The organism is Variovorax sp. UMC13 (assembly GCF_014170375.1).
Lineage (GTDB): Bacteria > Pseudomonadota > Gammaproteobacteria > Burkholderiales > Burkholderiaceae_C > Variovorax.
Map to the genome: position 1 here is coordinate 1 of NZ_LZZW01000004.1, position 55,721 is coordinate 55,721.

Annotated in this window: 53 protein-coding genes (1 of these 53 running past the window's edge); 30 read left to right on the top strand and 23 right to left on the bottom strand. The window is 70.3% G+C overall.

Translation table 11 applies throughout. The annotated features are described in order from the left end of the window. The first annotated feature begins 28 nt into the window (after nt 1–28). Nucleotides 29–952, top strand: coding sequence for an ABC transporter permease (locus A9977_RS02855; RefSeq protein ID WP_183023370.1), 924 nt, complete (start codon nt 29–31; stop codon nt 950–952). 13 nt (nt 953–965) lie between these two features. Here A9977_RS02855 and A9977_RS02860 read toward each other — a convergent pair whose 3' ends face one another. From A9977_RS02860 to A9977_RS02890, 7 genes are all read right to left on the bottom strand, one after another. Beyond that, nucleotides 966–2,501, bottom strand: coding sequence for an amidohydrolase family protein (locus tag A9977_RS02860; protein WP_183023371.1), 1,536 nt, complete (start codon nt 2,499–2,501; stop codon nt 966–968). A gap of 21 nt (nt 2,502–2,522) precedes the next feature. Further along, on the bottom strand, nt 2,523–3,449 hold the full coding sequence (locus A9977_RS02865) for a dihydrodipicolinate synthase family protein (protein WP_259651784.1): 927 nt from the start codon (nt 3,447–3,449) through the stop codon (nt 2,523–2,525). Nucleotides 3,450–3,462: 13 nt separating this feature from the next. Continuing rightward, nucleotides 3,463–4,131 carry an amino acid ABC transporter permease gene (locus A9977_RS02870; protein WP_183023372.1) on the bottom strand — a complete coding sequence of 223 codons (669 nt, stop codon included), beginning with the start codon at nt 4,129–4,131 and terminating at the stop codon, nt 3,463–3,465. A 12-nt stretch (nt 4,132–4,143) separates the two neighbouring features. Beyond that, a complete protein-coding gene (locus tag A9977_RS02875) occupies nt 4,144–4,815 on the bottom strand; it encodes an amino acid ABC transporter permease (protein ID WP_183023373.1) in 672 nt (223 codons plus the stop codon). A gap of 7 nt (nt 4,816–4,822) precedes the next feature. Beyond that, the gene (locus A9977_RS02880) at nt 4,823–5,554 is read right to left on the bottom strand and encodes an amino acid ABC transporter ATP-binding protein (RefSeq protein ID WP_220811475.1); all 732 of its coding nucleotides are present in this window, start codon (nt 5,552–5,554) and stop codon (nt 4,823–4,825) included. A gap of 104 nt (nt 5,555–5,658) precedes the next feature. Next, nucleotides 5,659–6,480 carry an ABC transporter substrate-binding protein gene (locus A9977_RS02885; RefSeq protein ID WP_259651785.1) on the bottom strand — a complete coding sequence of 274 codons (822 nt, stop codon included), beginning with the start codon at nt 6,478–6,480 and terminating at the stop codon, nt 5,659–5,661. A 216-nt stretch (nt 6,481–6,696) separates the two neighbouring features. Continuing rightward, the gene (locus A9977_RS02890; RefSeq protein WP_183023375.1) at nt 6,697–7,602 is read right to left on the bottom strand and encodes a LysR substrate-binding domain-containing protein; all 906 of its coding nucleotides are present in this window, start codon (nt 7,600–7,602) and stop codon (nt 6,697–6,699) included. Nucleotides 7,603–7,771: 169 nt separating this feature from the next. Between A9977_RS02890 and A9977_RS02895 the strand changes: the two genes are divergently transcribed. The 14 genes from A9977_RS02895 to rrtA all read left to right on the top strand — a co-directional run bounded on the left by A9977_RS02895 (nt 7,772) and on the right by rrtA (nt 23,504). Beyond that, the gene (locus tag A9977_RS02895) at nt 7,772–9,139 is read left to right on the top strand and encodes a dihydroorotase family protein (RefSeq protein WP_183023376.1); all 1,368 of its coding nucleotides are present in this window, start codon (nt 7,772–7,774) and stop codon (nt 9,137–9,139) included. Further along, nucleotides 9,136–10,398, top strand: coding sequence for a Zn-dependent hydrolase (locus A9977_RS02900; protein ID WP_183023377.1), 1,263 nt, complete (start codon nt 9,136–9,138; stop codon nt 10,396–10,398). The genes A9977_RS02895 and A9977_RS02900 overlap by 4 nt, the downstream gene beginning before the upstream one ends. Nucleotides 10,399–10,404: 6 nt before the next feature. Further along, on the top strand, nt 10,405–11,058 hold the full coding sequence (locus A9977_RS02905) for a flavin reductase family protein (RefSeq protein WP_183023378.1): 654 nt from the start codon (nt 10,405–10,407) through the stop codon (nt 11,056–11,058). Further along, nucleotides 11,055–11,714 carry an aspartate/glutamate racemase family protein gene (locus A9977_RS02910; protein ID WP_183023379.1) on the top strand — a complete coding sequence of 220 codons (660 nt, stop codon included), beginning with the start codon at nt 11,055–11,057 and terminating at the stop codon, nt 11,712–11,714. Before A9977_RS02905 ends, A9977_RS02910 begins: the two co-directional genes overlap by 4 nt. Further along, nucleotides 11,714–12,505, top strand: coding sequence for a 2-keto-4-pentenoate hydratase (locus A9977_RS02915; protein ID WP_259651786.1), 792 nt, complete (start codon nt 11,714–11,716; stop codon nt 12,503–12,505). Before A9977_RS02910 ends, A9977_RS02915 begins: the two co-directional genes overlap by 1 nt. 159 nt (nt 12,506–12,664) lie before the next feature. Beyond that, on the top strand, nt 12,665–13,180 hold the full coding sequence (locus A9977_RS02920) for a sigma-70 family RNA polymerase sigma factor (protein WP_405054665.1): 516 nt from the start codon (nt 12,665–12,667) through the stop codon (nt 13,178–13,180). Nucleotide 13,181: 1 nt separating this feature from the next. Next, on the top strand, nt 13,182–14,180 hold the full coding sequence (locus A9977_RS02925; protein WP_183023381.1) for a FecR domain-containing protein: 999 nt from the start codon (nt 13,182–13,184) through the stop codon (nt 14,178–14,180). 80 nt (nt 14,181–14,260) lie between these two features. Beyond that, nucleotides 14,261–16,855, top strand: a complete 2,595-nt coding sequence (locus A9977_RS02930) for a TonB-dependent receptor (protein ID WP_183023382.1) — start codon at nt 14,261–14,263, stop codon at nt 16,853–16,855. A gap of 46 nt (nt 16,856–16,901) precedes the next feature. Continuing rightward, entirely contained in the window at nt 16,902–19,067 is a 2,166-nt protein-coding gene (locus A9977_RS02935) for a choice-of-anchor tandem repeat GloVer-containing protein (RefSeq protein ID WP_183023383.1), read from the top strand. A gap of 1 nt (nt 19,068) precedes the next feature. Beyond that, nucleotides 19,069–21,015 (top strand): choice-of-anchor tandem repeat GloVer-containing protein, encoded by a 1,947-nt coding sequence (locus tag A9977_RS02940; RefSeq protein ID WP_183023384.1) that lies wholly within the window; start codon nt 19,069–19,071, stop codon nt 21,013–21,015. Nucleotides 21,016–21,049: 34 nt separating this feature from the next. After that, the gene (locus A9977_RS02945) at nt 21,050–21,640 is read left to right on the top strand and encodes a biliverdin-producing heme oxygenase (RefSeq protein WP_183023385.1); all 591 of its coding nucleotides are present in this window, start codon (nt 21,050–21,052) and stop codon (nt 21,638–21,640) included. Next, nucleotides 21,637–22,461, top strand: a complete 825-nt coding sequence (gene gspN / locus A9977_RS02950; RefSeq protein WP_183023386.1) for a type II secretion system protein N — start codon at nt 21,637–21,639, stop codon at nt 22,459–22,461. Before A9977_RS02945 ends, gspN begins: the two co-directional genes overlap by 4 nt. Before the next feature lie 37 nt (nt 22,462–22,498). Continuing rightward, nucleotides 22,499–22,930, top strand: a complete 432-nt coding sequence (locus A9977_RS02955) for a YbaN family protein (RefSeq protein ID WP_183023387.1) — start codon at nt 22,499–22,501, stop codon at nt 22,928–22,930. Next, nucleotides 22,923–23,504 (top strand): rhombosortase, encoded by a 582-nt coding sequence (rrtA, locus tag A9977_RS02960; protein WP_259651787.1) that lies wholly within the window; start codon nt 22,923–22,925, stop codon nt 23,502–23,504. Before A9977_RS02955 ends, rrtA begins: the two co-directional genes overlap by 8 nt. A gap of 5 nt (nt 23,505–23,509) precedes the next feature. Here the strand turns inward: rrtA and A9977_RS02965 are convergent, their stop codons facing one another. Then, nucleotides 23,510–25,240 (bottom strand): dipeptidase, encoded by a 1,731-nt coding sequence (locus A9977_RS02965; RefSeq protein WP_183023388.1) that lies wholly within the window; start codon nt 25,238–25,240, stop codon nt 23,510–23,512. Between the two features lie 109 nt (nt 25,241–25,349). Between A9977_RS02965 and A9977_RS02970 the strand changes: the two genes are divergently transcribed. Then, nucleotides 25,350–26,573, top strand: a complete 1,224-nt coding sequence (locus tag A9977_RS02970; protein ID WP_259651788.1) for an MFS transporter — start codon at nt 25,350–25,352, stop codon at nt 26,571–26,573. Nucleotides 26,574–26,675: 102 nt separating this feature from the next. Beyond that, nucleotides 26,676–26,843, top strand: a complete 168-nt coding sequence (locus tag A9977_RS02975; RefSeq protein ID WP_183023390.1) for a hypothetical protein — start codon at nt 26,676–26,678, stop codon at nt 26,841–26,843. A gap of 135 nt (nt 26,844–26,978) precedes the next feature. On the opposite strand, the gene A9977_RS02980 is transcribed toward A9977_RS02975, so the two are convergent. Next, nucleotides 26,979–31,334, bottom strand: coding sequence for a DEAD/DEAH box helicase (locus A9977_RS02980; protein ID WP_183023391.1), 4,356 nt, complete (start codon nt 31,332–31,334; stop codon nt 26,979–26,981). Nucleotides 31,335–31,550: 216 nt separating this feature from the next. Here A9977_RS02980 and A9977_RS02985 point away from each other — a divergent pair, with 216 nt between their 5' ends. Beyond that, nucleotides 31,551–32,396, top strand: coding sequence for a HAMP domain-containing histidine kinase (locus A9977_RS02985; protein WP_183023392.1), 846 nt, complete (start codon nt 31,551–31,553; stop codon nt 32,394–32,396). Further along, complete coding sequence (locus A9977_RS02990) at nt 32,393–32,902, top strand: GFA family protein (RefSeq protein WP_183023393.1); 510 nt, start codon at nt 32,393–32,395, stop codon at nt 32,900–32,902. Before A9977_RS02985 ends, A9977_RS02990 begins: the two co-directional genes overlap by 4 nt. Nucleotides 32,903–32,929: 27 nt before the next feature. Here the strand turns inward: A9977_RS02990 and A9977_RS02995 are convergent, their stop codons facing one another. Together A9977_RS02995 and A9977_RS03000 are read right to left on the bottom strand one after the other, a co-directional pair. Further along, nucleotides 32,930–34,459, bottom strand: a complete 1,530-nt coding sequence (locus A9977_RS02995) for a tripartite tricarboxylate transporter permease (RefSeq protein ID WP_183023394.1) — start codon at nt 34,457–34,459, stop codon at nt 32,930–32,932. 22 nt (nt 34,460–34,481) lie between these two features. After that, nucleotides 34,482–34,928, bottom strand: coding sequence for a tripartite tricarboxylate transporter TctB family protein (locus tag A9977_RS03000; protein WP_183023395.1), 447 nt, complete (start codon nt 34,926–34,928; stop codon nt 34,482–34,484). A 290-nt stretch (nt 34,929–35,218) separates the two neighbouring features. On the opposite strand from A9977_RS03000, the gene A9977_RS03005 reads away from it, so the two are divergent. Both A9977_RS03005 and A9977_RS03010 read left to right on the top strand, forming a co-directional pair. Then, nucleotides 35,219–35,740 carry a tripartite tricarboxylate transporter TctB family protein gene (locus A9977_RS03005; protein WP_183023396.1) on the top strand — a complete coding sequence of 174 codons (522 nt, stop codon included), beginning with the start codon at nt 35,219–35,221 and terminating at the stop codon, nt 35,738–35,740. Between the two features lie 39 nt (nt 35,741–35,779). Then, nucleotides 35,780–36,301, top strand: a complete 522-nt coding sequence (locus A9977_RS03010) for an Rrf2 family transcriptional regulator (RefSeq protein WP_183023397.1) — start codon at nt 35,780–35,782, stop codon at nt 36,299–36,301. A 15-nt stretch (nt 36,302–36,316) separates the two neighbouring features. On the opposite strand, the gene A9977_RS03015 is transcribed toward A9977_RS03010, so the two are convergent. The 4 genes from A9977_RS03015 to A9977_RS03030 form a co-directional block, all read right to left on the bottom strand. Continuing rightward, complete coding sequence (locus A9977_RS03015; RefSeq protein ID WP_310936080.1) at nt 36,317–37,759, bottom strand: ATP-binding protein; 1,443 nt, start codon at nt 37,757–37,759, stop codon at nt 36,317–36,319. A gap of 1 nt (nt 37,760) precedes the next feature. Further along, nucleotides 37,761–38,489, bottom strand: a complete 729-nt coding sequence (locus A9977_RS03020) for a response regulator (RefSeq protein WP_183023398.1) — start codon at nt 38,487–38,489, stop codon at nt 37,761–37,763. Nucleotides 38,490–38,673: 184 nt separating this feature from the next. After that, nucleotides 38,674–39,081 (bottom strand): ribbon-helix-helix domain-containing protein, encoded by a 408-nt coding sequence (locus A9977_RS03025; RefSeq protein WP_183023399.1) that lies wholly within the window; start codon nt 39,079–39,081, stop codon nt 38,674–38,676. 61 nt (nt 39,082–39,142) lie between these two features. Then, the gene (locus A9977_RS03030; protein WP_183023400.1) at nt 39,143–39,721 is read right to left on the bottom strand and encodes a DJ-1/PfpI family protein; all 579 of its coding nucleotides are present in this window, start codon (nt 39,719–39,721) and stop codon (nt 39,143–39,145) included. Nucleotides 39,722–39,897: 176 nt separating this feature from the next. On the opposite strand from A9977_RS03030, the gene A9977_RS03035 reads away from it, so the two are divergent. Continuing rightward, nucleotides 39,898–41,679: a bifunctional metallophosphatase/5'-nucleotidase gene (locus A9977_RS03035; RefSeq protein ID WP_183023401.1), complete on the top strand. Its 1,782-nt coding sequence runs from the start codon at nt 39,898–39,900 to the stop codon at nt 41,677–41,679. Here A9977_RS03035 and A9977_RS03040 read toward each other — a convergent pair whose 3' ends face one another. Then, on the bottom strand, nt 41,680–42,279 hold the full coding sequence (locus A9977_RS03040; RefSeq protein ID WP_183023402.1) for a TetR/AcrR family transcriptional regulator: 600 nt from the start codon (nt 42,277–42,279) through the stop codon (nt 41,680–41,682). Between the two features lie 110 nt (nt 42,280–42,389). Between A9977_RS03040 and A9977_RS03045 the strand changes: the two genes are divergently transcribed. Beyond that, nucleotides 42,390–43,226 carry a metal-dependent hydrolase gene (locus A9977_RS03045; protein WP_183023403.1) on the top strand — a complete coding sequence of 279 codons (837 nt, stop codon included), beginning with the start codon at nt 42,390–42,392 and terminating at the stop codon, nt 43,224–43,226. A gap of 13 nt (nt 43,227–43,239) precedes the next feature. Here the strand turns inward: A9977_RS03045 and A9977_RS03050 are convergent, their stop codons facing one another. The 4 genes from A9977_RS03050 to A9977_RS03065 form a co-directional block, all read right to left on the bottom strand. Then, nucleotides 43,240–45,768: a TonB-dependent siderophore receptor gene (locus A9977_RS03050; RefSeq protein ID WP_183023404.1), complete on the bottom strand. Its 2,529-nt coding sequence runs from the start codon at nt 45,766–45,768 to the stop codon at nt 43,240–43,242. Nucleotides 45,769–45,863: 95 nt separating this feature from the next. Beyond that, nucleotides 45,864–46,868, bottom strand: coding sequence for a FecR domain-containing protein (locus A9977_RS03055; RefSeq protein WP_183023405.1), 1,005 nt, complete (start codon nt 46,866–46,868; stop codon nt 45,864–45,866). Next, a complete protein-coding gene (locus tag A9977_RS03060; RefSeq protein WP_183023406.1) occupies nt 46,865–47,380 on the bottom strand; it encodes a sigma-70 family RNA polymerase sigma factor in 516 nt (171 codons plus the stop codon). The genes A9977_RS03055 and A9977_RS03060 overlap by 4 nt, the downstream gene beginning before the upstream one ends. A gap of 68 nt (nt 47,381–47,448) precedes the next feature. Then, nucleotides 47,449–47,943 carry a MarR family winged helix-turn-helix transcriptional regulator gene (locus A9977_RS03065; RefSeq protein ID WP_183023407.1) on the bottom strand — a complete coding sequence of 165 codons (495 nt, stop codon included), beginning with the start codon at nt 47,941–47,943 and terminating at the stop codon, nt 47,449–47,451. A 174-nt stretch (nt 47,944–48,117) separates the two neighbouring features. Between A9977_RS03065 and A9977_RS03070 the strand changes: the two genes are divergently transcribed. The 4 genes from A9977_RS03070 to A9977_RS03085 all read left to right on the top strand — a co-directional run bounded on the left by A9977_RS03070 (nt 48,118) and on the right by A9977_RS03085 (nt 51,254). After that, complete coding sequence (locus A9977_RS03070) at nt 48,118–49,074, top strand: Bug family tripartite tricarboxylate transporter substrate binding protein (RefSeq protein WP_259651792.1); 957 nt, start codon at nt 48,118–48,120, stop codon at nt 49,072–49,074. Nucleotides 49,075–49,213: 139 nt separating this feature from the next. Beyond that, the gene (locus A9977_RS03075) at nt 49,214–50,530 is read left to right on the top strand and encodes a sulfatase (RefSeq protein ID WP_183023409.1); all 1,317 of its coding nucleotides are present in this window, start codon (nt 49,214–49,216) and stop codon (nt 50,528–50,530) included. Nucleotides 50,531–50,570: 40 nt separating this feature from the next. Next, on the top strand, nt 50,571–50,828 hold the full coding sequence (locus A9977_RS03080; protein ID WP_183023410.1) for an AbrB/MazE/SpoVT family DNA-binding domain-containing protein: 258 nt from the start codon (nt 50,571–50,573) through the stop codon (nt 50,826–50,828). A 9-nt stretch (nt 50,829–50,837) separates the two neighbouring features. After that, nucleotides 50,838–51,254: a PIN domain-containing protein gene (locus A9977_RS03085; RefSeq protein WP_183023411.1), complete on the top strand. Its 417-nt coding sequence runs from the start codon at nt 50,838–50,840 to the stop codon at nt 51,252–51,254. A gap of 12 nt (nt 51,255–51,266) precedes the next feature. Here A9977_RS03085 and A9977_RS03090 read toward each other — a convergent pair whose 3' ends face one another. From A9977_RS03090 to A9977_RS03100, 3 genes are all read right to left on the bottom strand, one after another. Next, a complete protein-coding gene (locus A9977_RS03090) occupies nt 51,267–52,019 on the bottom strand; it encodes an anti-sigma factor domain-containing protein (RefSeq protein WP_183023412.1) in 753 nt (250 codons plus the stop codon). After that, entirely contained in the window at nt 52,016–52,579 is a 564-nt protein-coding gene (locus A9977_RS03095) for a sigma-70 family RNA polymerase sigma factor (RefSeq protein ID WP_183023413.1), read from the bottom strand. The genes A9977_RS03090 and A9977_RS03095 overlap by 4 nt, the downstream gene beginning before the upstream one ends. Nucleotides 52,580–52,663: 84 nt before the next feature. Beyond that, nucleotides 52,664–53,239 carry a DUF3455 domain-containing protein gene (locus A9977_RS03100; RefSeq protein WP_183023414.1) on the bottom strand — a complete coding sequence of 192 codons (576 nt, stop codon included), beginning with the start codon at nt 53,237–53,239 and terminating at the stop codon, nt 52,664–52,666. A gap of 325 nt (nt 53,240–53,564) precedes the next feature. Here A9977_RS03100 and A9977_RS03105 point away from each other — a divergent pair, with 325 nt between their 5' ends. The 3 genes from A9977_RS03105 to A9977_RS03115 form a co-directional block, all read left to right on the top strand. After that, entirely contained in the window at nt 53,565–54,545 is a 981-nt protein-coding gene (locus A9977_RS03105) for a ferritin-like domain-containing protein (RefSeq protein ID WP_183023415.1), read from the top strand. A gap of 71 nt (nt 54,546–54,616) precedes the next feature. Continuing rightward, entirely contained in the window at nt 54,617–55,543 is a 927-nt protein-coding gene (locus A9977_RS03110; protein ID WP_183023416.1) for a ZIP family metal transporter, read from the top strand. A gap of 151 nt (nt 55,544–55,694) precedes the next feature. Next, nucleotides 55,695–55,721 carry the start of a cell envelope biogenesis protein TolA gene (locus A9977_RS03115; protein WP_183023417.1) on the top strand. The gene runs 291 nt beyond the window's last position, so the window shows 27 of its 318 coding nt (coding positions 1–27); the start codon lies at nt 55,695–55,697; its stop codon lies off the right edge, out of view.

A 55,721-nucleotide genomic window follows, 5' to 3' on the forward strand; every position in this document is an offset into this window, starting at 1 on the left:
CCCCCGGAAGGGGCGGGAGAAACATCCCATGAGCGACCTCTTCGACATCCTCTCCAACGCCTCCTTCTGGGTGGCCACGCTGCGCATCGCCACGCCGCTGATCCTCGGCACGCTGGGCGTGCTGCTGTGCGAGCGCGCGGGCGTGCTCAACCTCGGCATCGAAGGGATCATGGTCGCGGGCGCCTTCACCGGCTGGCTCGCGGTGTACCTCGGCGCGCCGCTGTGGGTCGGCGTCGGCGTGGCCGCGTTCACCGGCGCGGTGTTCGGGCTGCTGCATGCCTTTCTCACGGTCGGGCTGGCGCTGTCGCAGCACGTCTCGGGGCTGGGCATCACGCTGCTGGCCACGGCGCTCAGCTACTTCGGCTACCGCGTCAGCTTTCCCAAGGTGAGCACGCCACCCACGGTCACGCCCTTCGCGCCGATGGACTGGCTGCCGATCCCGATCCTCAACGCCCAGACCGCGCTGACGCTGTTCGCGCTGCTGGCGGTGCCGGTGGTCGCCTGGGTGCTGCTGCGCACGCCGGTCGGCCTGGCGGTGCGCATGGTGGGAGAGAACCCGCAGGCGGCCGAGGGCCAGGGCGTGTCGGTGGCGGCCACGCGCACCGGCGCCATCGTGGCGGGCTCGGCGCTGATGGGCGTGGCGGGCGCCTTCCTCACGCTGTCGGCCTTCAACGCCTTCTTCTTCAACATGGTCAACGGCCGCGGCTGGATCTGCGTGGCGCTGGTGGTGTTCGCCTCCTGGCGGCCCGGCAAGGCGCTGCTGGGCGCGCTGCTGTTCGCCTTCTTCGACGCGCTGCAGCTCCGGCTGCAGCAGTCGGGCGACGCCGCGCTGCCCTACCAGATTTACCTGATGCTGCCCTACCTGCTGTCGATCCTGGCGCTGGTGCTGGTGGCGCGCAAGGCCAGCTATCCGCAGGCGCTGATGAAGCCTTATCGCAAGGGCGAGCGCTAGGCAACGGCAACGCTCAGCTTCGGCTGTTGAACCGATAGAAAGGCGTCTCCAGCATGGTGTCGTGCCAGCCCGCGTACCAGGCATGCACATAGGGTTTGAGACGCTGCAGCTGGGCCACGCGCTCGCGCTGCGCGTCGGAAATGCCGCGCGCGCAGAAGTCGCGCACTTCCCGGAACAGGGCGTCGACGTCCAGCTGCTGGAACCGGCGCTCCTTCACCACCACCTTGCCACCCACCACCACACTGGACACGTCCCGTCCCAGGCCGCGCTGAAGAAAGGCTTCGACGATGTCGGCGCGTGAGTCCAGCCACGGGTCGTCGCAGATGTTGTCGAGGTCGACCAGGATGGCGTCGGCCTTCATGCCGGGCTTCAAGGTGCCGAGGCTGTCGCCGAAACCGCAGACCCGCGCGCCGTTGATGGTGGACAGCTCCAGCGCGGTGTAGGCATCCATGGCGGGCTGCGTCAGGTCGTAGGTCGCGCAGCGGTGCATCTTGTGGACCATGCGGCTTTCCATGATCGCGTCTTCGTCGTCGTTGATGGTCTTGTCGTCCATGCCCATGGCCACCAGCACGCCCGCGTCGAGCAGCTGCGGCAGCGGCGCCAGGCCGTTGCGCATGATGAAGTTGCAGCTGGGGTGGTGCGTCATGGCGACGCCGCGCTTCGCCATCAGCGCGATGTCGGCCTCGGTGATGTGGATGGCATGGCCGAACACCACGTTCTCGTTGAGAAAGCCCAGATCGTCGAGCCACCGCACGGTCGACACGCCATGCTGCCGGAAGCCATAGGCTTTCTGCACCGGCGTCTGCAAGGTGTGGATGTGGATCTTGACGCCACCGCGGCGGTCGGACTCGGCACGGCTGCGCTGCAGGAAGGACGCACTGGCGCCATGGGCCCACGAGGGCGACAGGAGGATGCGCGTGTCCTCGTCGTCGTAGCGGCTGTGCAAGTCGTCGAACAGGCCGAAGTAGTTGTCTTCCAGCGCTTGCTTGTCGTAGAACACGCGCGGCCGGGCCCAGTCCTGGAGGTCCGCGGGCAGCGTCTCGAAGAAGGCGAACTCGTCCAGCGCCAGCTTGGATTCGTTGCGCAGGCCGGGCGAGAACGCGAGGCGCAGGCCGGTGCGCAGGTAGTGGTCGATGGCGGTGTGCGCGGCCTGGGGGCCGGACACGTCGTCGTCGAAGCCGTTGTGGTGCAGCGTGGTGCAACCGCTGCGCAGGTGACGGTAGGCACACATGGCGGCTGTCAGTTCGGGCGGCAGCACGATCATGGCCGACCAGTCGAACAGCGCGTTCTCCAGGAAGTCGTTGCGCACGCCCTTCTGGATGGGCGACAGGCCGCGGCCGTGGCTGTGCGCGTCGACCAGGCCCGGCATCAGCAGTTGCCGCCCGTTGCCCAGCACCTGCGCATCGGGAAAGCGCGCCAGGCTGGCCGGCGTGTCCGGCACGATCTCCAGCACACGGCCCTGGTCGATGACCACGGCAACGTTGTCCTGCACGCCTTCCTGTTTGAGGCGGGGATCGATCAGTGCGTGTTTGGCTCTCAGAATCAACATGGCAATTTCCTTCTCGCGGCCCTAGCAGGGGCGCTCGCTGATGACGGGCTGCAGGCCGGGTGCGTCGGGGTTCAGGCCCACGCGCCGGACCACGGCTTCGAACTCCCGTCGGCTGACCTCGTCGATGAGGGTGGACGGGGTGCGCATGGTGTCGCTGGTGATGATGCCGCGCCGCATGTAGGAGTACTTGCGCAGCGCCAGCGCGATCTGCGGCTGGAATTCGTAGCGGATCAGCGAGCAGTAATGGTCGAACACGGCCGTGGCCTGAGCGCGCTCGCCCTGCCGGAACAGCGCGTGCACGCGCAGCAGGATCTCGGGGAAGGAGAAACCGGTCACGATGCCATCGGCGCCGCGCTCGAGTTCTTCCATGAAGTGCGTGCCGCCCAGGCCGCTGAGGATCCTGACCGCGTCGCCCGCAAGGGCGCGCACACCGCTGATCTTGGGGCCGACCGGCGGGTCTTCGCTGTTCAGGATATGAACGCCTGCTTCCTTGTGCAGGCGCAACACCAGCGGCGGACTGACCTTGCTGCCGAAGAGTTCGGGAAAATCGTGGATGACCACCGGAATGCGGATCGCCGCGGCGACCTGCCGGTAGTAGCTGACCATCATGTTGTCGTCCACACCAGCCAGCGGCGCGACGAACACGGCATCGGCGCCCAGGTCTTCGGCCGTGCGGGCCTGCTCCACCGCGCTGGCCGTGCCGAAGGCACGCACACCGACCCAGACGGGCACGGTGCCCACGGCATGGGCCACCACGGTTTCGATGACCCGACGGCGCTCGAAGGAGGTCAGCTTGTGCAGCTCACCCATGACGCCGAGGATCGCCAGGCCATGAATGCCCGCCGACAGCTGGAAGTCCACCAGCCGGGTCAGGCTGGGCAGGTCCAGTTCGCCGGCCTGCGTGAACGGCGTGGGGCAAATCGAAAAGACACCTTCTGCTCGCATCATGGGGTGTCCTCGATCAACGGGGAATCACCACTGGCTTCTGCATGCGGGAGATCGCGCGCACCAGGGGCCAGAGAAGGATGAAATACATCAGGGCGGCCGCGATCAACGGCGTCTGGCTGTAGGTCTGCCCCTGCGCGATCTGCGCCGCGCGCAACAGCTCGGGCAAGGCCACGGCGGAAGCGATCGAGGTCTGCTTGACGGCTTCCAGCGTGTTGCTGGCCAGGTCGGGGATCACGTTGCGCACGCCTTGCGGCACGATCACGAAGGCCATCGCCTGCCGGGCGTTCAGGCCGGTGGAGCGGGCCGCTTCGTTCTGGCCGATGCCCACCGACTGCAGGCCGGCGCGGAAGATCTCCGCGAAATAGCCGCTGCTGTTGAGCACCAGCGCCAGCACGGTGGCAGAGAACTCGTCGAGCGGCAGGTTCAGGAAGGGCAGTCCGTAGTAGATGAAGATCAGCAGCACCAGCGGCGGGAAGGCGCGGAAGAAGTCCACGTACAACAGGATCAGCCGGTTGACGACCCGGTGGCCCTGGTAGTACACGCAGGCGATCAGCAGGCCCAGCAGCGCCGATACCGGCACGATCACGGCGGCCAGCTTGATGGTCAGCCACAGGCCCTGGAGCAGCATCGGCCAGCTGGCCTCGAGCACGTCCAGGTTGAAGAAGGTTTCGATCAGGTTCATGGAAGTGGCGGACTATTTCTTGATCGCAAACCGCTTTTCCAGCGAGCGCGTGAAGTGCACGAAGGGAAAGAAGATCAGGCAGAACAGGATCGCCCCCGCCGTCAGCGCCGTGGGGTTGGCGATAGTCGACTGGACGTTGCTGGACACGTTCAGCAGCTCGGGCACCGCGATGACCGACCCGAGGGTGGTGCCCTTGGTGATGCCGATGGCGCGGTTGGTCAGGGGCGGAATGGCGATCCGGACCGCCTGCGGCAGGATGATCGAGAAGAGCGTCTGGGTGAAATTCATGCCCGACGAGCGCCCTGCTTCCCACTGCCCGGTCGGCACGGCGGCGATGCCGGCCCAGAAGATCTCCTCGGCGAAGGCGGCCAGCACCAGGCTCAGCGCCAGCACCGTGGCCGGCAAGGGGTCGATCACGATGCCGAAGGCCGGCAGCGCGAAGAAGGCCAGCACGATGATCACCAGCTGCGGGATCGCACGGAAGATGTCGACGAACAGCACCATCAGCAGGTTGACGGGCCGCACGCCGTAGCTGCGGATCACCGCCAGCACCAGACCCAGCAGCGTGCCGCAGATCACCGTCAGCACCGCCATCTGCAGCGTCACCCAGAAGCCCTGCAGGATCGACGGCAGGTGCGGGCTGATCAGCGGCCAGTTGAAGAAGTAGTAGAAGATCTTTTCCATGGCGGGCTCAGTTCAGCCGGCTCAGGAAATCCTGAATCCGTTTGTGGCGGGGCTTGACGAGGATCTCGTCCGGCGTGCCCTGGTCCAGGATCACGCCCTTGTCCATGAACACCACGCGGTCGCCGACTTCGCGCGCGAACTGCATCTCGTGCGTGACGATGACCATGGTCATGCCGGCGTCGCGGGTGCGCATCATCACGTTCAGCACTTCGCCGACCAGTTCCGGGTCCAGGCCGGAGGTGGGCTCGTCGAACAGCATGACCTTGGGCTCCAGCGCCAGGGCGCGGGCGATGCCCACGCGCTGCTGCTGGCCACCCGACAACTGGCTCGGGTGATGGTCCATGCGCTCGGCCAGGCCGACCTGTTCGAGGTGCTGGCGGCCCAGCGCGTCAGCCTGCGCCTTGGGCATCTTCTTGACCTTGCGCAGCGCCAGCGTGACGTTCTCCAGCGCCGACATGTGCGGGTAGAGATGGATGCCCTGGAACACCATGCCGATGTTCTGGCGCACCTTGTTCAAGTCCGTGCGGGGATGCGTGATCTCCGTGCCGGCCACCACGATGGAGCCGCTGGTGGGCGTCTCCAGCCGGTTGATGCATCGCAGGCAGGTGCTCTTGCCCGAACCGGAGCCGCCGATCATGACGACCACCTCACCGGCTCTGACATTCAGGTTGATTCCCTTGAGGATCTCCGTGTCTCCAAACGATTTGCGCAGCTCCTTGATGTGGACGATGTCGCTCATGGCATTACCTTGTTGCGCCCGCGTGCGGGCCTGATGTGGGGCTTTTGGGCAAAAAAGAGCCGCCTGCCACCCACGGGGCGGCAAACGGCTGGCGCGGAACCGGCTCAGGGTTTGGCGCAGTTCGGCTGGTGTTCGGTGGCGTCGTAGCCCGGGGTGCCCGGCGTGCCATAGCCGGGGTAGGCCTTGGTCATGGAGGAGCCCGCGGCCGGCTCCGCGCCGAACCACTTGACGTGGAGCCTCGACAGCGCGCCGTCGGCCTTCATGCACTCGATGGCCTCTTCGACCTTGTTACGCAGGGCGACGTCGTCCTTGCGGAACACGAAGCCGTAGTTGCTGTCGGTGGTGTAGTCGTAGGCGGAGACCAGCGCGGGCGTCTGCGTGGCGATGTAGCGCGCCAGCGGCGTCTCGGACAGGTTGGCGAAGGCGCGACCGATCACCACGGCCTGGACGGCATCGGTGTTCTTGTTGAAGCGCTGGATCTCGTAGCCGTATTTCGCCTGGTTGTCCTGCAGCCACTTGTCGGAGAAGCTGCCGTTGTTCACGGCGATCGTCTTGCCCTTGAGTTCTTCCAGCGAACGAACGGCCACGCCCTTCTTGGTCAGGAAACTCAGGCCGCCGGCCATGTAGGGCTCGGTGAACAGCATCTGCTGCGCGCGCTCGGGCGTGATGTTGATCGGGCCGGCCACCATGTCGTAGCGCGACGAGAACAGGCCGGCGAAGATTGCCGAGAACGGTGTGTCCACCACCTCCAGCCCGTCGTACCCCATGCGCTTGGCCAGCTCGGTCGCCAGGTCGTTGGAGAAGCCATCGATCTGGCCGTTGCTGTTCTTCATGAAAAAGGGCACCAGGCCGATGTCGGCCGCGACCTTGAAACGCTTGGCCTGCGCCTGGGCCGCGGCGGGTGCCGACAGGGCCAGGGTCGCCAAGACGCCCGCCAGAACCAAGCCTGTAACGGCGCGCGCGGAACGTACCAGGGCACCGGCGGGAGGCACCCGCGGCGAACGAACAGAGATCGAAAAACTGTGCATGAGCTTCCTAGTGGGCTGGGATATCGAGCAGCGGATTCTGGAGGCTTAGAAACTTGACGTCGTATGCTTTTTTATTTCCTTTGCATAACATCAAATTAAGCCTAGCAATTACCACTAGAAGGTCGTGCGCATGCCCCGGTACTCGGTCGTCTTCAGGATCTGCATGAATTCCTTGGCCGTCTGGGACACCGGCGCCACGTTGGAATGGAGCATGTGCAGCGACATCTTCGTGCGCGGCTTGATGGGCCGGACCACCACGTCGGGCCACACGCGGCCCATCACGGCCAGTTCATCCACCACGGCGATTCCCGCACCGGCCTGCACCATCGCGCAGGCGATGTGGGTCAGCCGCACCTCGACCACCAGGCGCGGCAGCCCGGGACGGTTGCCGAACAACTGCTGGACCATCTGCCCGTAGGGCGTCTCCACGCCGTAGCCGATCAGGTCCAGCCCCTCCAGGTCGCTGGTGTGCAGCTCCTCCTTGTCGGCCAGCGGATGGGTGGCCGGCAGCACGGCCACCAGGTGGTTCTCGTAGATCGCCTCGGCGTGCAGGCTCGGATGCGTCAGCGGCACGATGGCCACGCCCACCTCGACCTGCTGCGTCAGCAGGGCCTGCACCAGCTCAGTGGAGATCAGGGTCCGCACATAGACCTTCACCTCCGGAAAGGCGCGGCGAAACTTGGTCACGGCCATGGGGATCAGCGTCTGGCCCAGGCTCGGGCTGACCGCCATGTGCAGGCTGCCCTGGCGTTTTTCGATCAGGTCGTTGGCCACCTCGTTGACCCGCTGGACGCTCTGGTGGACCTGCTCGACCTCCTGGAACAGGCGCCGGGCCTCGGGGGTCGGGTACAGCCGCCCCTTGATGCGCTCGAACAGCACCAGACCGATCCGCGATTCGGTGTACGACAGCAGCCGACTGATGGCCGGCTGGGAGACGTTCAGCAGCTGGGCGGCCTTGCTGATGGAGCTCGTGATCATGATCGCGCGGAAGACTTCGATCTGTCGGAGATTGAGGAGCATGCTTAATTTGATGTTATGAACGGTTCATAAATAAGCATAGGACATTTTGGATTGTTCTTGCTCCAATCCCTGTCTCCCCTTCCCGCCCAGGCCCGCCCTGGGCGACCTCCCAACCCCAGGAACCGGCCAGCGTTGCGGTGCAACAGGCGCTTCGATCACAAGGAACGAGATGAGTGATTTTGATTTGGTAGTACGCGGCAACATCGTCGAATGCGACGGCGTGATCGACAACGGCTGGGTGGCCGTGTCCGGCGGTCGCGTGGCCGCCCGCGGCGTGGGCGCGGCCCCGCAGGCGCGCGACAGCGTCGACGCGCGCGGCATGTGGGTCATTCCCGGCGTGCTGGACGGCCAGGTGCACTCCGGCAGCCAGGCCAACCAGGAAGGCCTGGGCTGGGCCTCTCGCGCGGCCGCCGCCGGCGGCGTGACCACCATGGTCGAGATGCCCTACGACGACCCCGAACCCGTGGCCTCGCGCCCCCAGCTGGAGAACAAGGTCGCCGAGATCGAGCGCGACTGCCATGTGGACGTGGCCTGCTACGGCACGCTCAACGACAAGCACGGCCTGGAAGCGGCCGCCGGCCTGATCGAGGGCGGCGTCTGCGGCTTCAAGTTCTCCACCTTCGAGGCCAGCCCCGGCCGCTTCCCGCGCGTGGAGGAAGACGTGCTGATGGAAGCCTTCCGCCTGATCGCCCCCTCGGGCCTGGCCTGCGGCGTGCACAACCAGGACCAGGAACTGACGCGCAAGAACATCACCCGCATGGTCGAAGCCGGCGACACCGGCTGGGACGCCTTCCTGCGCGCCCACACGCCGCTGATCGAGAACCTGGCCACCGCCACGATCTATGAACTCGGCGCCCTGACCGGCGCGCGCGCCCATGCCGTGCACGTGTCGCTGTCCCGAGGCTTCGAGATCTGCAACATGTACCGCCAGGCCGGCCACCATGCCTCGATCGAGACCTGCGTGCAGTACCTGATGCTCAACCACGAAGAGCACACCCGCCGCTTCGGCGCCAAGACCAAGCACTACCCGCCGATCCGCCCCAAGGCCGAGATGGACCTGCTCTGGACGCACATCGCCAACGACGAGTGCACCTTCGTGTCCTCCGACCACGTGAGCTGGGGCCTGGAGCGCAAGCAGCACGAGAACGTGTTCAAGAACTCGTCCGGCGGCCCCGGCCTCGAGACGCTGCTGCCGGCCTTCTGGACCGGTTGCGCCGAGCACGGCATCTCGCCCAGCATGGTCGTCAAGCAGCTGTGCCACGGCCCGGCCAAGCACTTCCTGCTGGAACACCGCAAGGGCACGCTGAACGTGGGCGCCGACGCCGACATCGTCGTCGTCAAGCCCGAAACCTACCGATTCAATCCCTCCACCAGCCTGTCGGCCGTCAAATGGAGCTCCTTCGAAGACCGTGAATTCCAGGTCCGCATCGAAGCCACCTACCTGCGCGGCCAGCAGGCCTGGGACGGCCGGCAGGTGCGCAACACGGCCGGCAGCGGCCAGTTCATCCGTCCGCACAAGGCAGGCCAGGCGTCATGAAGATGGCCGAGCCGCTCTTGGACAAGGCCCGGCTGTGGCAGCGCGTGGAGGACCTGTCCGCCATGACGCTCCCCGGGCAGCCGTGGACGCGCCGCGCGTTCTCCGAACTGTTCATGGACAGCCGTGCCTGGCTGCGCCAGCAGTTCGAGGCCGCGGGCCTGGCCGTGACGCTGGACGCCGGCGGCAACCTGGTGGGGCGGCGTGAAGGCCGCAGCCCGGCGGCCCGGCCGCTGGTGACCGGCTCGCATTGCGACACCGTGGCGAGCGGCGGCCGCTACGACGGCATCATCGGCGTGCTGGCGGGCATCGAGATCGCCCATGCGCTGAACGAACAGGGCGTGATGCTCGACCATCCCTTCGAGGTGGTCGACTTCCTCTCGGAAGAGCCCAGCGACTACGGCGTGTCCTGCGTGGGCAGCCGGGCCATGGCCGGCCTGCTGTCGACCGCCATGCTGCAGGAAAGGAACGCGCAGGGCGAAACCTTGGCGCAGGGCATCGCCCGCATCGGCGGCCGCCCCGAGGAACTGGGCCGCGCGCTGCGTGCGCCCGGCAGCACCGCCGCCATGGTCGAGTTGCACATCGAGCAGGGCCCGGTGCTCGAAAGCCAGGGCCTGCCGATCGGCGTGGTCACCCACATCGTCGGCATCTGCCGCCATCGCGTCACGGTCATCGGCCGCCCCGACCATGCCGGCACCACGCCGATGGACATCCGGCGCGATGCGCTGGTCGGCGCGGCGAAGATCATCGGTGCCGTGGACCGCAAGGCCCGCACCTTCCTGGGCGGCCCCGACTACCTGGTCGCGACCATCGGCCACCTGAGCCTCACGCCCAACGCCTCGAACGCGGTGCCCGGCAGCGTGGAGATGATGCTGGAAGTGCGCAGCGACCGGCAGGCGATCCTTGAGGTGTTCAGCGAAGGCCTGCTTGCCGCCATCGAACCGGAACTGAAGGCCCTGGGCCTGGAACTGCGCCACAGCCGCGTCAGCCAGGCGGCACCGACCGACTGCGACGAAGGCGTGATGCAGGCCATCGACGATGCGGCCGCCGCACTGGGTTACGCCAGCCGGCGCATGCCCAGCGGCGCGGGCCACGACGCGGTCTACCTGGCCAAGACCGGCCCGGTGGGCATGGTCTTCATCCCCTGCCTGAACGGCCGCAGCCATTGCCCCGAAGAGTCCATCACGCCCGAGCAACTGCTGGACGGCACGCGCGTGCTCTGCCAGGCCCTGCTGACGCTGGACCGGCGCCTGGCGGCGTAAGCGCCCATGGACTGGCGCGCGGACGCACTGACGGAACGTCAGATCTACAGGCTGCTGGTGAACACGGTGCTGCCCCGGCCCATCGCCCTGGTCAGCACGCGCAGCGCCGAGGGCGTGGTGAACACCGCCCCCTTCAGCTTCTTCAACGTCATGGGCTCCGAGCCGCCCATCGTGGCCCTGGGCCTCGAGGGCGACGCGAACGCGGCCGACGGCCTGAAGGACACGACGCGCAACATCCTGGCGACGCGGGAATTCGTCGTCAACCTGGTCGACAAGGCGCTGGCCGAGGCCATGAGCGTCTGCGGCGTGTCCTTTCCCTCCGACCAGCCCGAGCATGTGCACGCCGGGCTGGACACCGTGCCCAGCCTGCAGGTCGCCGCGCCGCGCATCGCCAGGTCGCCGGTGCAGTTCGAATGCCGTCTTCACACCACGCTGGCCATCGGGCCGCAGCGCCATGTCGTCATCGGCGAGATCGTGCACCTGCACTGCCGCGACGACATCCTGACCGACAGGGGGCACATCGACATCGATGCGCTCGACCCCATCGGCCGCATCCATGGCACGGACTGGTATCTGGACATGAAGTCCCGCTTCCAGTCCACCAAGTACACGCTGGACGCCTGGACAGCACGCCCCAAAGAAAAAGAGCCTTTGCCATGACCCCCAAGATCTTTGTCCTGAATCCCAATTCCAGCCAGGTCGTCACCGATGGCATCGATGCTGCCATGGCGCCGCTGCGCATGCCGGGTGGCCCGGAGATCCACTGCACCACGCTGGCCGAAGGGCCGCCCGGCGTCCAGAACCAGCGCGACATCGACCAGCTGGTCGACCCGCTGTGCCGCCAGGCGCAGTCGCTGGCAGCCCAGGCTTCGGCCTTCGTGGTCGCCTGCTTCAGCGACCCGGGGCTCCATTCGCTGCGCGAGATCACCCGCGTGCCGGTGCTGGGCATCGCCGAGACCGGCGTGCTCACCGCGCTCAGCCTGGGCCACCGCTTCGGCGTGATCTCCATCCTGCCCGCGTCCATCCCGCGCCACCTACGCTATTTCGGCGCGATGGGCGTCACCGACCGGCTGGCGGCCGACCTGTCGATCGGCATGGGCGTCCAGGAGCTGGTCGACCGCACGAAGACCATGGAGCGGCTGGTGGCCGTGGGCCTTCAGCTGCGCGACCAGCACCGCGCCGACACCGTCGTCCTGGGTTGCGCCGGCATGGCCGGCATGCGCGAAGAGCTGCAGCGCCACCTCGGCATTCCCGTGGTGGAACCCACCCAGGCCACCGTCGCGGTCGCGCTCGGCCGCGCCCTGCTGAAATGGTGATGGACACCCTGGCCTCTCTGCACGAGGCCGCGCGCCTGCTGCTGAACGCCCGCCACACCGGGCAGGCGCTGGAAGAACTTCCGGCGTCCTGCCGCCCCACCACGCTGGAACAGGCCTATGCCATCCAGGACCTGGTCCTGCAACAGCTGGGCCCGGTGGGCGGCTGGAAGGTGGGCGCGCCAGGCCCCGACGCGGAACCCACCTGCGCCCCGCTGCCGCAGGCGGGCCTCCAGGCCGGCCCCGCGAAACTGGATTCCGACCGCTGGCGCCTGCGCGGCGTGGAGGTCGAAGCGGCCGTGCTGCTGCGGCACGACCTGCCGCCCCGCGCGCAACCCTATCTGCTGGACGAGGTGCTGGACGCCATCGACTGTGTCTGCGTGGCGGTCGAGATCGTCGAGTCGCGCTTTTGCGACCGCGACCGCGTGGGCCGTCTGTCGACTCTCGCGGACCTGGCCAGCCACGGCGCGGCGGTCTACCTGCCCACGGGCGTGGCGGCCCGTCCCGTGGCGGCATGGCAAAGGCCGCAGGCTCGGCTGCGGCTGGACTCGGGCCCGGCCCTCGCGTCCGCCAGCCAGAACCCGGCTGGCGAGCTCACGCGCCTGCTGGTCTGGTTGGCCAACCACAATGCCCGCCGCCACATCGGGCTGCGGCGCGGCCAACTGATCCTCACCGGCTCCTGCCTGCCGCTGGTGCTGGCGCAGGCGCGGGACGCCGTCGAGGTCCAGCTGGAAGGCATCGGCCAGCTGCGTGTCCGATGGGGCACCGAGGCGGCGGAACAGGCGGCCCGCTGAGCCATCCGGGCCGGGCAGGCCCCTGCCGGCCCCGCCACGGCAAGGGCCAAGTCCGGCGTTATGACAAGTCGGAATACAATGCGAACAATTCTCATTTGAGTTGTTGCATCCGGTACGTTCCGACAGTGAAGCAGCTCGCCCGAACGGAGCTTCTTCCCTGTGTCCGCCCTGCCGCCGCCTGCCTCCTTTGCCCCCGCCGTCGAATCGCTCTACCTCGCGCACCACGGCTGGCTGCAGATGTGGCTGCGCAAAAAGCTGGCGAACGCGGCCGATGCGGCGGACATCGCGCATGACACTTTCGTTCGGGTGCTGGCCTCGCGCCATCGCACGCGCATCGCCGAACCGCGGGCCTTCCTCACGACCATCGCCAAGGGGCTGGTGATCGACAGCTGGCGCCGGCAGGAGATCGAGCGCGCCTACAAGGAGGCGCTGGCGCTGCAGCCCGAGCGCCTCGCGCCCTCGCCCGAGGCGCAGCTGCTGATCGTCGAGGCGCTGGCGCGCATCGACCGCCTGCTCGACGGGCTCAAGCCCAAGGTGCGCACCGCCTTCCTGCTCGCGCAGATCGAGGAACTACCCTACGCCGAGATCGCGCAGCGCATGGGCGTGACGGTGCGCTCGATCGAGCGCTATGTGGCCGAGGCGCTCTACCACTGCCACCTCGTGCTGGCCGATTGACATGCCGCCACCCGTCTCTGCGGCGCCCTCGGCGGTGCGCCAGGCCTTCGGCTGGATGGTCCGGTTGCAATCGGGCCCTGCCGATGCGCGCACGCAGCGCGCGTTCGCGCAATGGCGCAACGCCGACCCCGAGCACGAACGCGCCTGGCAGCGCGCGCAGGAAGTCGGCCAGGCCCTGCGCGCCGACTTCGGCGCCCTGCCCCAGGGTGCGGGCGGCGCATCTTTCGAAGCGCTGCAGGCCGGTGCCCAGCGCCTGAGCCGGCGGCGCCTGCTGGCCAAGCTGTCGGTCGGTGCGGCCATCGTGGGCCCGGTCGCCTGGCTGACCGGCGAGCTCGCGCCCTGGCAACGCCTCACGGCCGACTACAGCACGGCCAAGGGCGAGCGGCGCCGCTTCACGCTCGCCGACGGCAGCGTGCTCGCGCTCAACACCGACAGCGCGGTGCAGCTGCGCTTCGACGGCACGCAGCGCCTGCTGCTGCTCACGCGTGGCGAGATCGCGCTGGTCTCGGGCGCGGATGCCGGGTCGGCGCCCAAGCGCCCGCTGCGCGTGCAGACGCGCGACGGCCTGCTCGAGGCGCTGGGCACGCAGTTCGTGGTGCGGCTCGACGCCGGCGCGAGCCTGCTGTCGGTCGAGGAAGGCGCGGTCGCGATGCAGCCGGCGCAGGCCGCCGCGGACGCCGAGCGCGTGGTCGCGCGCGCCGGCACGGTCTACCGGCTGAGCCGCACCGAGGCCGTGCCCGCCGACACCGGCGGCCTCGACCCCACGGGCTGGACCGACGGCGCGCTGGTCATCCGCGACATGCGGCTGGCCGACTTCCTGGCCGAGCTCGGCCGCTACCGCAGCGGCCACCTGGGCTGCGACCCGCGCGCGGCCGAGCTGCGGCTGTCGGGCGTCTACCGCCTCGACGACACCGAACGGCTGCTGGCGGTCCTGCCCAGCGTGCTGCCGGTGCGCATCGACTACCGCACCCGCTTCTGGGTGCAGGTCTCGATGCGCTGAAAAAAATCTTTTCATTTTTTCTGTCGGGTTTCGCCGTCCCGTCCGGCATGGACAGGACACATCGCTTTTTTCTGCACTCCATGCCACTCCCACATCTGCCCGCCCGCTTCCGGCCTTCCACGCTGGCGGTCTGCCTGCACGGCGCGCTGTGCCTGGCGCTGCTGCCTGCGACCACCCTGGCACAGACGCCGTCGGCCACCGATGCCAGCGCCCGGCCCTACCGCATCGTCGCGGGCCCGCTCGACGACGCGCTCAACCGCTTCGCGCGCCAGGCCGGCATCACGCTGTCCTTCACGCCGCAGCAGGTCGACGGCCTGCGCAGCCGCGGGCTGGAGGGCAGCTTCTCGGTGGAGAGCGGCCTCACGCGCCTGCTCGACGGCAGCGGCTACGTCGCGCGGCTGCAGGCACCGGGCCACTACGTGCTGCAGACCCGCGAGCCGCTGGTGGGCTCGGCCGCGCCGCATGCCGCCAACGCCGCGCCACCGCCGGCCGCCGAGGTCACGCTGCCGACCACCACCGTGACCGCCGCGCGCGACCGGCGCCAGGAGGTCTACGACACGCCCGGCTCGGTGGCGGTGATCACGCGCGAGGAGATCGACCGGCTGCCGCCGCGCAACACCGCCGACCTGCTGACCGACGTGCCGGGCGTCTACACCTCGCAGTCGCGCATGGACCCGGGCATCAGCGTGAACATCCGCGGGCTGCAGGACTTCGGCCGCGTCAACGTGATGATCGACGGCACGCGCCAGAACTACCAGCAGAGCGGCCACGGTTCCAACGGCTCGGTCTACCTCGACCCCGAACTGCTGGGCGGCGCCGACATCGCCAAGGGCCCGACCTCGACCGTGGGCGGCGCGGGCATGATCGCGGGCCTGGTCAACTTCCGCACGCTGGAGGTCGCCGACCTGCTGCAGGACGGCCAGACGCTGGGCGGCCGCGTGAACACCACCACCGGCAGCAACGCCTACGACTTCGCGGGCAGCGCCGCGCTGGGCCTCAAGGCCGGCGAGAACTTCGACGGCGTGATGGTGCTGAGCCGCAAGAAGGTCGGCGCGTTCGAGAAGGGCCAGCGCGGCTCGGTGCGCGAAGGCCTCGACGCGGTGGTGCACGGCATCAGCCAGCTCACCGACCAGGACCAGACCTCGGCGCTGCTCAAGGGCACCTGGCGCTTCGCGCCGGGCCACCAGCTCAAGCTGAGCTACATCGGCCTCGACGCGAAGTTCGGCGAGAAGGCGCAGTCGGCCTCGGCCGGCGGCCTCACGAACCATGTGCGCACCGACACGCTGCTGGCCAACTACAGCTGGAACCCGGCCGATTCCAAACTGATCGACCTCAAGACCAGCCTCTACTACACCCGCACGCGCAACGAAGCCTTCCGCCATGCCGGCGGCCAGCTCGACGACAACGCCTACCAGCTGCGCTACCAGACCAGCACCGTCGGCGGCACGCTGGAGAACACCGCGCGCCTGGCGCTCGCGAAGACCACCGACGCGGTGCTCAAGACCGGCGGCGAGTTCTTCCACGACTGGACCAGTCCGCAGGCGCAGGCGCTGTCGATCGGCGCCGACGCGGGCACGACCGCGCTCTACACCGGCTCCACGCCCGAGGGCAAGCGCACCGTGGCCAGCCTGTTCGGCGAAGCCACGCTGCTGCACGACAGCTGGCTCGAGGTGACCGGCGGCCTGCGCTACGACTGGTACGGCCTGCAGGGCGACGGGCGCATGCGCATCGGCTCGATCAGCAACCCGGCGGGCGTGCGGCCCTCCACCACCGCGCTCTACACCCGCTTCCAGACCGACCGCCACGGCGGCTCGATCGCGCCGCGGCTGTCGGTGGCCGTCAAGCCCATCGAGCAGCTGCAGTTCTTCGCCAACATCGGCCGCGGCATGCGGCCGCCGGCCATCACCGAATCGCTGCAATGGGGCCAGCACGTGGGCAGCCTGTTCCCCTACTACCCCAACCCCGACCTGCGCGCCGAGTACTCGCGCAACCAGGAGCTGGGCGTGAACGCCGTGTTCAAAGGCCTGCTGACCGGGCGCGATGCGCTGCGCGTCAAGGCCGCCTGGTTCGACAGCAAGGTCAAGAACTACGTCACGCTGGGCCGCATCATGGCGCCCAACGACACCGCGGGCGGCGGCCTGCTCGGGCCCTATGCCTACGTCAACCTCGACGACCCGTTTCGCAGCAAGGGCCTCGAGCTGCAGGCCGACTACGACACCGGCCGCGTGTTCGGTTCGCTGAGCTACACCCACATGATGGTCAAGACCGGCAAGGGCGGCTACGACCCCTTCCCGCTGGGCAGCATGATGGGTTTCCCGTCGAACACCCTGGGCACGCCGGGCGACGCCAACATCTGGTACACGCTGCCGCCGCGCAAGAACCTCAGCATCTCGGCCGGCGTGCGGCTTCTCGACGACAAGCTCACGCTGGGCGGCCGCATGCGCTTCCAGTCGCCCACCGCCACCACCAGCGTCTGGACCGTGCAGGGCGATGCCTACAACCAGAAGGCCTGGCACCTCTACGACCTCTGGGCCAGCTACGAGCTCAACCGCCACACCACGCTGCGGCTGGCCATCAACAACCTGATGGACAAGAACTACGCCGAGATGCAGGGCGGCGGCTACTTCGTCGGCCCGGGCCGCACCGCGATGGTCACGCTGTCGCTCAAGTTCTAAGCGGGTGCCGCGCGCACCGATCCCTCCTCCTTCTCCCCATCTCCGCATGCACTCTCCACATCCGCTTTCCGCCGCGTCGCACCCGGCGCGCTTCGGCCTCTCGCTCGCGCTCCTGGCCACGCTGGCCGTCACCGCATTGCCCGACACGCAAGCCCAGACGCACGTCTCCGGCGTGCGCGTCACCTCGCTGGCCTCGATGCGTCCCTCGGGCGAGGACGTGACCTCGTCCGACGGCACCGTGGGCTGGCCCGGCGCGCGCTACCCCACCTCTGCGCCCCTGTTCGCGGTCAAGCCCGGGACCACCACGGGCTACCTCTACGGCGGCTTCCTGGGCGCCGGCTGGACCGGCAACCGGCAGACGCTCTACACCGCGGTCGGGCTCTACAGCATGCGCGCGGGCGTCTCGTTCTACGAGCGGCTGGCCTTCGACGTCGACACCGACCTGCAGGGCCGCATCAACAGCACGCCGGTGCGCTCGAGCAGCGGCGCGCTCTACGCCGTCATGACCAGCCTCTACGGCGAGCAGTACGCCGGTACCGACGAGAAGAGCAACTACACCTACTCGGCCACGGTCGGCCAGGGCCTGATCGTGCGCACCGATTTCGACGGCGCCTACCCCTCGGTGGTGGAGTCGTCGCGCGGCAAGCTCTACTCGCCCAACGGCGCATTGGTGATCGACGCCAAGGACAACCTCTACGGCGTCGACAAGGGTCCGCAGGGCCAGGGCCGGATTTTCCGGATCAACCTGGGCACGGGCGTGCTGAGCACCGTGCATGAATTCACCGTGGGCCCCCACGGCATGAAGCAGGTGGCCAACGACATCGTGCTGGGCGGCGACGGCTTCCTCTACGGCGTGACCGCCTACCGCCGCGGCCTGCCGCTGGCCCCCGGCACACCGAATGCGCCCGACACGCCCACCGGCACGCTCTACCGCATCGATCCGAACGCCGCCGGCGCGGGCCCGACGGTGCTGCACACCTTCACGCTGGCCGAGGGCGAGATCAACGTGGGCGACAACGTGACGCACGAAGGCTACCGCCTGTACCCCAGCGAGCAGCGGGTGAGCATCGGCATGACGGGACCGGCCACGCTGCGCAGCCTGAGCTCGGGCGAGCAGAACGGACTGTCGTCGCTGGTCGACGGGGGCGACGGCTATCTCTACGGCACCACCTCGGTGGCCGACTGCTACACCTACGTCCACAACCTCAACACGCTCACGGCGCTGCCATCGGTGACGCGCAACAGCCCGCTGTGCGGCTTCCGCTCGTGGACCGCCGCCCCGAACGCCTTCTCGTACCCCGGCGCCTATCCGTACCACGACGGCCCTCGTCCCTACGGCGCGGTCTGGCGCATTGCGCGCAACGGCAGCGGCGGCCTGCAGGTCCTGCACACCTTCACCGAGGACGACGGCGCCACCCCGCGCGGCCCGCTGGCGCTTGCCGCCGACGGGGCGATCTACGGCACCACGCTGGCGGGCGGCCCCCACACCTGCAGCAACCGCAACACGGTGAACGCCGAGGTGCGCTGCGGCACGCTCTACCGCATCAAGCCCTCGGCCATCGCGGTCGAAGGTGGCGGCCATGTGGCCAACGGCGGCTTCGAGACGGTGCACAGCTTCTCGGGCAACGACGGGCGCATCCCGCTGGGCGTGCGCGCCGGTGCCGATGGCCGGCTCTACGGCGTCACCTCGATGGGCGGCAGCTACACCGACAGCCAGGGCAAGGCCGTGCCCACCGAGTTCGGCACCGTGTTCCAGGTGGCGGTCAATTCGGACGGCTCGCCCGACGCCAGCGTGAGCCTGGTGGCGAGCCCGACCCAGCTCAAGGCCGGCGAGACCAGCACGATGACCTGGATCAGCAGCAACGCCACGCAGTGCACCGCGGCCTCCTCGGCCAACGACTGGCGCGGCGCGGTGGCGGACTTCGGCGCCGTCTCGGTCACGCCCAAGCCCGGCACCTACCGCTACACGCTGACCTGCAACGTCGCGGGCAGCGCCTTCGGCGCGCAGGTCTCGGCCAGCACCACGGTCTACGTGGGCACCGACGCCACGGCCGTCGACGGCAACACCGTGAGCTTCGGCAACGGTGGCGGCGGCGCGGCCTCGCCGGTCTGGCTGCTGGCGCTCGCGGCGCTGGGCCGTGCCGCATCGCTGCGCCGCAAGCGCAGGGCCCCGCACACCGCCCCATCGACTTCCACCGCACAGAAGAACTGACATGAAGATTTCGTCTACCCTCTCCTCCGTATCGCGGCCGCTGCTGCTCGCCGCGCTGGCCTTCGCCAGCCTGCCCGCCTTCGCCCAGACCACCGGCACGGCCTTCAAGCCCACCGTGTTGCACCGCTTCACCGGCACCGCCGACGCGGCCCAGCTGGGCGGCATGCCCATGGTGCCGCCGGTGCTGGCCAGGGACGGCAGCGGCCAGCTGCAGGGCCACACCTTCAACGGCGGCACGCCGCTGACCTTCGTGCTCGGCCAGGGCGTGAGCTACCGGCTCGACGCCCTCAAGGGCACGGGCTACCAGGCCCGGCTGCTGGGCGACATCTCCAAGTCGACGACCACGCTGGTGCAGGACGCACAGGGCAAGATCTACGGCGGCGCGGGCTCGTCCAACGTCAACAACGACACCAGCGCCAACCCCTTCGGCTCGACCGCCGCGATGTTCAGCCTGCAGGCCAACGTGGCGAGCACGCTGCCGACGCCCCCGGTGCGCCCGCGCGGCCAGCTGGCGATCGACGACGACCAGCGCGTCTACTTCGGCGGCGGCGACGCACCGGGCACCTGCAACGCCAGCGGCGTTCTCGCGGCCGGTCTGTGGCGCCTGAACCCCGACGGCAGCTATGCCAAGGCCTTCGACTTCTGCCAGTTCTTCACCGTCGTGGGCCGCCTGCAGCTCCACGAGAAGGGCGGCGCCCCCGTGGCCAGCGTCTGGAGCAGGACCGACCAGGCTCTCTATGTGCTGACCAGCGTCGGCGCCACGGGCGTGTTCGACAGCACCCAGGCCAGCGACAACGCCGGCCGCGCCTTCGGCACGCTGGTGAAGATCGACAAGGCCGCGCTCGACGAAGGCGCGGCCAACAACGGCCAGCTCGCCTCGGCCGACCCGGTGAAGGTGCTGCACACCTTCCTGCGCAACCGCGACGGCGCCCCGACCTCGGTGGGCGACCGCTACAGCACGCTGGTCGAGGCCGGCGAATGGCTCTACGGCACCAGCTACGCCAACGCCCCGACCGCCGGCGGCGTCAACGACCTGCGCTACGGCGGTACGCTGTGGCGCGTGAAGAAGGACGATCCCGCCAGCTTCACCGTGCTGCACCGCTTCCGCGACGCCGACATGCTCGCGAAGGACGGCACCGCCCAGGCCGACGGTTCCACGCCCAACGGCCCGCTGGTGCTCGCCGCCGACGGCAACATCTACGGCACCACCGCGCGCGACGGCTCCAGCCTGTACCGGCCCGCAACCGGCCTGCCCACGCCCTCGGGCGCGGGCACGCTGTTCCGCATCGTCATCGGCAGCAAGGCCGACCGCTCGGACGACGCCTACGAGGTGCTGCACCGCTTCGACATCGCCACCGAAGGCGCACGGCCCGTGGGCCTGAGCCTGGGCGCGACGGTCGACGGCGTGCAGAAGCTCTACGGCGCCACCGCCAGCGGCGGCCCGGGCGAAGCCATCGACCCCGCCTCGCCCGACACCAGCGGCAATGGCACCGTGTTCTCCATCGACGTGCCGCTGCCCAGCGTGAGCTTCACCACGCCGCTGACCGCCTCAGCCTCGAGCGCGCTGGTCGGCGACCGCCCGACCCTGAGCTGGGCCACGCAGAACGCCGCCAGCTGCACCGCCAGCGGCAGCAACGGCAATACCTGGAGCGGCGCGCAGCAGACCCAGGGCAGCCAGATCCCGCTGTCGGGCGCGCTGAGCAAGACCGGCGTCAACACCTTCACGCTGCGCTGCGAAAGCGCTTCGGGCGGGCCGGCCGTGGTGCAGACGGTGTCGATCACGGTCAGGGCCGTGACCGTGGCGCCGCCCGCGACCTCCGACGGCTCGGGCACCGGCACCTGGGAGCGCAACAACAACCGCAGCGACGGCGGCGGCCCGCTGAGCCCCTGGCTGCTGCTGCCGCTGGCCGCGCTCGGCCTGGCCCGCCGTTTCGCGCGGCGCGGCTGATCCTTTTCTTCCCCACGACCACGACCTCCACGACATGACCACCACTTCTTCTTCCGCCCTGTCGCAGCGCCTCAAGCACGAGACCGCCCCCCAGCACGAACGCATGCATGCGCTCATGGCCACGGCCGACCCCTTCGCGAGCCGCGCGCAGTACGCACGCTTCGTGGCCGCGCAGTACGTGTTCCAGCGCGACGTCGAGCATCTGTTCGCCGACGCGCAGGTCCAGGCCGCCGTGCCCGACCTGGCCGAACGCGGCCGTGCCGAGGCTTCGCTGGCCGACCTGCGCGACCTCGAGGCGCCGGTGCCCACCGCGGCCATCGCCACCGAAGGCGTGACCATGCCCGAAGCCCTGGGCTGGCTCTATGTGTCGGAAGGCTCGACGCTGGGCGCCGCCTTCCTGTTCAAGGAAGTGGGCGACAAGCTCGGGCTCACGGCCGAATTCGGCGCGCGCAACCTCGCGGCCTATCCCGAGGGCCGGGCGCGCGTGTGGAAGCGCTTTGTCGAAGCGCTGGATGCGCCCGCGCTGGCGGCGGTGCACGAGCAGGTGATCGCCGGTGCGCTGGCCGCCTACGACCGCTTCGGCGACCTGCTCGAGGCGCAGTTCGCGCTGGACGCCGCGGCTTGACCTTGCCGGCCGCATCGCACGCGGCGCGCCGCCTGTGGCCCTGGGCCACGGCCGGTGCGCTGTGCGGCGCACTCGCGATGCTGGGGTGGCAACTGCCCGCGCATTGGCTGACGCCCGCCGTGGAACGCGCCACGGGCGAACGCATCCGCATCGCCGACGTGCGCGGCACGCTCTGGAACGGCTCGGCCGTGCTGAGCCTCGCGGCCGGCCCGGGCAGCCACGAGCTGCGCGCCCTGCCCGGCCGCACGCACTGGCGGCTGCGGCCGTCGCTGTCGGTGGTCCCGGCCCTGCGGCTGTCGATCGACCAGGCCTGCTGCCTCGACCGGCCCGCGCAGGCCCGCATCGCGATCGGCCCGGACGGTCTCGACCTGCGGCTCGGTGCGCTCGACTGGCACGGCCCGGTCGAGGTGGTGCAAGGGCTGGGCACGCCCTGGAACACGCTGGGCTTCGACGGCCGGCTGCGGGTGTCGACGCAGGCGCTGCAGCTGCGGCGGCGGCACGGCCAGATGCAACTGGAGGGCCGGCTATCGCTCACCGCGGCATCGGTCTCGTCGCGCATCTCGGCGCTGCGCCCGCTGGGCAGCTACCGCTTCGACATCGACGGCGATGCGACGCCCGGTGAAGCCAAGGCCCCGTTGCGCTTCACGCTCGCCACGCTGCAAGGCCCGCTGCAACTCCGCGGCCAGGGCGCATGGGCCGCCGGCCAGCTGCGCTTCCGCGGCGAGGCGCAGGCCGAGTCCGGCCGCGAGGAGGCATTGGCCCACGTCCTCCACCTGATCGGCAACCGCAACGGGCCCATCGCCTTGCGCGTGCTGCGCTGAGCCGATGCACGCCCCACAAGGAACACAATCGACCGTGATGTCCGTCGAACAGAACAACTCTTCCCCAACCCCGCTGCCGCCACCGCAGCGCCCCCCGCTGCCGCTGCTCGCCCGCTGGCTGCTGCTGGCCTTTGCCGCCCTGTGCCTGGTGCTGGCCGTGATCGGCGTGATCGTGCCCGGCATGCCGACCACCGTCTTCGTGCTGATGGCCGCCTGGGCCGCCGCGCGCAGTTCGCCACGGCTGCACCGCTGGCTGCTCGACCACCGGCTCTTCGGCCCGATCCTGCGCAACTGGGAAAACGGCCGCACCGTGAGCCGCCGCGCCAAGTGGAGCGCCACCGCGGCGATGGCCTTCTGCGCGGTCGTGATCCTGCTGACCGCGCACAAACCCTGGCTTGCGGCCGTGGGCATCGGCTCGATGGCCTGCGTGCTGGCCTGGCTCTGGCGGCGTCCCGAGCCGAATGCCTGAGGTCACGCCGGGCCGCGCCATGGCGCCTGCGGCCCTTGCGGCGCTGCTGCTGGTGGCGCTGCAAGCGGCAGGCGATGCGCCGAAGCTGCTGCTGCGCTACGAGCGCTACGCCGTGCTGCACGGCGAACTCTGGCGCCTGTTCAGCGCGCACCTCGTGCACCTGGGTTGGGCCCACGCGCTGCTCAACGCCTGCGGCCTGCTGCTGTGCGCCTGGATCGCGCCCACGCGCTTCGGCGCGCGGCAGCTCGTGTGCGACGGGCTGCTGCTGGGGGCGTGCGTCGCGTTGATGCTGCTGCTCTTCTCTCCCCAGGTGACGCACTACGTCGGCCTGTCCGGCGTGCTCTACGGCCTGTTCGTGCTGGGCCTGGCGCCGCCGGCTTTCAGGGGCGACCGCATCGCGCTGCTGGGCCTGGCCACGGTGCTGGGCTGGATGGCCTGGCAACTGGTCGCCGGCCCCGCGCCCGCCGAGGAACGCCAGATCGGCGGGCGGATCATCGCCGTGGCGCACCTCTACGGCGTGGTCGGCGCCTTCGTCCTGCTGGCGGTGCAGGGGCTGCGCCTCGCACCGCGCTGACCCCGCTACTGCATGCGCGGCAGGTTGCCGATGCGCACCAACATCTCGGTGAACATCTGCATGTCGGCGTCGAGGTCGACCACTTCCTTGAACTCCTTGGCGTTGTGCGCCGTGTACTTCTTGCCGGGCATGGCCGGACCGAAGTTGATCGCGTTGGGCATCAGCTTGGCCGTGGTGCTGCCGGCCGTGGGCACGGGCTTGGCTTCGAGCCCGGTGGTGTCGCCGAAGATGTTGAGCAGGGTCGACAGCCAGGCGCCGCTCGGGTCGCGCGCCATCCAGTTGCCCTGGTCGTAGGCCACCTCGGCCGGGATCGCCGCGCTCGCGGACCAGGCGCCGATCTTGTCGGTGATCTGTTGCTTGAGTTCATCGGGCGTGCGGCCGCGCGGCATGCGCACGTTGACCGTGACGTCGACCTTGCCGTCGGCACCGCCGCGGATCAGCGTCGGCGACAGCGTGAGCGGGCCCATGAAGTCGTCCTGGTAGCCCACGCCCATCTGCTCGCCCAGATAGCCGGTGCCGTAGAGCGCGGCGATGTACTTCGCGGCGCGTGCGTAGCCGTTGTCGGCCAGCGGCACGCCGGCCTCCTGCAGGAACAGCGCGAGCCGCGGCACCGGGTTCACGCCCTCTTCCGGGCGCGAGCCGTGGGCCGACACGCCCGTGACCTTGATCGTCAGGCCGTCGGCGGCGTGGCTCAGGTCGATGGCGAACTTGCCGCCCTGCCCCTCGTACTTCTGCACGAAGGCCGCCTTGGCCGCCTCGAGCTTCGCCGCCACGGCCGCGAGATCGCCGCCCTGCAGTTTCGCAGTGGCGGTCTGCGGGATCGCATTGGCCGAGGGCGCGCCGGTCATCGCCGTGATGGCGGTCGCCGAAGCATCGGCGGGCCCGCCCTTGAACGAGACCTTGAGCGCGCCCGACCCCTTCTCGGCCACCACCGCCGGGTACTTGCTGTCGAGCACGATGTTGTAGGCCGGCAGCGCGGTCTTCTCGCGGTAGTACTTCATCGCGTCGCCGCCGGTTTCCTCAGTGGTCTCGACCATCAGCCGGATGGTGCGCGCCAGCGGCAGGCCGCTGTCCTTGACCGCCTTCATCGCATAGAGCACGGCCGCGATCGAGCCCTTGTCGTCGATGGTGCCGCGGCCGTAGAGGTAGTCGCCCACGCGGGTGAGCTTGAAGGGGTCGAGCTTCGTGCCGTCGTCGAGCACCCATTCGGCCGCGTTGGCCGGCACCACGTCGGCATGCGTGAGGATGCCGAATTCCTCGCTGCCGCTGCCGGGCAGCTTGACCTCGAAGATGCGGTTGTCGACGTTGCGGTACTGCAGGCCGAAGTCGCGCGCCATCGCCTCGATCTTGCGGCCGATGGCCTGGATCGCCGGGCTCTCGTGCGGCGGCACGTCGGCCGCGCGCACCGTGGGCATCGCGACCATCTCGCCGATGGTGGCGATCACCGCGTCGTGGTGGTGCAGCCGGTTGTAGAGGCCCAGCACGCGGCCCACATTGGCCAGGTCGTCGCCGGCGAGCGGGCGCTTGGCCGCATAGGCCGCGGCGGCGCGCTTGAGGCTGGGGTCGGCCTTGGCGGCCTGCGCGAGGAAGCGCGGGAAGTCCGGCGCCTTGCGCAGCGCGGGCGTGGCCACCAGCGCATCGAGCTGCGGCTTCTTGAGCAGGGTGTCGGCCGACGCGCCGGAGGACAAGCTCAGCGCGATGGCGAGGGGAAGGATGGCGAGGGAGAGGCGGTTCATGGCCGTGATTCTCGCGCCGCCGCGGGGGCGCCGCGCAACGGGATGTCGCGGCGGCCCTGCGCTTATGCTCGAAGGCTTCCGGCGGCCCCGCGCCGCATCACTGTCCGCCATGCCTTCTTCCGATCCCACCGCGTCCGCCGACCCCACGCGCGGCCTGCGCGCCCTGACCTTCGCCTTCGCGCTCAGCCAGTTCTTCCGCACCTGCCTGGCCGTGATCGCGCCCGAACTGCAGCACGACCTGGGCCTCTCGCCCGCGGGCTTCGGCGCGCTGTCCTCCTGCTTCTTCCTGGCCTTCGCGGTGGCGCAGATCCCGATCGGCATCGCCTTCGACCGCTACGGCGTGGGCGCGCCCACGCGGCTGCTGATGGCGGTGGGCGTGCTCGCCTCGGTGCTGTTCGTGGTGGCGCCCAACGGCGCGACCGCGATGGTGGCGCAGGCCGGCCTGGGCCTGGCCTGCGCACCGGTGTTCATGGGGCTGATGCACTTCGCCTCCGAGCAATTGCCCGCCGCGCGCTACACCACCGCGGTCGGCCGCGCGAGCGCCATCGCCATGCTGGGTGCGCTGTGCGCGACCGCGCCGCTGGGCTGGGCCGCGCACCAGTTCGGCTGGCGGCCCGCGCTGGCCGTGGCCGCGCTGTGCATGCTGGCCGCCTGCATCGGCACCTGGCGCCATGTGCGCGACACGGGCCATGCCGATGCGCGCGCCGAGACGCCGATGAACCTGCTGCTGGGCAGCGCGCGGCTGCTCAAGGTGCCCGCGCTCTGGACGCTGATCCCGCTGTGCGTGGCGATGGCCGCCGGCACCGCCTTTCGCAATGCCTGGGGCGGCCCCTACCTGGCCGAGGTCTACGGACTCGCGGCCGGCCCGCGCGGCCTGGCGCTGACCTTCGTGAGCCTGGGCGCCTTCGCCACCGCGCTGCTGCTGCCCAAGCTGGTGTGGCGCCATTCGGTGCGCAAGACGGTGCTGTACTGGTCGCTGCTGTCGCTGGGCGGCGGCGCGCTGCTGTCGGCCTGGCCGGCCGGCGGGCTCTGGTCGAGCGTGGCGCTGCTGACGGTGCTGGCCACCATCGGCATGCTGCACCCGCTGGTCATGACGCATGGCCGCTCGATGGTGCCGCAGGCCCTGCGCGGGCGCGGGCTGGGCGTGCTGAACACCTTCGTCTTCCTGGGCTCGGCCGTGACCTCCTGGGCCTTCGGCCTGATCGCCGACGCGGGCCAGCGCCACGGCGCCAGCGCGCCCGGCACCTACGCGGGCATCTTCGGCTGCGCCACGGTGCTGGTCCTGATCGCCGTGCTGTTCTACGCGCGCAGCCCGCGGATCGCGCCGGGCTGAAGCGTCGGGCGCGGCCTCTCCTACGCCGACACGCGGCGCGCTCGCGCATGCGCGGGCCGGCGGCCGCGCCAGCATCGGCGCACCCTCAAGCAAGGAGCCGCCATGCCCGCGAAGAAAAAAGGCCTGTACGCCAACATCCATGCCAAGCAGGAGCGCATCGCGCATGGCAGTGGTGAACACATGCGCAAGCCCGGGGCGCCGGGTGCGCCCGGCAAGGAAGACTTCGAGAAGGCCGCCAAAACGGCCAAGCCGAAGAAGGACGCGCACTGAGCGGAGCGCGCAGCAGCCCCAACGATCCGGAGGAGTCCTCATGAAAAACATCGCCCTGACCCTGCTCGCCTGCGCGGCTGCGTTTGCGATGGCCGCCTGCGATCCCACGCCCAAGACGCCCAAGGCGTTGCAGAGCTACACGCCCACGCTGATGGTCTGATCCGGCGGCAGGCCCAGCGTCAGCGCACGCTGCGCGGCCTGCGCCTCGGCCGCGTCGAGCGCCACCAGCAAGGCGACCTCGGCCGCGATGCTGGTCGCGATCGGCAGGCCGTCGCGCCACAGCACCCGCGAGCCCGCCACGCGCGGCACCTTGGCGCCGTGCACGATCGTGCCCAGCAGATTGGCCGGGTCGCTGGCCGCCAGCACGATGAAGGCGCCGTCGCCCGGCGTGCGCCGCACTTGGCGCATCGCGGCCACCGCTTCGGGCAGCGCGAACTGCTCGCCGGTCACGCCCGCGATGAAGCGGCCGCCGCGGATCTCGCCGCGTGCTTCCAGCCTCCGGCACACGCGCACCAGTTCGCGCCAGGGCGGCAGCCATGCGGCCTCGCGTTCGAGCAGGCGCCAGCAAATGACACCGTAGCGGCGCAGCAGCACATGCACCACCTGCTCGTGGGCTTCGGCCGAACCGGGATTCGCTGACGCGCTCGTCGAAGGCGGCCGCACCAGCGTCCAGCGCCCCGCATCCTCGATGCCGAACAGCGGCACGCGGCGCCGCCGCCGCGCGTCGGCCGAAGCGCGCTTCGAGGCCGGCACCAGCAAGGCGCGCAGGCCCGCATAGCTGTCGCAGCGCACCCGGCCCTTGGCCACCAGCTCGGTCAGCGCCTCCTCGATCTCGACCGGCAGCAGCCGCGTGCCGCCCGCGATCTCGTCGAAGAAGCAGGCGCCGTGCTGCTGCAGTTGCGCGGCCACGCGCGCGGCACGCGAGCCCAGCGTCTCGTCGTCGACCGGTGCCGGCGCGAGGCCGGTCCAGAGCGCGGCGCTGCGGCGCGGCAGCAGCACCACCGGCGTGGCGCGCAGCGACAGGCTGCCCGCGCCCTTGCGCCCTTCGCTCGATGAAGGCCGCAGCCGCGTCCACAGCACGCGGCCCGCGGTGCACAGGTCGTCGAGCCAGGCGCCGGCATAGTCGGCCACGCGCGCGGGCAGCAGCTCGGCCTCCCAGATCGGCGCGGGCGCCTCATAGCCTTCGAGTTGCGACAGCACGCCCGACAGCGCCTCCGGCCCGCACATGCGCGAGGCCGCGCCCAGGTGCTGCCAGTCGAACAGGAAGCGCGCGAAGTCGCGCGGCTCCACCGGCTCGATCTCGCGGCGCAGGCGCTTGAGTGTGTAGCGGTGGATGCGCGCGAGCAGATGGCGCTCGCACCATTCGACGGCCGGCGTGCCCGGCGTGAAACGCCCCTGCAGCACGCTGCCCTCGGTCTGCAGCGCAAGCAAGGCGGCTTCGACCTGTTCCAGCGGCAGGCACAGCGGCTGCGCGAGTTGCGCGACCGTGACCGGGCCGAGACCTCCCAGCCGCGAGCGCAGCAGCTCGCGCAGCGCGGCTTCGCGGTCCTCGGGCCGCTCGGCATCGGCGGGCGCTTCGATGGTCGGTTGCATCGGCGCCGCGGGCAGGATCGCCTGCAGCAAAGGCAGGCGTTCGGCCGCGACCCAGAGGCCGCGTGCCGTGCGGCCCTGGCCCTCGACGCGCAGGCGCGTCGCGCGGCCCGCCTTGGCCAACGCCGCCAGCCATGGCTTCCACTCGGGTTGCGATGCGACCTCGTCGTCGCCGACCGCGCCCAGCATGCCCAGCGCCTCGTGCATCTCGTCGCTGCCGCGCGGCTGCGGCCAGGCCTCCTCGCGCACGCTGGCGATGGCCTCGGCATCGAGCTGGCCCACGTCGTCGGCGCTCTCGGGCTCGGTGTAGCGCCGGTTCTGCACCGCCAGCGTGCGGCGCTCCTCCAGCGGCGCATCGTCGATGAAGGCGTAGGGCCGCGCGTTGAGCACCTCCAGCGCGAGCGGCGACGGGGCCGGCAGCTCGCGCGCCAGCAGGCGCACCTCGCCCGACTCCAGGCGGCGCAGCAGCGCGAGCCAGCCTTCGGCGTCCATCGCGTCGTGCAGGCAGTCGTCCAGCGTCTGCGCGACCAGCGGATGCGCGGGCACCTCGCGCTCGCCCACCAGGTTCTCGGCGCAGGCCACCTGGTCGGGGAACACGGCCGCCAGCAGGTCCTCGGAACGCATGCGCTGCAGCTGCGGCGCGACCTTGCGGCCGCCGGAGAAGCGCGGCAGCGCGAGCGCAGTGGTCGCGTTCCAGCGCCAGCGCACGCCGAACAGCGGCGCGTCGAGCAGCGCCTGCACCAGCACGTCGAGTGCCGAGTTGGAATGCAGGTAGCGCGCCACCTCCTCGAGCGGGAAGCTGTGCTGGGTGGCCAGCGAGAGCACGATCGCGTCCTCGGTGGCCGCGGCCTGCAGCTCGAAGTTGAAGGTGCGGCAGAAGCGCTTGCGCAGCGCCAGGCCCCAGGCCCGGTTGAGCCGGCTGCCGAAGGGCGAATGGATCACCAGCTGCATGCCGCCCGAGGCGTCGAAGAAGCGTTCCATGACCAGCGTGTGCTGCGTGGGCAGCGTGCCCAGCACGGCCGCGGCATGCGCGAGGTGCTCGACGATCTGGCGCGCGGCCTCTTCGTCCAGGCCCATGCTCTGCGTGAGCAGCTTCATCGCGCCCTCGCGGCCGCCGTCCGACAGCGCCTTTGCCACCGCCTCGCGCAGCCGCGACACGCCGAAGGACAGCGCGTCGCTGCGCCCCGGCGCCTCGCCCAGCCAGAAGGGAATGTTGGGCGCGGCGCCGTGCGCGTCTTCCACGCGCACCCGGCCGGGCTCGATCTTGAGGATGCGGTAGCTGGTGTTGCCCAGCTGGAACACGTCACCGGCCAGGCTCTCGACCGCGAAGTCCTCGTTGACCGTGCCGATCTTGTCGGCCTGCGGCTCCAGCATCACGGTGTAGTCGCCGGTCTCGGGAATGGTGCCGCCCGAGGTCAGCGCGGTCATGCGCGCGCCCTTGCGTTCGCGCAGCAGGTGGTTCACCGCGTCGCGGTGCACATAGCCCGCGCGCTGGCCCTGGCGGGTGGTAAAGCCCTCGGACACCATGCGCACCACCTCCATGAAGCGCGCGTGCGTCAGCTGCTCATAGGGCCAGGCGCGCCGCACCAGCGCGAAGAGTTCGTCCTCGTGCCATTCGCGGCAGGCGGTCTCGGCGACGATCTGCTGGGCCAGCACGTCGAGCGGCGCGGGCAGCACGCGCAGGGCATCGAGTTCGCCACGGCGGATGCAGTCGAGCAGGGCCGCGCATTCGACCAGCTCGTCGCGCGACTGGGCGAAGAGCCGCGCCTTGGGCACGCCGCCCACCGCGTGGCCCGAGCGCCCGGCGCGCTGCAGGAAGCTCGCGATCGAACGCGGCGAGCCCAGCTGGCAGACCAGGTCGACGTCGCCGATGTCCAGGCCCAGCTCGAGCGAGGCGGTGGCGACCAGCACGCGGAGTTCGCCGCGCTTCAGGCGCTGCTCGGCGGCTAGCCGCGTCTCCTTCGACAGGCTGCCATGGTGCGCGGCCACCGCGTCCTTGCCCAGGATCTCGCCCAGGTGCCGCGCCGCGCGCTCGGTCATGCGGCGGGTGTTGACGAAGACCAGCGTGGTCTTGTGCAGCCAGACCAGTTCGGCCACGCGCGCATAGACCTGCGTCCATTGTTCGTTCGACATCACCGCATCGAGCGGCGTGGGCGGCAGCTCCAGCGCCAGGTCGCGTTGCTTGGCATAGCCGATGTCGACCACGGTGCAATCGGCCGAACCATCGGCCCGCAGCGCGCCCGCGCCGACCAGGAAGCGCGCCACTTCGTCGATGGGCTTCTGCGTGGCCGACAGGCCGATGCGCACCGGCCTCGTGTCGCATAAGGCCTGCAAGCGCTCCAGCGACAGCGCCAGGTGGCTGCCGCGCTTGTTCGCCGCGACCGCATGGATCTCGTCGACGATCACGCTGCGCACCGTCTGGAGCATCCGGCGGCCCGAGACCGAGCCCAGCAGCACGTAGAGCGATTCAGGCGTGGTCACGAGGATGTGCGGCGGCTTGCGCAGGCTCTGCTGGCGTTCGCGCTGCGGCGTGTCGCCGGTGCGCACGGCCGTGCGGATGGCCACGTCGGGCAGGCCCAGCGCCGCCAGTTCGGCCCGGATGCCGGCCAGCGGCGCCTCGAGATTGAGCCGCACGTCGTTGGACAGTGCCTTGAGCGGCGAGACGTAGAGCACGGCGGTCTCGTCGGGCAGACCGCCTTCTTCTTCGAGGCCGCGCACCACCAGCGCGTCGAGCGCGGCCAGGAAGGCGGTCAGCGTCTTGCCCGAGCCCGTGGGCGCGGCCACCAGCGTGTCGCGCCGCGCGCGGATCGCCGGCCAGGCGGCGGCCTGGGCCGGGGTGGGCGCGGGGAAGCTTCGCTGGAACCAGCGGGCGACGGCGGGGTGGAAGGCGGCGAGCGGCACGGCTTCATCACATCAGGGCGTGCGGCGGGATGTCAAGCGCGCCGGCCCCACACCGGCGCCGAGCTCTCCTACACGCGGAGTGACAAACTCTTACACGCAGCCCGCGATGCCGACGCCAGCATGGCTTCGTCGAGACGCCACGCATGGCGGACGGCCGACGCGCGCCCCTTGAGGGCCCATCCCTTCCCATCACCGACGCCCTGCGTGGAGTTCCCGATGCCCGTTTCGACGCGACCCGCCGCCGCCGACCTGTCTCCCGCGCCGGGGCTGCGCGGGCCGGCTTCGCCCGCCCTGGCCGCGGCTGCGTCCTGGGCGCTCTCGCACTGGGGCGTGGGATCCCACGCGCCCGCGCGGGCGCCGGCGGCCGGCGTTGAAGCTTCGACCGCACCCACGGTCGACGGCATGCTCGGCCTGGCCATGCACGACCTGCGCAATGCGCTGTCGGCCATCCAGCTGGGCGTCGAACTGCTGAGCCGGCGCGAGAGCGCGGCCGAGCAGCCGGTGTCGGCCGTGCTCACGCACATGGACAACGCGGCGCAGCGCGCCCAGGCCTCGGCCATGGAGTTGGAGGACGTGTACCGCCTCGCGGCGGGGCGCCTGGTGGCGGTCTCGCCGGTGCCCTTCACCCTGCACACGGTGGTGCGCGAGACGCTCGACGCCTGCCGGCTGATCGTGCCGGGCGTGGCGGTCGAGCACGACCGGCTGGGCGAAGGCGACTGCGTGGGCGATCCGGCGCGCATGGCGCAGTTCCTCGCGCTGGCGCTGGAGGACCTGTGCGTCGCGGGGCCGCCGGCGCTGGTGATCGTGGTCAGCGAAGTGGCCGGCACGCGCTTTCGCATCGCCGTCCATGCGAACGGCGCGCAGGGCGAGGTACCGACGACGACGACGACGACGACGACGACGCCGGCCCAGGCCCGGCGCCGCGTGCTGCTGCGCGCCATCGCGCAGGCCCATGGCGGCGAGGTACGCTTCGAGCCGGCGCATGCGCAGGGCCGGGCCATCGACGGCGCTTTCTCGAGCCTCGCCGCCCCTGGCCAGACCATCGAACAAGACATTCCATGACCTCACCCACCCCCGACACACCTCCCGCCGACGGCTGGCAACTCCCCTGGCAAGGCGGCTGCCGCTGCGGCCAGGTGCGGCTGCGCATCAGCGCGCCGCCGCTGCTGGCCATGGCCTGCCACTGCACGGGCTGCCAGCGCATGAGCGCAAGCGCCTTCTCGCTGTCGATCGCGATCCCCACGCCGGGCTTCGAGGTCACGGCCGGCGAGCCGGTGCTGGGCGGCCTGCACGGTGCCTCGCACCACTACTGCTGCCCGCATTGCAAGAGCTGGATGTTCACCCGCACCGAAGGCATGGACGCCTTCGTCAACCTGCGCCCGACCATGCTCGACGAGCACCGCTGGTTCGTGCCCTTCGTGGAGACCTGGACCGACGAGAAGCTGCCCTGGGCCACCACGCCCGCGGTCCACAGCTTCGGCCAGCTGCCGGCGATGGAGGCCTTCCCGGCGCTGATCGAGGCCTACGCGCGCGAAGGCGCGCGGCCCCCAGCCCCGGGACGGGACTGAGGGCCGCGCAAGGACGGTCCGTTGGGATCAGGTCGTCGCCAGGCGCTCCGCGTCGTCGAGCGCGCGCTTGGCCTTGATCGACTTGCGCACCGTCGACCAGATCGCCCAGCCCAGCATCGCGGCCGTGCAGGCCAGCAGCGAGGCGCTGATCGGGCGCTCGAGGAAGACCATCGCATCGCCGCGCGACAGCAGCATCGCGCGCCGCAGATGCTCTTCCAGCATCGGGCCCAGGATGTAGCCCAGCAGCAGCGGCGCGGGCTCGAAGCGCAGCACCATCAGCACGTAGCCCATGATGCCCAGCGCGGCCACCGAGTAGATGTCGAAGGCGTTGTTGTTGACGCTGTACACCCCCAACGCCACGAACACGATGATGGCCGGGTACATCCAGGCGAAGGGAATGCGCAGCAGCGCGACCCACAGCCCGATGGTGGGCAGGTTCAGGATCACCAGCATCAGGTTGCCGATGCCGAAGCTCACGACCAGGCCCCAGAACAGGTCGGGCTGCTCGCTGATCAGGTTGGGTCCGGGCTGGATGCCGTGGATGATCAGCGCGCCCATCATCACGGCCATTACCGCGTCGCCCGGGATGCCCAGCGACAGCGAAGGCACGAAGGCGGTCTGCGCGGCCGCGTTGTTGGCCGACTCGGGGGCGGTGATGCCCTCGATCGCGCCCTGGCCGAAGCGGCTCGGGTCCTTGGCCACCTTCTTCTCGATCGCATAGGACATGAAGGCCGCGATCGACGGTCCCACGCCCGGCAGCGCGCCCAGGGCCGAGCCCAGCGCCGAGCCGCGCATCATCGGCTTGACCGTGGCCTTGAACTCGTCCTTCGTGGGCACCATCGACTTGAGCGTGACCTTCTCGGGCTTCTGGTTGGTGTCGGCCGAGTTGATGCAGCGCACCACCTCCGCCACGCCGAACAGGCCCATGGCCAGCGCGATCAGGTTGATGCCGTCCATGAGCTCGGGCACGTCGAAGCTGAAGCGCGCCACGCCCGAGTTCACGTCGGTGCCGACCATGCCCAGCAGCAGGCCGAACACCACCATGCACAGGCCCTTGGCGGCCGAGCCGGCGGTCATCGACGAGGCGGCCACCAGGCCCAGCACCATCATCGAGAAGAACTCGGCCGGGCCGAACTTCAGGCCGATGCTGGCGATGGCCGGCGAGAACAGCACCAGCAGCACCAGGCCCGACATGGCGCCGGCCAGCGAGGCGATGGTGGTCACGAACAGCGCGACGCCGGCCTTGCCCTTCTTGGCCATCGGGTAGCCGTCGAGGCAGGTCACGGCCGATGACGGCGTGCCCGGCAGGTTGAGCAGGATGGAAGCGGTCGAGCCGCCGTACTGCGCGCCGTAGTAGACGCCGGCCAGCATGATGATCGCCGCGGTGGGCGGCATGTGGTAGGTGAGCGGCAGCAGCAGCGAGATCGCGGCCAAGGCGCCGATGCCGGGCAGCACGCCGACGACGGTGCCGAGCAGCACGCCGAAGAAGCAGTAGGCCAGCGTGATGGGTTCGGCCGCGACCTGGAGGCCGAGCCAGAGATTGCTGAGGAGATCCATGGGTATGTCGGGGGCGTCGGGTTCAGTTGCTCCAGGGCCAGATGGGAAGGATCATCTGCAGCGCCAGGGGGAAGATCAGCGTGGTGAGCAGGGCCACCACGGCGCAGACGATCATTCGCGTGCGCAGCGTCATGGCCGAGGGCACCAGCGCCAGCAGCGCCGCGAGGAAGGACGCGACCACCACGCCCAGGCGTTGCAGCGCCCAGGCGAACACCAGCAGGCTGGCGATGGTCCAGGCCAGGTTGCCCCATTGCACCGTGACGCCGGTGCCCTTGCGCCACCAGGCCGGCAGCGCGACCAGCAGGCCCAGCACCGCCAGCGTCCAGCCCAGCACCACCGGGAAGTAGCCGGCGCCCATGCGGGCCGAGGTGCCGAAGTTGTAGCGGCTGCCGTAGAGGGCGAAGAACAGGCCGGCCGCCACCATCAGCAGCCCTCCGATCAGGTCGTGGATGTCTCTCGTGATTTTCATGTTCAGCGGAATGGCGTTGGAGAACGCTCTGGATGGAACAGGTCGACGCGCAGAAAAAAAGCCAATGGCGTCGGCGAAGCCCGCCTCCGCGGCGCTGACGTGCAGGCCGAAGTACCGGGCTGGCCAAAGCTTAGGGGGGCCTTTCGGGCGCGCCGGCGGCCATTTGTATTGCCATGTGTTGAGCCGCGGCACCGACATATGGCATTGCAAGACATGCGGCTTCGCACCGGTCCCCGGCGATAGATTCAAGACCTGCCGATGCCCACCGCCCTCACCCACTCCGCCCACCGATGACCGCGCACACCCTTCACGACACCGACGTGCGCGAACGGGCCGGCAGCGGGCTGCGCCTCGACCGGCCGGCCGAGTTCCTGTCGGGCGCGGCCTTCAGCGCCTTCGGTATCTCCTTCGCCTGCGGCGCCAATGTGTTCAACAGCGAGGCGCCCGCGATCCACTGGGCCGGCGCCTGGCTGCCGCTGGGGGTGGGCCTGCTGATCGCGCTCACCGGCAACCTGATCGTGCTGCGCTCGCTGTCGCTCTGGCGGCTGCGCGCCAGGGCACTGCTCGGCATCCTGCTGATCAGCGGCATGTTCGCCGCGGCGCTGGGCGCCTGGTCGGCCACCGGCCTGCCCACCATCGGGCTGCTGGGCGGCATCTACATCACGGGTTTCACCGTCTGGCTCGCGGGCAAGGACGTGCGCCCGCGCACCTTTGCCGGCCTGGCCGCGGCGCTGGCCTTCGGCAGCTACCTGGCCTTCGTGGTGGCGCTCGACCTCGCGCTGCCCGTGTGGCCCACCTTCGTCCACGGATGAACCCCTTTTCTCTGCCAACGCTTACTGGAACTGCCCACCATGCGCATTAGCACCCGCGGACGGCTGGCTGTCGCGGTCATGATCGATTTCGCCCTCCATCAACGCCACTGGCCCATCTCGCTCAAGGTGCTGAGCCGGCGCCATCGCGTGTCGCTCTCGCTGCTCGAGCCCATCGCGGCCGACCTTCGGCGCCACAGCCTGGTCGAGGCCACGCGCGGCCCCGGCGGCGGCTACGGCCTGAGCCGCGCGGCCGACGCCATCTCGGTGGCCGACATCGTGTTCGCGATCGACGGCATGCTCGACGCGCGCCCGCCCGGACCGGTGCGGCGCGCGCAGGTCGACCCCCAGTGCGTCACCCACGCGCTGTGGGACGGCCTGCGGCAGAGCGTGGTCGACTTCCTGCAATCCGAGTCGCTGCAGAAGCTCGCGAGCACGCAGAGCCCCTGGGGCTTTCCGCCCATCGAGGCGCCGCTGCAGAAAGCGCCGCTGCCCGTGCCGGCCGTGGTGACCCGCAACGCGCCCAACTCCGTCTTCGACCTGGCGCGCTTCCACGCCTGCTGAGCGCGGGCCGCGCGCTCAGGTCTTCGCGCGCCGCGGCAGCGTGAGCAGCGCTTCCAGCCCGCCCTCGGGCCGGTTGCGCAGCGTGATCGAGCCGTCGTGCGCCTGCGCGATCGAGCGCGCGATCGACAGCCCCAGCCCCGAACCACCCGAGGCCGCGTTGCGCGAGGCGTCGAGTCGCAGGAAGGGCTCGAACACCTCTTCCAGCGAGGCCTCGGGAATGCCCGGGCCCGCGTCGGCGATGCGGATGCGCAGGGCCTGCGCCGAGTCCTCGATGCGGATGTGGGCCTCGCCGCCGTACCGGATCGCGTTCTCGAGGATGTTCTGCACGCAGCGCCGCAGGCTGGTGACGTAGGCCGGCAGCGGCGCGCGTGCATGGCCTTCGAGCGTGACCCGCGCGCCGGTCTCCTCGAAGTCGGCGCGCAGGCCGCCCAGCAGGCTGTCGATGTCCACCGACTGCCGGGGCTCGTTGTGCTCCGCCCCGCGGATGTAGTCGAGCGTGGCCGAGATCAGCAACTCCATGTCGCCCAGGTCCTTGCGGAACTTGTCCTGCATCTCACCGGGCGGCAGGAACTCGGCGCGCAGCCGCATCCGCGTGATGGGCGAGCGCAGGTCGTGCGAGACCGCGGCCAGGAAGCGGGTGCGCTCGCCGATGTCCTGGATCAGCCGCCGCTGCATCAGGTTGAAGGTGCGCGCCGCCTGTCGCACCTCGCGCGGGCCGCTCTCGGTCAATGGCGGGCTGTGCAGGTCGCGCCCCAGCGCATCGGCCGCCTCGGCCAGCCGGCGCAGCGGCCGCAGCGCGAGCCGCACCGCCACCAGCGCGATCGCCACGAACACCATGATGCGCAGCACGTAGATGCGCAGCACGTAGTCGGCCACCATGCTGAAGGGCTTGGCCTCGATGCCGCCCTGCGACTCCGAGGCCGTGACCTCGATCCACTGGCCGTGCAGCCCGGGCATCTCCAGCGCGATGCGGAAATGCCCGACCGGCTCGCGCGCATTGAGCAGCGCCCAGAGGTCGGCCGACTGGCCCGCGTCGTCGGTGAGTTCGGCCGACAGCAGCCGGGCATCGGCATCGCCGCCCAGCCGGTCGCTGAGCGACTGGCTCAGGATGTCCTGCACCGCGTCGAGCGTGTTGTCGGCCTTGTCCACGCTCGGCATCGGGCCCGGCTGCAGCGTGAGCCGGAAGCGCTCGGAGCCCAGCCAGGCCAGCGTCTGCGGCACCGTCTCGGCCGGCAGCCCGCGCAGGATGCGCATCGCGTCGGCCAGTTGGATCGAGACCAGCCGGATCGGCATCTCCATCGCATGGCGGTAGCGCATGTCGAACCAGACCGAGCTGGTCAGCGCCTGCGCCGCCAGCATGCCGAGCACCAGGATCAGCGCCAGCCGGCCCCACAGCGAGCCGGGCCAGGGCAGCCAGCGCCGCCAGCGGCTTTCCGGGGCGGTGGCGGGGCCGTCCACCTCAGCGCTCCTCCACCACGTCGACCGCCATCACGTAGCCCGCATGGCGCACCGTGCGGATCATCATCGGCTTGCGCGCGTCGTCCTGCAGGCTCACGCGCAGCCGGCTGATGCAGACGTCGATCGCGCGGTCGAAGGGCGCGCGCTCCTTGCCGAACACATGCTCGATCAGGAAGTCACGGCTCAAGGTGCGGTGCGCGTTCTGCAGCAGCAGCCGCAGCACCCGGTAGTCGGAGCCGCCCAGCGACACCGCCACGCGCTGCGGCGACAGCAGCTGGTGCGTGCGGGTGTCGAGCGTCCAGCCCGCGAAGCGCACCACCGCGGCCTCCTCGGCCTCGCGCGAGGGCGGAAAGCTGTGCAGGCGCCGCAGCACCACCTTGATCCGCGCCAGCAGCTCGCGCGGATCGAAGGGCTTGGGCAGGTAGTCGTCGGCCCCCATCTCGAGCCCGATGATCCGGTCGAGCAAGGCGCCGCGCGCGGTCAGCAGGATGACCGGCGGGCCGCCCTTGGCATGCAGGTCGCGGCACAGCGAGAGCCCGTCCTCGCCCGGCATCATCACGTCGAGCACCACCAGCGAGACCGACTGCTGGCCCAGCTGCCGGTGCATCTCCACCCCGTTCGACGCCGTCGCGACCTTGTAGCCCGCGTCGGACAGGTAGTCCGAGAGCAGCTGCCGGATGTCGCCGTCGTCGTCGACGATGAGGATGCGTTCGATGGGGGGTGAGGACATGGAGGGTGACGCGATGGGCCGAGCCTGGACCATGGGTCGAGGGCCGGCCCATCGCCTCGACGGGGCGAAGGCGGTGGAAGACAGGGGGGATTTTCAACCAGATCGTGCGCGGGCCCTCGCAGCACCCCATGCATTGGGGGGCGATGGGCATCGGCCGCGCGTCTCGCCGCGGCGCCCCGTCTTTCTAGGCGTGCCGCCGCGCCGTGACGGGCAGCGTGCGCACGCGGTTCTCCGCCGAGGCCGGCCCCCAGCCCTGCGGCAGTTCATGCAGCACGGCCCTGGCGTCGAGCGAGTGGATCGCCACCGAGGTGTCCGCCGGAATGCGCCCCTGCGCCACCATCGCCTCGTAGCGCAGGGCGCTCACGCGCAGGAAGGACGCGAAGTTGCCGACCTCGCCGCGCGCCGCCACCAGCTCGTCGTAGAGCCGCTCGATGAGCTGCACCACGACCATGCCGTCGCGCTGCGCGATTTCCTCGAGCACCTGCCAGAACAGGTTCTCGAGCCGGATGCTGGTGACCACGCCATGCAGCCGCACCGAGCGCGTGCGCGCGTCGTAGCTCTGCGGGTCGGCACTGATGAAGACTTCGCACATGCGGCCTCCTGGGTGGGAATGGTGGGCGACGCTCGCACTGTAGCGCCACCCACGCGGGCCCTCAGTGTTCGATGCGCGTGCCCAGCACGACCAGGAACTGCGCGAGCCACGCCGGGTGCGCGGGCCAGGCGGGCGCCGTGACCAGGTTGCGGTCGGTCACGGCCTGGTCGACCGGAATGCCCACGTACTCCGCACCGGCCAGTTCCACCTCGACCTGGCACGCCGGGTAGGCCGACACCTTGCGGCCCTTGAGCAGGCCGGTGGCCGCGAGCAGCTGCGCGCCGTGGCACACCGACGCCACCGGCTTGTCGGTCGCCAGGAAATGCTTGGCGATCTCGACCACGCGGCTGTGCATGCGCAGGTACTCGGGCGCGCGGCCGCCGGGGACGACCAGCGCGTCGTAGGCCTCGGGCTTCACGTCGGCGAAGTTGGCGTTCAGCGTGAAGCGGTGGCCCGGCTTCTCGCTGTAGGTCTGGGCGCCCTCGAAGTCGTGGATGGCGGTGTGCACCCAGTCGCCGGCCTTCTTGTCGGGCGCCACCGCGTGCACCGTGTGGCCCACGGCCAGCAGGGCCTGGAAAGGGACCATGGTTTCGTAGTCTTCGGCGTAGTCGCCGCAGAGCATGAGGATCTTGCGAGCCATCGGTTTGTCTCCTTCGGATGAGGTATGGAATGCGCCCCGGCATGGACATGCGGGCCGTCGCCGCATTATTCGAAGGCGACGGCCGCAGCGGGTAGCAGCCGGCTGTGACCGTGCGCGTCATCCCGCGGTCACGCGGCGGCCCGACAATCCTTCTCCCCCTACCTTGGAGCCCGGAGATGCGCCTGCGCTGGCGAAAGCCCTGGCCCGTCGGCATGCTGCTGATGATGGCGCTGGCCGCCTGCAGCACCGTGCCCGGAGAGGAAGGCGCCCGCCCTTCGCTGACGGTCAAGCTCATCGCCTTCAACGACCTGCACGGCAACCTGGAACCGCCGAGGCTGGCCATCGCCGCCCCCTACTCCACCGGCGGCACGGTGGCCGTGCCCGCGGGCGGCGCGGCCTACATGGCCACGGCCATCGCGGCGCTCAAGGCGAAGAACCCGCACCACGCGGTGGTCTCGGCCGGCGACATGATCGGCGCCTCGCCGCTGGTGTCGGCGCTGTTCCTCGACGAGCCGACCATCGAGGCCGTGAACGCGATGGGCATCGACTTCAACGCGGTCGGCAACCACGAGTTCGACAAGGGCCAGGCCGAGCTGCTGCGCATGCAGCACGGTGGCTGCGCGAAATACACGACGCTCGTGCCCTGCCAGGTGAACGCGGCCTTCCCGGGCGCCAACTTCGGCTTGCTCGCGGCCAACACGGTCAAGCGTGATGGCACGACGCTGTTCCCGGCCACGGGGCTCAAGACCTTCACGCAGGGCGAGGCCCAAGTCACGGTGGGCTTCATCGGCCTGACGCTCAAGGCCACGCCGACGGCGGTCACGCCCGCGGGGGTGGCGGGGCTCGCCTTCCAGGACGAGGCCGACACCGCCAATGCGCTGATCCCGGGCCTGCGCGCGCAGGGCGCCGACGTGATCGTGGTGGTGATGCACGAGGGCGGCACCACCACCGTGGGCTACAACGACAAAAGCTGCGCCGGGCTCAGCGGCAACGTGCGGCCGATCCTCGACCGGCTCGACCCGCGCGTCGACGTCGTGATCTCGGGCCACACCCACAGCGCCTATGTCTGCGACTACGGCCAGATCAATCCGGCCAGGCCTTTCCTGCTGACCAGCGCGGGCCAGTACGGCACGCTGCTCACCGAGATCGACCTGGTGGTGGACACGGCGACGCGCAAGGTCACGGCCAGGTCGGCCGACAACCTGATCGTGCAGGGCGAGGCCTTCACGCGCGGCGCGGACACGGTGGCGATCAGCGACCAATACCCGCGCTTCCAGAAGAACGCCGAAATCGATGCCCTGATCGCACGCTACCGCGCGGTCGCGGCGCCGCTGGTGCAGCGCGTGGTGGGCCGGCTCACCGCCCCGGCCAGCCGCGCGCCCACGCCCTCGCGCGAGAGCGTGCTGGGCAACCTGATCGCCGATTCGCAGCTGGCCGCCACCGCGCCCGCGGCCAAGGGCGGCGCGCAGATCGCGTTCATGAACCCGGGCGGCGTGCGCGCGGACCTGGTGCCCGGCGCGAACGGCGACGTGCGCTACGGCCAGCTGTTCAGCGTGCAGCCCTTCGGCAACAACCTGGTGGTGAAGACCCTGACCGGCGCGCAGATCCGCGCCCTGCTCGAACAGCAGTTCGCCAGCGGCACCAACACCCTGGCCACGCCGCGCGTGCTGCTGCCCTCGCGCGGCTTCCGCTACCGCTACGACCTGTCGCGCCCGGCCGGCGCGCGCATCGAGGGCATGACGCTCGACGGCGTGCCGCTGGCGGATGGCAAGGCCTACCGCGTGACCATGAACAGCTTCCTGGCCAGCGGCGGCGACAACTTCACGGTGTTCAACCAGGGCACGGACGTGCTGGGCGGCGACCTGGACATCGACGCCTTCGAAGCCTACCTGCAGGCCCACCCGGCGCTCGTGCCGCCGGCGGCCGACCGCATCACCGCGATCGGCACGGTACGCTGATCAGCGCGGCTCGGCCACGGCGCGGACCAGGCGCGTGGCGGGCGCGACCAGCGCGCGCAGGTCGCTCGAGCGGTCCTGCTCCACCGCTTCGAGGATCAGCTCGTTGATGCCGCCCACCACCGCCAGCGCGAGCTCGGGCGACAGGCGCGCGCCGCCGTCCGAGCCCGTGGCCAGCGCCACGAAGCTCGCGATCTGCGCGTTGACCTTGCGGCGCACCGCGAGGCCGGTCAGGCCCAGGCCCAGGATCTCGACGAACAGCGTCTTGAGCAGCACCGGGTCCTGCGCGAGGAAGTCGAGGTAGGCCGTGACGGCATGCTCGACCTGCGTCTGCCAGGGCTGCAGCGGGTCGACTGCCGCGCTCAGCACCCCCAGCGCCTGCTCGCTCGCGGATTCGTAGAGCGCGATCAGGCAATCGGCCTTGGTCGCGAAGTGCTCGTAGAAGCTGCGCCGCGACACCGCGGCCTCGCGCACGATGTCGGCGATGGTCGTGTCGGCATAGCCCTTGGCCGCCACCGCCTTCGCCATGCCTTCGAGCAGGCGGTAGTGGTGCGCGTGCTGCAGCTCGGGGCTTTCGGAGAAAGCGGTGTCGGTGGACGTCATGCGGCCCGATTGTCGAAAGGGTTGGTACTTGACAGTACCAGATTCGAAGTCCAGGATGGCGGTACGCATTCGTACCAACGCCTTTCTTCAGCCTCACACTCCGTTCCGCCATGACCGAGCTCGTCGTCCGCCGCCTGCTGATCGATCTGCAACCGCCCTTCGCGCGCGACTGGTGCGGCGGCGATGCCTTCTCCACCGCCTTCTTCAACGCGCTCTCGATGAGCTTTCCCTACGGCGAGCAGTTCTTCATCGACGCGGTGCGCGCCACGGTCGACACCTTGCCGCCCGAGCTGCAGGCGCGGCACAAGGCCGAGGTCAAGGGCTTCATCGGCCAGGAGGCCACGCACCGCCGCATCCACGCGCTGTTCAACGAGCAGCTCGAACGCCAGGGCCTGGTCGACCGCTGGACGCCGCGCGCCATGGCGCGCATGAAGGTGCTGGAAGGCGCCGACCCGCGCCATGCGCTGGCGATCACGGCCGCGACCGAGCACTTCACCGCGATGTTCGCCGACTGGCTGCTGGCCCATCCGCAGGTGCTCGACGGCGCCGAAGCACGCCTGAAGACGATGTGGCTGTGGCACAGCGCGGAGGAGTCCGAGCACAAGAACACGGCCTTCGACCTCTACCGCGCGGCGGAGGGTTCGCAGGCCTGGCGCACGCGCTGGTTCCGGCGCGTGACGACCCTGTTCCTTGCCGACCTCGCGCGCCAGACCGTGGCCAATCTGCGCCATGAAGGCCAGTTGTGGAAGTGGTCGACCTGGCGCAGCGCGGCGCGCATCCTGCTGGGGCGCGAGGGCCTGCTGCGCAGCAACCTGCCGGCCTGGCGCGCCTACTTCCGCGCGGACTTCCATCCCTCGCAGCAGCACAGCGGGCTGTCGGAACGCTGGCTCCACGACAACACCGCGGTGTTCGAGCCGGTCAACGCGCCGCGCCCGGCCGCCGGCTGAGCGGCGGCTGCGCCTACCAGCTGTAGCCGGCCGTCAGGTAGACGCTGCGGCCTTCGCCGTAGTAGCAGCCCGCGGCCGCGAGGCAGGTGGCGACGTATTCCTTGTCCGCGAGGTTGGCGATGTTGAGCGCCAGCCGCACGCCCTTGAGCGAGGGCCGCACCCGACCCAGGTCCCAGCGCAGTGCCGCGTCGTACAGGGTCACGCCCGGCACGCGGTAGACGTTGGCGTTGTCGCCGAAGGTCGCGCTGGTGTGGCGCACGCCCACGCCGAAGGCCAGGCCGGCCAGCGCCTCCGACTGGAAGCTGTAGTCGAGCCAGGCCGCGGCCTGGCGCTCGGGCACATAGGCGAAGCGCTTGCCCAGCGTGCTCACGCCCGCGGCGTTGGGATTGGCGCGCGTGACCCGGCTGTCGGTGTAGGCGTAGGAAGCGATCAGGTCCAGGCCGCGCGCGATCGGGCCGCGCCCTTCCAGTTCCAGCCCGCGCACGCGCACCTCGCCGGTCTGCTCGCTGAAGGAGCGGCTCAGCGGATCGGGCGTGAGCACGTTGGCCTGCGTCAGCTCGTAGGCGGCGGCGGTGAACAGCGCCTTCGAGCCCACGGGCTGGTACTTCAGGCCGACCTCGGTCTGCTTGCCCTTGGTGGGCTCGAACACATTGCCCAGGCGATCGGTGCCGGCCGCGGGCTGGAAAGAGGTCGAGTGGCTCAGGTAGGGCACCACGCCGTTGTCGAAGCTGTACATCAGCGCGGCGCGGCCGGTGAATTCGCCGTCGCTTTGCGTGACGTTCGTGACGCGGCCGTTGGCGGGCGTGAGCGTGCGGGTGGCGGTGTGGGCCTTGTCGTAGCGGCCGCCCAGCACCACGCTCCAGCGCTCCCAGTGCATCTGGTCCTGCAGGTAGAAGCCGGCCTGGCGGCGCTTCTGGTCGATGTGCGTGCCGACCGCGGGCACGATGCCGCTGTCGAGGCCGTACACCGGCCGGTAGGCGTTGAAGGGCGTGGCCAGCACGCGCAGGTTGGTTTCGTCGAAGGCCGCCTTCTCGTTGGAGAAGTCGACGCCGGCCAGCAGCGTGTGGCGCAGCGTGCCGGTGCGGAAGTCGGCCTGCAGCTGCGTGTCGACGGTCAGCATGTCGGCCTGCTCGGGAAAGGCCCAGGCGTAGCGCTGCAGCGACGCCGGGTTGCAAGCCGCCAGGCAGAAGGCCTGCACGCGCTGTGTCGTGGCGTCGACCTTGCCGTAGCGCAGGTTCTGCCGCACGGTGAAGGTGCCGTCGAGCTTGTGTTCGGCCTCCCAGCCGATGAAGCGCTGGCGGTTGTCGTAGCGGTCGAAGCCGGGCTCGCCCACGAAGGCGCCGCGCGGCAGCGCGGCATAGCGGCTGGTGTCGAGCGTGCCGGCCGCGGGCAGCGAGGGCGCGCCGCCGCCGCCGGGCGAATCGAGCGACTGCCAGTGCGCGAGCAGCGTGATGCGCGTGGCCTCCGAGGGGCGGTAGGTCAGCGAGGGCGCGAAGTAGGTCTTGCGCTCCGAGACGAAGTCGTAGGCGGTGTCGGCCTCGCGGTGCACGCCGACCAGGCGGTAGCGCCAGACGCCATCGGCATCGAGCGCACCGCCGAGGTCGAAGGCCAGCTGCCGGCGGCTGTGGCTGCCGGCCTGGAGCTCGACCTCGCGCACGGTCTCGGTCGTGGGGCGCTTGCTCACCATGTTCACCAGCCCGCCCGGCGTGGCCTGGCCGTAGAGCACCGACGACGGGCCCTTGACCACTTCGACGCGCTCCAGGCCCCAGGGCTCGATGCGCGGCTGCGAATAGCCGCGCGCGCCGAAAGGCAGGCGCAGGTTGTCGAGGTAGCGCGCCGGCGGCGTGAAACCGCGCAGCGTGAGCCAGTCGTAGCGCAGGTCGGTGTTGCCGTACTGCGCGACGATGCCGGGCGTGTAGCGCAGGCTTTCGACCAGCGTGGTCGCGCCCTGCGCATCCATCTGGTCGCGGGTGACGACCGAGACCGATTGCGGGGTCTCGAGCAGCGGCGTGTCGGTCTTGGTGCCGCCCGTGGCCAGGCGCGCGACGAAGCCCGCGACCGGGCTCTTGGCGGTCTCTTCGCCGGCCCGGGCCGTGACCAGCACGGTGGGCAGCGAGGACGCCTCGCCGTTCGCGCGCGCCTCGGGCGCGGGCGCGGGCGCCGCCGGCAGGCGGGCCACGCCGTAGACATTGCCGCTGCGCGTGGCCTGCAGGCCGCTGCCGGCCAGCGCGGCCGACAGGCCCTCGGCGACCGTGAAGCGGCCGCGCACGCCGGCACTCGAAAGGCCGGCCGTGACCGCGGCGTCGGTCGACAGCAGGATGCCGGCCCGGCCCGCGAACTGGCTCAGCACCGTGCCCAGCGGGCCGGGCGCGATGGCGTAGTCGCGCGCTTCGGCCGCGGGAGCCTGCGCCAGCACGGGGGCGGCGTGCAGCGCGGCCGCCACCGGGAACGCGGCCAGCGCGGCCTGCAGGGAGCGCGCGAGCACGCGCGGGGCGAGGAAGGAACTCGGGAAGGCGGTCGATCGTTTCTGGAACGCAGGCATGGCGGGCGGCTTTCAGGCAAGACGGGAGGGTTGTCTCCTGTGATGCCCATCGGCGGCGCCAAAAGGGAACCTCAGGCGCGATTATTTTTTCTTCGTCAGCGCTTCGCCGGCCCGGCCCCGACCACGGTCCACCACGGCAGCGGCCGGTGCACCTTCACCGGCAGGGTCGCCTGCAGCGCGGCCAGGATGCGCTCGGTGTCGGCCAGCGGATAGGCGCCGACGAGGCGCAGCTCGGCCACTTCGGGCGCGCAGCCCAGGTAGCCCGGGCGGTAGCGGCCCAGCTCGGCGATGAAATCCGCCAGGCGCATGCCGTCGGCGACCAGCATGCCGCGGATCCAGGCGTCTTCCTCGGGCGCGACCGGCACGGGCGCCTCGACGCGGTCGGCGAAGACCCGTGCCTGCTGGCCCGCGGCCAGCGTGCGCGGCGCGCCGACATCGGCCGGCCGCGCCTCGACCGCGCCCTCGAACACCGCGAGCCGCACTGCCTCGCCGCCCTCCTCGTGCCGCACCGAGAAGCGCGTGTCGAGCGCGGTGAGCCGGCCCTGCGGCACGTCGACCACCAGCGGCCGCGAGGCATGGGCCGCGTCGTGGCCGCTGGTCAGCAGCACCTCGCCCCGGTGCAGCACGATGCGGCGCAGACCGGCCGAGAAATCGACGTCGAGCGCGGTGGCGGTGTTGAGCCAGAGCCGGCTGCCGTCGGCCAGCACGATCTCGCGCCGCTCGCCGGTCTGGGTGCGATGGGCCGCGACCCAGCCGCGCCACGGCAGTTGTCCCGCGCCCAGCCAGGCCGCGAGGCCCGCGACCGGTGCGACGGCCAGCGCGCGCAGCGCGGTGCGGCGGCGCGCGCTGGCGGCCGCGCCGCGCGCGTCGAGCGCCCGCCGCGCCGGCAGCCCGGCCAGGCCGGCGAACTCGCCCGCCACCGCCTCCACACGCTGCCAGGCGGCGCGCTGGCGCGGGCCGGTGTCGAGCCAGCGCTGCCACTGCTGGCGCTGGGCTTCGCTGGGGCTGCCGGCCTGCAGCACGGCGAACCAATCGGCCGCCTGCTGCAGGTCCTCGAAGGCCGGGGCGCCCGGCGAGGACGACGGTGGCGACGCGCTCATGGCTGCTCGGCCAGCAGCAGGCACTGCAGCATCGCCTGCGCCATGTACTTCTTCATCATGCGCTCCGACACCTTCAGCTGCGTGCCGATCTCGGCGTAGGTCAGCCCGTCGAGCTGCGACAGCAGGAAGGCGGCGCGCGCCTTGGGGTTGAGCCGGTCCAGCATGGCGTCGATGCGGCACAGCGTCTCGAGCGCCATCAGCCGCTCTTCCGGCGAAGGCGCCATCGGCTCGGGCAGCACGGCCAGCGCCTCGCGCCAGGCGCGCTCGATGTCCTGGCGGCGCCAGTGGTTCACCACCACGCCGTGCGCCAGCGTGCGCAGAAAGGCGCGCGGCTCGGCCAGTGAGAGCGCATCGCGCGACAGCATCAGCCGCACGAAGGTGTCGTGCGCCAGGTCGGCCGCGCACGAAGCGCCGCCCAGGCGCCGCCGGAACCAGCCGAGCAGCCAGCCATGGTGGGCACGGTAGATCGCGTCGATGGAGGCCGGGGTGGAGGGATGCGAGGTGGCGGACACGGTGCGAAGGCGCCGGGCAGCGACCCGACAATAAGAATCGTTCGCATTCTAAGCGGCGATCGCAGTCCTCAGCCCAGGCCGCCGCCACGCCTTCCGCGATCCGCCTTCGGCAGCACCGCCGCCTCGGCCATGCGCTCGGCCTGTGCCTGCAGGCGCTGCAGCGCGGCGTCGAAGCGCTCGGCCTCGGCCGGCGCCAGCGCCGCCGCGAGCTCGACGTTGATCGCGCTCACCAGCGGAAAGAGTTCGTCGTAGAGCGCGCGGCCGCGCTCGGTCAGGCACAGGATCACCTGTCGGCGGTCGCTGGCCAGCGCCTCGCGCGAGACCAGCGCCTTGGCCACCAGCGAGCCGACCGCCTTCGAGGTGCGCGCGCGGTCGAGCTGCGCCTGCTCGGCCAGCTGCGACGAGCTCAGCGCGCCCGAACCGGCCAGCGTGACCAGCATGCGCCACTCGCGCCGCGTGATGCCGAAGCGGCCTTCGCACAGCCGCGTGACCATGCGGCCGGTCACGGCCATCAGGCGCGACAGGCGGTACAGGAGCAGGGCCTCCAGCGGTGGCGGGGTCATGGAACGGTCGCGGTTCGTACGGGTTAGTCCCGACGATGGTTGATTTGATCCATCGACTGTAGCGTCGCCAGAATCGCCAGCGTCGGCCTTGCGTCCACCGCGGCCCCGCCCCCACACCACGGAGATCTCCCCATGACCACGCCCTTCTCTTCCGCCCGGCGCCTCACGCGCCGCATGGCCGGCCTCGCGGCCGTTGCCGGCCTGTTCGCGATCGGCATGAACAGCGTGCAGGCCCAGGCCCAGCTCGACAGCCCGCTGCGCATCGTGGTCGGCTACGCCCCCGGCGGCGCGACCGACCGCGTGGCGCGCATCGTCGGCGACAAGCTGGCTGCCAAGCTGGGCGTGCCGGTGGTGGTCGACAACAAGCCCGGCGCCGGCGGCCGGCTGGCCGCGCAGCAAGTCAAGACCACGCCTGCCAACCAGAACGTGCTGATGCTGGCCAACCCCGCGGTGATGGTGGTGGCGCCGCTGGTCTTCAAGGACAACGGCTACGACGCCGAGCGCGACTTCGTGCCGGTCTCGCACGTCAACGACTACGACTTCGCGCTGGCCGTGTCGCCCACCCTGCCGGTGCGCGAGCTGAGCCACCTGCTGGCCTGGATGCGCGCCAACCCCAACCAGGCCAACGTCGGCGTGCCCGCGACCGGCAGCCTGCCGCACTTCTTCGCGCTGATGGTGGGCGAGAAGGCCAAGGTGCAGACGCAGGTGATCGGCTACCGCGGCTCGGCGCCGCTGCTCAACGACCTGCTGGGCGGCCAGGTGCCGGTGGCCATCGACACCTCCGACGTGGTGCTGCCGCAGCACGAGGCCGGCAAGCTGCGCATCCTGGCGCTGTCGGGCGCGCAGCGTTCGCCCTTCGCGCCCACGATCCCGACCTTCAAGGAGGCCGGCCTGGACCTCGCCGCCACCGGCTGGAACACCTTCTTCGCGCCCGCCACCATGCCCCGCGACAAGGTCGAGAAGCTGGCGCGGCTGATCCATGAAGTGATGCAAGACCCGGACACCACGCGCCGCTTCAAGGACTCGCTGATGACCCCGGTAGTCAGCACGCAGGCGCAGACCACCGCCATGCTCAAGGCCTACCGCGCGCAGTGGGCGCCCGTGGTGCAGAAGTCCGGCTACCAGCCATGAGGACAGCTCACCCCCAGTCTTCGCGCACTTCGTGTCGCTTCGCCAACCCCCTTCCAGGGGGCAACACCAGCGGCCCGGCAAAGCCGGTTCCGCGGTGTTCCTCGAAAGGGATTTTCGGATTTACTGCTCGGGTCCGTCCATGAAGAAACCCAATATCGTCTTCATCGTCGCCGACGATCTCGGCTACGCCGACCTCGGCTGCTACGGCGGGCGCGACGCGGTGTTCGGCCCGGTGTCGCCGGTGCTCGACGGCCTGGCGGCGAAGGGCCTGAAGCTCACGCAGGGCTACGCGAACTCGCCCGTGTGCTCGCCCACGCGCTTCGCGATGATCACCGCGCGCTACCAGTACCGGCTGCGCGGCGCGGCCGAGGAGCCGATCCGCAGCGACAGCCGCGGCAGCAGCGCGCTGGGGCTGCCGCCCGAGCACCCCACCCTGCCCTCGCTGCTGCGGGACAGCGGCTACCGCACCGCGCTGATCGGCAAGTGGCACCTCGGCTACCCGCCGCACTTCGGGCCGCTGCGCTCGGGTTACGAGGAGTTCTTCGGTCCGCTGTCGGGCGGGGTCGACTACTTCACGCACTGCGATTCCTCGGGCCGCCACGACCTCTGGGCCGGCGAGGAGGACGCGCAGCACGAGGGCTACCTCACCGACCTGCTGTCGCAGCGCGCGGTCGACTATGTCGAGCGCATGGCGCAGCAGGACGCCCCCTTCTTCCTGAGCCTGCACTACACCGCGCCGCACTGGCCCTGGGAGACGCGTGACGACGCCGACAAGGCGCCCGCGGTGAAGGACAACCTGTTCGACCTCGCGGGCGGCAACATCCACGTCTACCGCCGCATGGTCCATCACATGGACGAGGGCATCGGCCAGCTGATGGCCGCGCTCGAGAAGCACGGCCTGGCCGAGAACACGCTGGTGGTCTTCACCAGCGACAACGGCGGCGAACGCTTCTCCGACAGCTGGCCGCTGGTGGGCGGCAAGATGGACCTCACCGAGGGCGGCATCCGCGTGCCCTGGATCGCGCACTGGCCCGCGGTGATCGCACCCGGCGGCGAGAGCCGGCAGCTGTGCATGACCATGGACTGGTCGGCCACCATGCTCGATGCCGCGGGCGTGGCGCCCGCGCCCGGCTACGCGCTCGACGGCGTGTCGCTGATGCCGGTGCTGCGCGACGCGGCCCACAGCTTCGACCGCCCGCTGCACTGGCGCATGAACCACCGCGGCCAGCAGGCGCTGCGCCATGGCGACTGGAAGTACCTGCGCGTGGACGGCAACGAGTACCTGTTCAACATCCCGGCCGACGAACGCGAGCGCGCCAACCAGGCGCGGCGCGAACCCGAGCGGCTGGCGCAGATGCGCGCCGACTGGGAGGCCTGGAACGCCGGCATGCCGGCGATTCCGGCGGATGCGACGGTGAGCCTGGGGTATTCGGTGAAGGACATGCCGCAGCGCTGAGCGTTTTCCTATAATTCCTTACCTTTTGTAAGGAGAGAAGATGGCCATTGCCACCATGACCAGCAAGGGACAGTTCACGATGCCCCTGTCCGTTCGCAAGGCGCTCGGTTTGCAGCCGGGTGCCAAAGTGGACTTCATCGCACAAGGCGACGGCTTCAAGGTCGTTGCACTCGATACGCACGTCTCGACGCTCAAGGGACGGTTCGCTGGGCGCGTTGCCAAGCCTGTCAGCATCGAAGCGATGAACAAGGCCATTGCCGAAGGCTCTTCGTCGGGCCATCGCAAACCACCGCGCTAAGACTGCCGCATGATCGGCCTCGATACCAACGTGCTCGTGCGCTATCTGGCGCAAGATGACCCCAAGCAATCGGCCATTGCCACGCGCTTCATCGAAACCCAACTTGACGAGCGCGTACCGGGCTTCATCAGCCTGGTCGTTCTCGTCGAGCTGTGCTGGGTGCTCGAGCGAATCTACGCCGCGACACCAACGGAAATCGGCGAGATGGTCGATGACCTGCTGAACACACCAACCTTCCATCTGCAGAACCGGGAAGCAGTACACGAAGCAACTCGGCAGTTGCTCACAGCGCGAAACACCAAGGCGCAAGGCGCAGGCTTTGCAGATCGGGTGATTGCACAAGTTGCGTTGAAAGAAGGCTGCTCGTCGACCGTGAGCTTCGACCGCGCCGCAGTGCGCAGCGCCGGCATGACGCTGCTGAGCTAAGGGGCGCCGCCCCTACAACACCTTGACCGCGCGCCCGATGAACTGGATCGGCCCGGTCGGGCGGTCCAGCGGCGAGCCGTTGGCCGGCTCCAGCGTGAGTTCGAACAGCTGGTTGGCCTCCAGCGGCGGCAGCTTGTCCAGCGGCACGCGCAGCGGCTGGCCCGGCGTGACCAGGCCCAGCGACACCGGGCCGCGCCAAGCGTCGGCCTTGGTCCAGAACTGCAGCGACTTGTCGCTCGGCACCGCCACCGTGCCCAGCGGGATCAGGCTCAGCTGCTCCTGCTGGCGGCCGCCGGTCTGCACCACCCAGCCCGGTGCCTTGTCCTGCGGCGCGACCAGCACCACCATGTACTGCGGCACCGCGGGGGCCTGCACGCGCAGCACCAGCACGGCCGCCATCACGGCCGCGGCCGCGAAGCCGGAGCCCGCGAGGCCGCGCCAGAGGTTCAGGTTGTTCCACCAGCCCTGCACGCCCGAGACGGCGCGGCGCGTGTTCGCCGAGACGGACGCAGCCGAGGGCCGCACGCTGGCCTCGATGCGCCGCCACAGCGAGGGCGAAGGCTCGACCGGTTCGGCCAGCGCGGTCAGGGGATGCAGCCGCTGTTCCCACGCATCGACCGCGTCGCGCAGCGCGCGATCGCTCGCCATGCGCGACTCGACCTCGCGGCGGCGCGCGGCCGAGAGCGTGCCCAGCACGTACTCGCCCGCCAGCGCCTGCAGGGCGTCGTCGTCGTTGGCGGCGTCAAAAGGGTTGTTCGGGTTCATGTCATGCACTCGCGCAGCGCGCGCATGCCGCGCTGGATCCAGGCCTTGACCGTGCCCAGCGGCGTCTTCGTGCGCTCGGCGATCTCGCCGTGCGAGCAGCCGTCGACATAGGCCAGCACGATGCACTCGCGCCGTCCGGGTTCCAGTTGGTCGAGGCAGCCATCGAGACGGCCGAGCTCGACGCGGGTCTCGGCCGCATCGCGTGTCGTCGCATGGTGGTCCACCGCCATTCCGTCCTCGAGCGCCGTCGCGGTCTCTTCATCGACCGGCACGTCGCGCGCGTTGTTGCGAACCCAGCTCAGCGCGGCGTTGCGCACCACGCTGTAGATCCAGCCGCGGCCCGCGCCGCGTGCCGCATCGAAGGTGCCGGCGCGCTGCCAGATCGCGACGAAGGCGTCGTGCAGCACGTCCTCGGCGACCTGGCGCTGCCGCACGATGCGCAGCGCCACGCCCAGCAGATAGCGGCTCTCGCGCGCATAGATCCGTGCGAGCGCGGCCTGCTCGCCCCCGGCACAGGCGACGAGCGCGGCTTCGTAGTCGAAATCGTCGGGAGCGGGCAAGGGCTTGGGAGGAAGGTCGAAGGAGCCCGGATATTAGTCGAGCCCACCGCCCTCAGGCCCGAAAGCCCTTGCCGCGCTGGCCGATCAGGCGGCCTTCCAGAAGATGTAGTCGGCCTGGTACTTGACGGTCGTCTTCTGGCCCTTGTTCATCGGCGTGCAGGGCGTGGCCGCCGGTGCCACACCGCCGGTCAGCGCGACGCGCTGGATGTAGGTCACGCCGTTCATCGCGCCCGAGCCCATCGCGGGGTTGGCCTTGACCAGCTGGAACGGCAGGCTGGTCGGGCCCGAGGGCGCGACCGCGAGCTGCGTGGCGGTGAGCTTGGAGCCGTCGTTCGCTTCCCAGGTGGCCGGCGGGCCGTAGTACTTGCCGACCTGCTTGCCCGCGCGGTCGTTGAGCACCGCATTGGGGCCGACGAAGACCCATTCGGTCTGGCCGGGCATGTTGGCCTTGTCGCGGCATTCGTAGGTGATGTCGCCCACGCCCACGGTTTCCCACGCCACCTTGTTGCCGGCGGGCACCTGGATGCTCGGCGGCAGGCTGGTCTGCGAGAACGTGGACATGGCGCCCTTGTTGCTCATCGAGCCGCAGGCGGCCAGGACGGCGGCGGAAGCCACGAGCGCGGTCACGGCGACGGGACGGAAGGAAGTCAGTTGACGCATGGGAAGCTCCTTGGAAGTTGCGGGTGGGCAGCGGGTTTTGCTTGCTGCTGCAGGTACTACCCACCAGACGCCGCTTTGGATGCAGCGATCCGCAAATATTTTTTCGCCTCGCTTTTCATTGGGGACTCGCGCGTAAACCCTCGGTGCGCGGCAACGCCTGCTTACCAGTGGCTGCATCCGTTGCCGCATCGCCCGCCGTATCCCCTGCAGGGCGAACGGCTTCCCGTCGATCGCCCCACCCGCTCCGCAGTGCATGTCGCACTGCGGTGGTCAACGTTGTTGCGGTGACTGCGTCGGAAGCGAAGCGTGCCGCTCAGGAGATGTGATGCTTGGAATTCCTGTGACTCTGGACCTCTTGCAGAAACGCACCGAGAAGCTTGCCGACCGGCGACGCTTCTTCCGCAAGGGCGGTGGCTTCGCGGTAGGCATGGCGGGCGGCGCGATCCTCGCGGCCTGCGGCGGTGGCGGCGGCAACGCGATCGGCCAGGCCACGCCGAACGGCGGCGGGCCGAGCGATATCGACATCCTCAACTTCGCGCTGAACCTCGAATACCTCGAGGCCCAGTTCTACCAGTACGCGGTGTTCGGCACCGGCCTGCCCGAGAGCCAGCTGGGCGGCAGCGGCAAGCGCGGCGCGGTGCGCGGCGGCCATGCGGTGCCGTTCAAGGACCCGGTGGTGGCGCAGTACGCCCGCGAGATCGCCAAGGACGAGGCCGACCATGTGCGCTTCCTGCGCAGCGTGCTGGGCAGCGCCGCGGTGGCGCAGCCCGACATCGACGTGAGCGCCGACATGAACGGCGCCTTCTCCTCGGCGGCGCGCGCGGCCGGGCTGATCAAGGCGGGCGAGGCCTTCGACCCCTACGCGAGCGACGAGGCCTTCCTGTTCGGCGCCTTCATCTTCGAGGACGTGGGCGTGACCGCGTACAAGGGCGCGGCCCCGCTGATCGCCAACAAGACCTACCTCGAGGCCGCCGCCGGCATCCTTGCGGCCGAGGCCTACCACGCGGGGCTGGTGCGCACGGTGCTGTACGCGAAGGGCATCGAGACGCCTTCGCTGCGCACCGGTGCCGACGCGATCTCAAACGCGCGCGATTCGCTCGATGCATCCACCGACGTCGACCAGGGCATCAGCGGCACGGCCGGCATGTCGAACATCGTGCCGCTCGACGACAACGGCATCGCCTACAGCCGCAGCCCGGGCGACGTGCTCAACATCGTCTACCTGACGCCGGCCGCGGCCGACAAGGGCGGCTTCTTCCCGAGCGGCGTCAACGGCACGCTCAACCTGAGCTCCGCCTTTGCCTGAGCCGTGGGCGGCGGATGCGCATCGCGCGCATCCGCCGCCATCGCATTGCGCACCTGTCCCAGGAGTCGACCATGGACCTGCCCTCGCTGCCCGTTGCCCCCTCCGATGCGGGCCTGCCTGCACCGCCGCACCACCACCCGTGGCGACGAAGGATCGGCTTCGCCATCGTGCTGGCCGGCGCCGCGGCGCTGGCCTGGCAGGCCGCGCAGGCCATCGACGGCAGCGACCCGCGCATGCGCGGCGCCATCCTCGGCGGGCTGTTTGCCGCCTTCGCGACCGCACTGGGCACCGTGCCCGTGCTGCTGTCGCAGCAATTCTCTCAACGCACCTACGACAGCATGCTGGGCTTCGGCGCCGGCGTGATGCTGGCCGCCAGTTCCTTCTCGCTGGTGATCCCCGCGCTGGCGGCCGCCAAGGCCCAGGGCGCGGGCGGCTGGGGCGCCGGTGGCATCGTGGGCATGGGCATCCTGCTCGGTGCCGCGCTGCTGCTGGCCATCGACCGGCTCGTGCCGCACGAGCATTTCGTCAAGGGCCTCGAAGGTCCGCAGGCGCGTGCGCTCAAGCGCGTGTGGCTGTTCGTGCTCGCGATCTCGCTGCACAACCTGCCCGAAGGCCTGGCCATCGGCGTGGCCTTTGCGGGCTCCGACCCGGTGGGCGCGACCGCGCTCGCCACCGGCATCTCGATCCAGGACGTGCCCGAGGGCATGGTGGTCGCGCTGGCCTTGCGCAGCGTCGGCTACGGCCGCTGGCTGTCGGCCGGGCTGGGCGTGCTGTCGGGCCTGGTCGAACCGATCGCGGCCGTGTTCGGCGCCGCCGTCATCGGCATCTCGGCGAGCCTGCTGCCCTGGGGCCTGGCGCTGGCCGCCGGCGCGATGCTGTTCGTGATCAGCCACGAGATCATTCCCGAATCGCACCGCAAGGGCCACGAGGCCTATGCCACCGGCGGACTGATGCTGGGCTTCGTGGTGATGATGCTGCTGGACACGGCGCTGGCCTGAAGCGGGCGCGCGAAGCGCTGTGGGCCGCGTCCCACGCTGCGACGGGCCGTCTGCCGGTCATCCGAAGGTGCGCCGCTTGCGTATCTACAGGGCAGACCCATGGGGCCGAGGTCCCGTCCTTTTGCTTTTCCTTTTCTTCAGGAGCTTTTTCATGAACAAGATCGTCAGCGCCGCAGCC

Coding starts and splice junctions, on each gene's coding strand:
- A9977_RS03005 (WP_183023396.1), top strand. CDS start 35,219: ATGACCGCGCACACCCTTCACGACACCGACGTGCGCGAACGGGCCGGC.
- A9977_RS02945 (WP_183023385.1), top strand. CDS start 21,050: ATGACCACCACTTCTTCTTCCGCCCTGTCGCAGCGCCTCAAGCACGAG.
- A9977_RS03030 (WP_183023400.1), bottom strand. CDS start 39,721: ATGGCTCGCAAGATCCTCATGCTCTGCGGCGACTACGCCGAAGACTAC.
- A9977_RS03065 (WP_183023407.1), bottom strand. CDS start 47,943: ATGACCCCGCCACCGCTGGAGGCCCTGCTCCTGTACCGCCTGTCGCGC.
- A9977_RS03085 (WP_183023411.1), top strand. CDS start 50,838: ATGATCGGCCTCGATACCAACGTGCTCGTGCGCTATCTGGCGCAAGAT.
- A9977_RS02905 (WP_183023378.1), top strand. CDS start 10,405: ATGGACTGGCGCGCGGACGCACTGACGGAACGTCAGATCTACAGGCTG.
- A9977_RS03070 (WP_259651792.1), top strand. CDS start 48,118: ATGGCCGGCCTCGCGGCCGTTGCCGGCCTGTTCGCGATCGGCATGAAC.
- A9977_RS03020 (WP_183023398.1), bottom strand. CDS start 38,489: ATGTCCTCACCCCCCATCGAACGCATCCTCATCGTCGACGACGACGGC.
- A9977_RS02910 (WP_183023379.1), top strand. CDS start 11,055: ATGACCCCCAAGATCTTTGTCCTGAATCCCAATTCCAGCCAGGTCGTC.
- A9977_RS02925 (WP_183023381.1), top strand. CDS start 13,182: ATGCCGCCACCCGTCTCTGCGGCGCCCTCGGCGGTGCGCCAGGCCTTC.
- A9977_RS03105 (WP_183023415.1), top strand. CDS start 53,565: ATGCTTGGAATTCCTGTGACTCTGGACCTCTTGCAGAAACGCACCGAG.
- A9977_RS02930 (WP_183023382.1), top strand. CDS start 14,261: ATGCCACTCCCACATCTGCCCGCCCGCTTCCGGCCTTCCACGCTGGCG.
- A9977_RS02990 (WP_183023393.1), top strand. CDS start 32,393: ATGACCTCACCCACCCCCGACACACCTCCCGCCGACGGCTGGCAACTC.
- A9977_RS02985 (WP_183023392.1), top strand. CDS start 31,551: ATGCCCGTTTCGACGCGACCCGCCGCCGCCGACCTGTCTCCCGCGCCG.
- A9977_RS02900 (WP_183023377.1), top strand. CDS start 9,136: ATGAAGATGGCCGAGCCGCTCTTGGACAAGGCCCGGCTGTGGCAGCGC.
- A9977_RS02995 (WP_183023394.1), bottom strand. CDS start 34,459: ATGGATCTCCTCAGCAATCTCTGGCTCGGCCTCCAGGTCGCGGCCGAA.
- A9977_RS03090 (WP_183023412.1), bottom strand. CDS start 52,019: ATGAACCCGAACAACCCTTTTGACGCCGCCAACGACGACGACGCCCTG.
- A9977_RS02855 (WP_183023370.1), top strand. CDS start 29: ATGAGCGACCTCTTCGACATCCTCTCCAACGCCTCCTTCTGGGTGGCC.
- A9977_RS03110 (WP_183023416.1), top strand. CDS start 54,617: ATGGACCTGCCCTCGCTGCCCGTTGCCCCCTCCGATGCGGGCCTGCCT.
- A9977_RS03035 (WP_183023401.1), top strand. CDS start 39,898: ATGCGCCTGCGCTGGCGAAAGCCCTGGCCCGTCGGCATGCTGCTGATG.
- A9977_RS03075 (WP_183023409.1), top strand. CDS start 49,214: ATGAAGAAACCCAATATCGTCTTCATCGTCGCCGACGATCTCGGCTAC.
- A9977_RS02955 (WP_183023387.1), top strand. CDS start 22,499: ATGTCCGTCGAACAGAACAACTCTTCCCCAACCCCGCTGCCGCCACCG.
- A9977_RS02965 (WP_183023388.1), bottom strand. CDS start 25,240: ATGAACCGCCTCTCCCTCGCCATCCTTCCCCTCGCCATCGCGCTGAGC.
- A9977_RS02970 (WP_259651788.1), top strand. CDS start 25,350: ATGCCTTCTTCCGATCCCACCGCGTCCGCCGACCCCACGCGCGGCCTG.
- A9977_RS02880 (WP_220811475.1), bottom strand. CDS start 5,554: ATGAGCGACATCGTCCACATCAAGGAGCTGCGCAAATCGTTTGGAGAC.
- A9977_RS03040 (WP_183023402.1), bottom strand. CDS start 42,279: ATGACGTCCACCGACACCGCTTTCTCCGAAAGCCCCGAGCTGCAGCAC.
- A9977_RS03100 (WP_183023414.1), bottom strand. CDS start 53,239: ATGCGTCAACTGACTTCCTTCCGTCCCGTCGCCGTGACCGCGCTCGTG.
- A9977_RS02935 (WP_183023383.1), top strand. CDS start 16,902: ATGCACTCTCCACATCCGCTTTCCGCCGCGTCGCACCCGGCGCGCTTC.
- A9977_RS02915 (WP_259651786.1), top strand. CDS start 11,714: ATGGACACCCTGGCCTCTCTGCACGAGGCCGCGCGCCTGCTGCTGAAC.
- A9977_RS03050 (WP_183023404.1), bottom strand. CDS start 45,768: ATGCCTGCGTTCCAGAAACGATCGACCGCCTTCCCGAGTTCCTTCCTC.
- A9977_RS03045 (WP_183023403.1), top strand. CDS start 42,390: ATGACCGAGCTCGTCGTCCGCCGCCTGCTGATCGATCTGCAACCGCCC.
- A9977_RS02865 (WP_259651784.1), bottom strand. CDS start 3,449: ATGATGCGAGCAGAAGGTGTCTTTTCGATTTGCCCCACGCCGTTCACG.
- A9977_RS02870 (WP_183023372.1), bottom strand. CDS start 4,131: ATGAACCTGATCGAAACCTTCTTCAACCTGGACGTGCTCGAGGCCAGC.
- rrtA (WP_259651787.1), top strand. CDS start 22,923: ATGCCTGAGGTCACGCCGGGCCGCGCCATGGCGCCTGCGGCCCTTGCG.
- A9977_RS02890 (WP_183023375.1), bottom strand. CDS start 7,602: ATGCTCCTCAATCTCCGACAGATCGAAGTCTTCCGCGCGATCATGATC.
- A9977_RS03010 (WP_183023397.1), top strand. CDS start 35,780: ATGCGCATTAGCACCCGCGGACGGCTGGCTGTCGCGGTCATGATCGAT.
- A9977_RS03025 (WP_183023399.1), bottom strand. CDS start 39,081: ATGTGCGAAGTCTTCATCAGTGCCGACCCGCAGAGCTACGACGCGCGC.
- A9977_RS03055 (WP_183023405.1), bottom strand. CDS start 46,868: ATGAGCGCGTCGCCACCGTCGTCCTCGCCGGGCGCCCCGGCCTTCGAG.
- A9977_RS02895 (WP_183023376.1), top strand. CDS start 7,772: ATGAGTGATTTTGATTTGGTAGTACGCGGCAACATCGTCGAATGCGAC.
- A9977_RS02975 (WP_183023390.1), top strand. CDS start 26,676: ATGCCCGCGAAGAAAAAAGGCCTGTACGCCAACATCCATGCCAAGCAG.
- A9977_RS03080 (WP_183023410.1), top strand. CDS start 50,571: ATGGCCATTGCCACCATGACCAGCAAGGGACAGTTCACGATGCCCCTG.
- A9977_RS02875 (WP_183023373.1), bottom strand. CDS start 4,815: ATGGAAAAGATCTTCTACTACTTCTTCAACTGGCCGCTGATCAGCCCG.
- A9977_RS03000 (WP_183023395.1), bottom strand. CDS start 34,928: ATGAAAATCACGAGAGACATCCACGACCTGATCGGAGGGCTGCTGATG.
- A9977_RS02940 (WP_183023384.1), top strand. CDS start 19,069: ATGAAGATTTCGTCTACCCTCTCCTCCGTATCGCGGCCGCTGCTGCTC.
- A9977_RS02860 (WP_183023371.1), bottom strand. CDS start 2,501: ATGTTGATTCTGAGAGCCAAACACGCACTGATCGATCCCCGCCTCAAA.